This window comes from Nonomuraea sp. B19D2 (assembly GCF_040137845.1).
In the GTDB taxonomy this organism is placed as follows: Bacteria; Actinomycetota; Actinomycetes; order Streptosporangiales; family Streptosporangiaceae; genus Nonomuraea.
In genome coordinates this window covers 226,799-281,712 of the sequence record NZ_JBEFAK010000010.1, presented here as the reverse complement: position 1 = coordinate 281,712, position 54,914 = coordinate 226,799, and the positions used below count along the sequence as shown (strand labels likewise).

Sequence of the window (54,914 nt, the reverse complement as noted above, 5' to 3'; positions counted from 1 at the left end):
AGGGCGAGCCCGGCGAAGACCAGGGCGGTGGGGACGGTCCAGACCATCCACTCGAGCATCCCTAGACCCTCCCCATGGTGAATCCCTTGGCTATGTAGTTGCGGACGAACCAGATGACGATCGCGCCCGGGACGATGGTGAGCACCCCCGCCGTGGCCAGCAGGCCCCAGTCCACCCCGGCCGCGCTCACCGTCCTGGTCATGGTCGCGGCGATCGGCTTCGCGTTCACCGAGGTGATGGTCCTGGCGATCAGCAGCTCGACCCAGCTGAACATGAAGCAGAAGAACAGCGTGACGCCGATCGCGGAGCGGATCATCGGCAGGAATATGCGGATGAAGAAACGGGGCAGCGAATAGCCGTCTATCGCAGCCGTCTCGTCGATTTCCCGGGGGATTCCTGACATGAAGCCCTCGAGTATCCACACGGCGAGCGGCACGTTGAAGAGCATGTGCGCAAGGGCGACACCGAGATGCGTGTCGAAGAGCCCGACGCTCTGATAAATCTGGAAAAACGGCAGCAGGAACACCGCCGGCGGCGCCATGCGGTTCGTCAGCAACCAGAAGAACAGGTGCTTGTCCCCGGCGAAACGGAACCGCGAGAACGCGTACGCCGCCGGCAACGCCACGACGAGCGACATCACGGCGTTCATCGAGGTGTAGACGATGGAGTTCAGATAGCTCGAATACCAGGCGGAGTCGGAGAAGAAGGTGGCGTAGTTGTCGAACGTCACGCGCTGCGGGATGAGCGAGAAGCTGCCGAGGATGTCCTCGTTCGGCCGGATCGACATGAGGAACATCCACAGCACCGGCAGCATCAGCGTCGCCACATACAGCCAGAAGACCGTCCGCGCCCAGGGCAGCCGCCGCCCCGTGCCCCTGGTCAAAGCGGCCATCAGGTCACCTCCCCGACCTGGTCAGCACGGTGAAGAACACGTAGCAGAGGATCTGCACGAACAGGAAGTAGAGCAGCGAGAACGCGCCCGCCGGGCCCAGGTCGAACTGCCCGACCGCGATCTTCGACAGCAGGATGCTGAGGAACGACGTCGCGTTGCCCGGCCCGCCGCCCGTCACCACGAACGGCTCGGTGTAGATCATGAAGCTGTCCATGAACCTGAGCAGGATCGCGATCGTCAGCACCCCGCGCAGCCGGGGCAGCTGGATGTGGCGGAACGTGGCCCAGGCGGACGCGCCGTCGATCTGCGCGGCCCGGAAGTACGGATCGGGGATCGAGCGCAGCCCCGCGTACGCCAGCAGCACCACCAGCGGCGTCCAGTGCCAGACGTCCATGAGCAGGACCGTGACCCAGGCGTCCGTGGAGTCCAGCGTGTAGTTGAAGTTGATGCCCAGGATGTTGTTGATCGTCCAGCCGCCCAGGCCGATGTCGCCGCGGGCGAAGATCTGCCAGATCGTGCCCACCACGTTCCACGGGATGAGCAGCGGCAGCGCCACCAGCACCAGCGCCACCGACACCCACACGCCGCGGCGCGGCATCGACACCGCAATCGCCACTCCGAGTGGGATCTCCAGCAGCAGCACCTGCGCCGAGAACAGCAGCGTGCGCACGAACGCCGAGCGCACCTCGGGGTCGCGCGCGATCGAGCGGAACCACTCCAGGCCGACGAAGATGCGGTCGCTGGGGCTGAAGACGTCCTGGACGGAGAAGTTGACCACGGTCATCAGCGGGATCACGGCCGTGAACGCCACGGACACGACCACCGGCAGCACCAGCCACCAGGCCCGGTTGTTCTTCCGCTTCAGGTCCGCCCGCGGCTCCTCCTGGACCTCGGTCACGTCGTGCCCCTTCCGTTCAGCGGCGCGAGCGAACCGCACCTGACCTGGTCGCGGAACAGGAACGTGCGCTCCGCGGGGAAGTGCAGGAACTCCACCGACTCCGGCGCGTACGGCGAGCCCGCCTCGGCCTTGGCGGTCAAGGTGTGCTCGCCGACCTGGGCGTGCACGAGGTCGTAGGCCCCCATGCGGTCGATCCCGGTCACCCGGGCCGCCACCCCCGGCGAGTTGCGGGCGCTGCTGATCTGCACGAACTCGGGACGCACCCCGATCCTGACCGGCCCGGGCGGCAGGTCGCCTGCGGCCAGGCCCACGTCCGCCTGCCCGACGCGTACGACACCGTCGACGATCTCGGCGGGCAGCATGTTCATGCCCGGGGAGCCGATGAAGTGCCCCACGAACTCGTGCTCCGGCGACAGGAACAGCTCGGCCGGCTCGCCCGACTGCACGATCGCCCCGTCGTTGACCACCACGACCTCGTCGGCGAACGTCAGCGCCTCGGTCTGATCGTGCGTGACGTAGATCAGCGTGTGGCCCGTGTCGCGGTGGATCTCCTTGAGCTTGCTGCGCAGCGTCCACTTCAGCGCCGGGTCGACCACGGTGAGCGGCTCGTCCAGCAGCACCGCCGCCACCTGGGAGCGCACCAGGCCGCGGCCCAGGCTGACGATCTGCTGGCGGCCCGGGTCCAGGCGGCGTGACCTGCGGCGGAGGAGGTCCTCGAGGCCGAGGAGCCGCGAGACCTGGCGGACGCGCTCGTCGATCTCCTTCGCCGGATATTTCCGGTTACGGAGGGGGAAGGCCAGGTTGTCGTATACCGACATCTCCTCGTACAGGACCGGGAACTGGAAGACCTGCGCGATGTTGCGGCCCGCGGTGGGCACGTCGGTGACGTCGCGGTCGTCGAAGAAGATCCGGCCCACCGTGGGCGTGATCAGGCCGGAGATGATGTTCAGGAGTGTGGTCTTGCCGCAGCCGCTCGGGCCCAGGAGCGCGTACGCCCTTGCGCTCTGCCAGGTCCAGGTCATCGGCTTGAGCGCCCACGTCTGGCCGCCGTCGTAGCTGTGACCCACTCCTTCCAGCCGGATGTCAGCCATGCAGGTCGACCTCCGCGGCGCTCGTGGCGAGCAGGCGCCCGCCGTCCTCGTCGAAGACGAAGACGTGTGCCGGGTCCACGTACGCGACCGTGGTCTCGCCCGGGGTGAACAGCTGGGTGCCCGGCAGGTGGGCGACCAGGTGGACCCGCCCCTGCAGGAGCAGGTGCAGGAACGTCGCGCTGCCCGTCACCTCGGCCAGCCTGATCTCGGCGGGCAGCTCCAGCGCGCCGGGGCCGCCCCGTTCGATGCTGACCTGGTGAGGACGGATGCCGAGCATGACGTCGCGCCCGGACGCGTGCGCGCGGGGCGCGGGGAACGACGTGCCGAGGCATTCGATCCTGCCGTCGCGCACGACGCCGGGCAGCAGGTTGAGCGGCGGGTCGCTGAGCGTGGCGGCGACGGCGAGCGTGGGCGGGTGGGCGTACATCTCGGCCACGTCGCCGACGTGCTGGACCCGGCCTTCGCCCAGGACCACGGTCGGCGCGGCGAACGTGAGCGCCTCGTTCGGGTCGGCGGTGGAGTAGAGGACCACGCCGGCGGAGTTCGCGAACATGGTCTTCAGGTCGGCGCGCAACTGCTCGCGGAGCTTGAAGTCGAGGTTGGCCAGGGGTTCGTCGAGGAGCAGCACGTCCACGGGACGGGCCAGCGCCCGGGCGATGGCGGTGCGCTGCTGCTGGCCGCCCGACAGCTCGGCGGGCCTGCGGTCGAGGAACGCCGCGATGCCCATGAGCTCGGCCACCTCGCGCACCCGCCGGTCGATCCCGTCACGGCGGAACCGCGGGTCGAGCCGGAGGGGGGAGGCGATGTTCTCGTAGACGGTCAGCGACGGGTAATTGATGAATTGCTGGTAGACGAAGCCGACCGAGCGTTTTCGCACCGAAATGTCGGTGACGTCTTTTCCGTTGACAAGGATGCGGCCCGAATCCGGTGGTAACAATCCGGCGACGACGCGCATCAATGTCGTCTTTCCGGCGGTCATCGGGCCGATTAAGGTGGTCATTCCATCGGATAATTCCAGGCGAACGTCGTCAAGCCAGGTCTCCCCGCGCCGCCGTACGAAGACGCCATCGAGAATCAGCGTCACTGTGCCGGTCCTCTCTGCTCGCCTCCATCTAACATGATCTGCAACTGTGTGCAAAGAGGGCAGGTGGTGCAGGAGCGAAAATTGTGACAGCTGGGTTAATTACCACCCTTGTGCGCGGCCTGTCCTGATCAGTTGGTGAAGACCTTCGCCACCAGCTCGTGCAGCCGCTTCCGCTCGTCCGCCGTCAGCGGCGCCGGCGTCTCCCGCTCCACGCGCTCCATCCCGGCCAGCGCCCGGTCCAGCGCGTCGCGACCCGCGGGCGACAGCGAGATGCGGTAGCGCCGCCGGTCGGCCGGGTCGCGGGCTGCGTACCGCGCATCTCCGTGACCCGGAGGGCAACCTCATCCAGTTGCAGTCGTACTGAGCTGAGTGTGGACCGGGAGCTCGGTCGAGGTCGGCACCGGCACTCCGGGGCAGGTGGCGGTGAGCCGCCCGGTCTCGAAGTAGTCGACCACCTTCGTGACGCAGCCCGGCACCCTGAGCGCGGAGCCGTGCACGTCGTCGTCGACGGTCACCACGTGCCCGCCGACGGCCGCCCTGGTGTCCAGCGTCCACTCGTACGGTGACGGGCTCTCGTGCAGGTGCCCCGACAGCACCAGCGAGCCGCCGGGCCGCAGGCGCGTGGTCTGCACGGGCAGCGGCCACCCGGCGCACGCAGGGAAGAACGAGGTGGCCTCGCCGGTCACCGGATAGCGCTCGAGGCGCTCGCGGTAGGCGTTCCAGGCCGAGTCGAACGTGCGCGCGCCCTGGTCCTCGTTGCAGAAGAACGCGACGCGCGCCGTGCCGTTGCCCCGCTCGGGCACGCCGGCGGGCGGGGGCGGCGGCCGGTCGCCGAAGAGCTTCCTGATCGTCGGGGGCGCGGTGGGGCCGGTCGCGCCCACCAGCTCCTTCAGCACCTGGGCGACCTCCGGCCAGACGGGGCTCGGCTGGCCCGCCGCCTCCGCGATCATCCGGCCGTCCACGGTGAGGTCGATGTCCGTGAAGGTCACTGGCTTGGCGTCGTACGCCTTGCGCAGATCGGTCAGCGCCGACACCACCTGGCTCTTCGTGCTGCCGAACCCGTACACGTCGTCCCGCTCCGCGATCCACTTGGCCATCCGCTGGAAGTCGCGGTCGGCGGCCCTGGCGCGTACCTCCGTGAAGACGTCCATCTTCGGCACCGGCAGCGCCACGCTGTCCAGCCACATGCGGTGCACTTTGGCCGGGAACAGGCTGCGCAGGACCGTGCCGAGCCAGGTGCCCCACGAGACGCCGAGGAAGCTGATCTTCGGCTCGCCCAGCGCGAAGCGGATTCTGTCGATGTCGCGGGCCACGTTGGCGGTCGTGAGCTGGCCGATGAAGCCGGGGTCCGACTGGCCGCAGGCCTGGTTGTCCTTGACCGTCTGGTCGTAGACCTGCCTGGCCAGCTCCTTGCTGACGGGTCCCGGCGGCGTCGGCCCCGGCCTGCCGCCGGAGCACTTGGCCTTCGTGCTGTAGCCGACGCCGCGCGGGTCGAAGCCGATCAGGTCGTAGCGGGCGTTCAGCCTCGCGTCGGTCATGGTGAGATCGAGCGGCATCAGGTAGCCGCTGCCGCCCGGGCCTCCGGGGTTGACCGCCAGGCTGCCCAGGCGATGTTCCCGGTCGGTGGCCTTGAGCCTGGTCAGGGCGATGGTGATCTGCTTTCCGCGGGGGTCGGCGTAGTTCTGGGGGACGGTGAGCGTCCCGCACTCCGTCCTGCCGAGCAGGCGTCTGAACTCGGGGAGCCGCTTGTCGTCGAGGCCCATCCAGCGCAGCACGTCGTCGGAGTAGGACGGGCAGTCCTGCCAGGTGATGGCCGGTCGCTCGGCGGCCCCGGCCGCGTACGCGGGTGCGGGCGCGGCCAGCAGGCCCGCCGTGAGCAGAGTTCGTAAGATCATGCCCCCAGGTTCGCGGCGGCCCGGCCCGGCGACATCCCCCGGCAGAGGGGGCCACGAGCCCACCTTCAGGGGATGATCGAGTCCACGTACCCGCCGTCGACCCGCACCGCCGCGCCCGTGGTCGCGGAGGCGAAGGGCGAGCTGAGATAGACGACCATGTTCGCGATCTCCTCGGGCTCGATCAGGCGCTGCAGCAACGACTGGGAACGGTGCTGGAGCATGAACGCCCGCTGCGCCTCCTCCCACGGCAGTTCCGTGCCCATGAGCTCGTACACGAACTTCTCGACGCCCCCGGTGCGCGTCGGCCCCGCGATCACCGAGTTGACCGTCACCCCGCTGCCCGCCGCCTCCTTGGCGAACCCCCTGGACACGGCCAGCAGCGCGGTCTTCGTCATGCCGTAATGGATCATCTCGATGGGGATGACCACGGCGGAGTCGCTGGCGATGTACTGGATCCGGCCCCAGCCGCGCTCGACCATGCCGGGCAGGTAGGCGCGCGTGAGCCGGACCGCGGCCAGCACGTTGACGTCGAAGTAGCGCCGCCACTCGTCGTCGGTGATCTCGAGTGCGGGTTTGGCGCCGAAGATGCCCAGGTTGTTGACGAGGATGTCCACCTGGGGCAGCGTGCGCAGCACCGCCGCGCAGCCCTCGTCCGTGGTGACGTCGCCGGGCGCCGCGATCAGGTCGCCGACTTCTATCTGCTCGATGGCCATCGCGACGGTGCTTTCGCTGCGGCCGTTGATCGCGACGTGGGCCCCCGCCAGCGCCAGCCCTTCGGCGATGGCCGCCCCGATGCCCTGAGTCGAGCCGGTGACCAGCGCGGTCTTGCCGCTGAGATCGATACGCACGATGTCTACGCCCCCTGTCTACGCCCCCTGGCTACCCCCCTGCCCGCCATTGTCCGTGGTGCGGAAGCGGGAGGTCGCGCCGGGGGTGGCACTCGGCCCGCGTCGCTCGCGAAGAGGCCGGAGCGCCGGTCATGTGCGTAGGCTGGTGGTGGCGTGGAAGGGGCGTGGGTGCACCGGATCATCCTGTGGCTCGTCGTGGTGGTCGCCTTCATGGTGAGCCTGGTCGTGCCCGGCAAGCCCGAGATCGAGGCGTGCCAGTCACGCGACACCAGAGTCGTCGCGCCGTACGCCGTCACCGGCTACTGGGTCATGCCCCGGGCCGATCCCTGCGTGACGCGGCGCATGGTCGAGGCGATCCACGCGATCGGCGGCGACACGATGATCACGTTCGGCCCGAGGTTCAGCGCCCGCGAGGACCCCGACTTCGCCGACTGCCTCGTGGACGGGCGGCCGTGCGCCGAGGTCCCCGGGGTCCGCCACGTCTACACCTACGTGACCAGCGAGGAGTTCGGGAAGGGGCTGCTGCGGTGCCCGGGGCTGGACCGGCGGATCGAGAGCCGGGGCCGGATCTTCTACCGGGTCTCGCTGGCCGGGTCCTGCCAGGACCCCGTACAGGATCTCGTGCTCATCGCCACGGACGGCGACGGGCTCGGCAACCTGATGACCGAGGCGGCCGCGTACGGGATGACGGTCTTCCCCGGGCTGCCCGCCGCGCCGCAGCTGGCCGGCAAGCCGTGGGAGCCCGACGCCGCGCACACCGCCGCACTGACCGCCTTCACCGCGCGGGTGCTCGCCGACTACCGGGAGCGGTTCTGGAGGTCTTCCGCGTTCGGCGGGGTGTACCAGTCGTTCGAGCTGGCCATGCGGACGCGGTCGGCCAAGGATCCGATCATCGAGCTGTACGCGGCCCAGCACAAGGTCGTCGCGGCCACCCTGCCGGGGAAGAAGATCGTGGTCAGCCCGTACATCGACGCCCGGAGAGGCCGCGGGTTCCCCCCGGATCAGGTGGAACAGGGGCTCGCCGACATCGCCGCGACCCGGGCGGGCCTGCCCATGGCCGTCGCCGTGCAGGACGGGCGGGGCACCGGGAAGGTGCCGGTCCACGGCATCCACGAGGCGGGGGCGGAGGTGGTGCCGCGCCTGGTGCCGGTCGTCGGGGACGTGAGCAACGCGCAGGCGTACTACGGCGCCACCCGCGACTACATCGAGGCGGCGGCGCGGCGGGTGCCGTCCGGGGTGGCGCTGTGGGTGAACGTGGAGGGGTTCGAGCCGACTCCCGTGGACGGGGAGTGCGGGCGGGTCGATCCGCTGCCGCTGCGCGGGCGTACCACGAAGAGCCGGATCGACCAGCAGGTGATGGCGGCCGGGACGCACGCCGCCAAGATCATCTCTTACGGGTGGGATCCCTTCTTCACCTGCCAGGCCCGCTACGACACGCCGTCGCTGGCCGACGACATCGTGAACGGCTGGCGGCAGCCGATCATCGTCGGCGCCTCGCGGAAGGAGCTGAACGGGCGGCCCGGCGTCCTCGTCGAGGGCTACAACCTGCGCGGCGGCACGCTCCGCTTCGACCCGCGGGGGGTGGTGGTCAAGCAGGAGTGGTACGGGAAGAGGCGGCTGGAGTCGGCGTGGGCCCCGTACGTTCCGTCAGGCCCCTGGACCTCGATCACCGCCACGAACGAGACCGGCCACTCCAGCACGAGCGGCTACGTGATCCGTTAGGCCAGCGCCGACACGAGGATGTCCGCCAGCAGGGCGGCCTGGCTGCCGTCCTCGTCCAGGTCGGGATCGAGGATCGTCACCTCCAGGCCCGCGGCGCCCGGGAGCTTCACCAGGCCGCGGATCAGCTCGGTGAGCTGCGCGGCGTCGAGCCCGCCCGGCGTGGGGGAGTCGACCGCGGACAGCACGGACGGGTCGAGCACGTCGGCGTCCACGTGGATCCAGAACCCGTCGAGCTCGTCCCGCACGAGCACCTTGCTCGCGTCGTCGAGAGAGATGTCCCTGCCGGGGACGCAGGCGATGCCGCTGTCCGAGAAGTCGTCGAGATCCTCCTCGTCCCGCACCCCCAGCACGATCACGTCCTCGTCCCTGACGTACGGCCGCAGCCCGTCGATGTCTGTCAGGTAGTCGTCACCCCGCCCGGTGACCAGGGCCAGGTCCTCCCCGGCCGCGGAGCCGACGTGCGGGGAGTTGCCGAGGTGCCGGAAGTCGGAGTGCGCGTCCAGGTACGCCAGCCCGTACCGTCCGCTCCTGCGCAGGTCGAGGGCCGGGCCGAGCAGGATCGAGCAGTCCCCGCCGAGCAGCACGGGGAACCCGCCCTCCGCCCTGATGGCGCCCACCCGGTCGGCCAGCCTGCGGGCGTAGGAGGCGATGGCGGGTCCGTTGCGCACGCCGCTCCCCGGCGTCCAGGTGGCCACGTAGCGGGGCGGGACGAGCGCGCCCGCGTCGGCCGCGCCCAGGCGCTGGACGAGACCGGTGTTCCGCAGCGCCCAGGGGGCCTTGTAGCAGCCGGGGATGGTGTCAGGGGCGGGCGGGCGCAGGCCGAGGTTGGAGGGCGCGTCGAGGACGACGATTTCTCTGTCAGGGGTTACTATGCTCATAGTCGTGACGGTAACAGGGGGTGGGCAGAATGCGCCAGTTCGTTGAGACGGGTCTTGTGGCACTCGACCTGGCCAACACGTGGGACGAGTACCTGGCGGATCCCGAGCGCCTGCCGGACGCGGAGGCCCTGCGCCGCTTCTGCCACGAGCTGGGGGAGCGCGGCGACCCCGGCGGTGCCGACCTCCGTGCGGTCCGCGCCGTCCGGGAGCGATTGCGCGCGGTGCTGTCCTGCGAGCCGGTGGAGCGAACGCGCGCCTTGGCTCAGTGGGCGGACGACCTCCCGATCCGGGTGATCGTGGAAGAAGCGGACGGGGTGCCGCGGCAACGGCTCCGCGCGCATGAAGAAGCCACCCTGGCCGAACGGCTCGCCGTGCGGTCCGTCGCCGAGCTGCTCGACATCGCCGCCTCGGGTGACTGGGACCGGCTCCGCCTCTGCGTGGCCGATCCCTGCAAGGACGCTTTCGTGGACCACAGCCGTCCGGGCAAGCGCCAGTTCTGCTCCACCCGCTGCGCCAACCGCGCCCACGCCGCGGCCTCCCGCGCCCGCCGCCGTTGAGGCTTCTGGACGGCCCTCGCAACGGAGATCACCGTGCTACGACGGCGGTCAGCCAGTTTTGCGCGGGACGGCTCAATGTGCTGTTGCGATCATGTCTGGGTCCTGGTGGTGGAGACGGCGCAGCCGTCGCACCAGAAACCGAAGAGCAGCCAGGGAAACTGCACCGGACCGAAGGGCGTGGGGCCGCTGTCGACGGCGGCAAGGAAGGGCATGAAGTTCCCGCACTCAGGGCAGATGGGATGCGTCTCGGGGGTTGGCCAGCGCGGTAGGCCGCCTACCTGATGGTGGGAGTTTCTGGTGACGCTTCCGGGGATGGCAGTCTTGCTGACACCCGTCTGGTTGGGGTGGGGCTCGAGGACCATGGACCGTTCGCCAGGTGTCAGTCGCGGCTCGCGGCTCGCGGGGCCTTGAGGGTTGAAGTAGACCTTCGTGCCCTGTCCGGTGAACCGCACGGTGATTACGTCAACTTCGTCGCAGTCGCACGAGAACCAGAAGAACGATGGATCGTGGCTCAGGTTGTGCGGCAGGTCGCCGGCCGACAGAGTGAGCACGCGTTCGGCCGGCGCCCCGCACTCTGCGCAGAGGGGAACCTGGTGCGGGTACGTGCCGCCCATGATGTGCTTGCTCGCACCTCTGTCCGCGACGAACCCCATGAACGCGGGGTGGAAGCCGGCCGCTCTCCCGGTGTCGGGTAGTCGGCCCGCGAGCGGCATCAGCCATTCCCAGTCCTCCGGGTTCGGCACCTCGTCGCGTACCGAGGCGATGAGTTCCGCGGCGTGTTCGGTGCGGATGAGGGCCAGCGCCCACAGGTGGTCCAGGTCGCCGTCGTTCTTCCACTCGGCCAACAGGGCGTCGGCCAGGTCGTCCGCGGCACCGGACAGCAAGCTCTCCTCGATGGACGGGCTGTCGATCCGGTCGGCGCAGTGGCGTAGGCGCTCCGGGAAGTAGATCCCAATATTGAAAAGGACGGCGGAGTATGGCGAATCCGGGTACGGGGCGGCCAGATAATCCTGGATGAACGCGTCCAGGGTGGCGGTCGGCAGCCACGGGACGAGCCGGGCCGCTGATCCGGCGAGCGGAACCGTACGACGCAGCCGTTCCGCTGCCCTGGTCTTCTCCGCCTGCGCACCTGGGATCATCTCGAGGTAGGCCGCCACATGCTCGGCGACCTGACTGTCCGATGTCTCCATGAGACAGGTGATCGCTGCGGCGATCCCCGCGGTGCCGGCCGAGGCAAGCAACGCCGTGACGCGCTCGCCCTTCGCCGCGACCGACAACTCCTCATCGAAGATGATCTCCTCGATACTCTGGATCATGATCAGACATGCCTCCATCTCGGCGGGTGAACACGACACGGTGCGCATACTGGCACGCCACCCCGATCCAGGCACCGGCCCGGGGACGAGCCTCGGGCAGAGCTACCTGCGTTGCACGGTTGCAGCGGCTGGATCGACAGTCAGGCCGCCATCGCCGCCCTTGTCCTCGTACACCGACCGCGGCTGCATAACCTGACTGCCATCAGTCAGTATCCGCCGCTACGTCGCAGTGCCCCCTCCCTGTTCTGCTGGGCGCACGATAGATCGAGGCTAGGAAATGCGCTTCCAGTAAGTGGAAATGAAGCCCCAAAGCAGTTGGCGGTCCACAGCCAGGCTCGCGTGTTTGTCATACCAGAAGCTTGTGAAGCCTCGCTGAACGTCATACGCGTGTGTCATCGGCTTGAGATTGAGCTCTACGGTCTTGTTGGCGAACGGGCCGATCCACCCGGGCTTTCCGGATAGATCCACTTCGTTCCAGCGTGGGCCCAGAACGGGGCCGAGGGCCGTTATTGTTCTCTGCCTGTCGCTCAGCAATAGCGGTCGGTTTTCCACGACAGACATGTTTGCTTTGATGAGGACGTTGTAGGCCATTTGCACGGTCTCGTCGAAGGTGGATTTCGCCCAAGCTCTGCCGACCTTCGTACGCTGCGGATCCGATGCGCCGAGGCTGCCTTTTTTACCGTCGGTCGTCTTCATCGAACGGCCCTTGGCCATGTCGAACTCGCGGCCGAACTGGCCAATCCGTTTCTGCAGGAAGAAGGGATTCTTTCCGTCCTCGGCGAACTTTGCGAGCGCGAAGAGGGCGTTCACCGGCGCGGTGACAATGAGAATCCCCAAAGCCCACTTGACATCATGCCACCGCTTGGCCGGACTCTGCTTCCAGCCTCTGCCCGTCAGGCTCGCATAGCTCGGGACAGGCCAGGATCGGGCGGCGAGTGCCGCGCCGGTGCTGAGAACGGCCATGCCGAATCCCAGCTTAGCGGCGTGCTCCCAATCCCAGCCGGCGCCGCTGGCCCATCCCGCGGTAGCCAGCACGGTTGTGCTCACCGCCCCGCCGGCCAGGATCCGGGAGAACGCCCGCTCCCAGGTGGCCGACTCCATGGCCTCGGCCAGACCGGTGAGCGCGGGTCCGCCTCGGCGCAGGAGCACGGGCAGCGCGGCGTGCGCACCGGCCATCAACCCGCCGGCGAGCGCTCCGTGAGACATATCCCGAACCAGTTCCCCCGCATCGATGGTGCCGGTGGTGAACAACTGATCGATCAGGCCCAGTCCGCCGGCGAACATCGCGCCCAGCGCGGCCTGACGGATGATCAGCAAGATGATCCGCAGTGCCTGGCCCTCCGCTCGGAGCAGCCTTTTCACCACGACGTCGAGGGTGGGGCCGAGCCGGCGGGCCAGTAGCTTTGCGAGGATCATCAATGCCACCACGAACGCCGCGGATGCCACGAATCGCCATCTGGCCTTGACAATCGCGTCATAGGCGATTTGAGCGCAGTCGGCGAGATGCTCGCACTGCTGCCGCAGGTACGCCAGCTGCCCCTGGTCTCCGTGCACCACTTGCGCGGCCCGTCCGAACGCGGCCGTGGCCGGCCCGCACCCGGCCCCGGCCGCACGACAGGCCTGCCCGGCGATCTGCCCCTGAACGTCGCCGACTACGCGTCCCATCGCCGTCGCGGCATCCCGCAGCCTCGTCACACCGTCGAGATCGCCATCCGGCCACGCGGCCCCGCATCCTACAGACTCGAGGAACCAGATCGCCTGGCTCACGAAGCCAGGCGGCGGCGTGGTCGTCGGAAGGCCGCCCGGCCCCAGCTCGGGCTTGTACTCCTCCGGATACTTCAGCCAACCCGGGCACGGCTGCTCACACGGGGTCCCACCGTTCGCCGCCTCGACTGTGGCATACCGGTCCCCCGTGACAACCAGCCCGGCCGCCATCCCGCGGAGCAGGTTCACCGCCACGACCAGGTTGTTCAGCAGCTCATCACGTATCTGGGCGAACCCCGGCACGCCCGCCTCGGGATCGCCCTCGAAAAGCCCCCGGCCCAGACCGTCCTGACCGAAGGGCCGCTCATCCATCGCCCGGCAGAACGCGTCCACGCCCCGGGCGAGATCATCAGCGGCCTCCCGGGTGCCTTTCCCCGCGCTGACCCAGCTCTCCGGATTGAATTGCAGGACCCCCGCAGGGGTCGAATCCTCGGCGGCGATAGCTCTTCAACTCCACGATCTACAGCAACCGCTCGCAACTGTAACGGATCAGCTACGCCGACGGAATATGTGGCCGCTTTTGAAGAGCACACGCCCCCAGCCGTCTCCCGCGCCCGCCGCTGCTGAAGAACCGGCTGGCAATCCAACGCGATATGCCGCTCCAGGCTCAGGCGCGACGCCAGGTTTGGCGCCGTGACTCCTTCCGCCACCCGTCAGCCGGCCACAATGGCTCACTGCAACAGTGCCGCTCGAGGAGGACGTCGTAGCCGAGGAGTTCCTCTGGCCCGCCTGGTTGCCCAAGACCGAGCGCCATGGGGTGCGTACGCCTTTCCTCTCCTCTTCCCACCACAACCGGGAGCTGAGTGACGACGCCGCAGGCTTCGCGTCAAGCCGCGGACCGCAGCAGCAGGCGTTCCTACAGGACCTTGTCGGCGAGTGTCTGAATGATGCCGGCGACCGTCTTGGGGGCTTTGAGGTCAGCGCCGTGATCCCGTTCGTGCATCACCACACGTTCTGCCCGGCGTAGAACGCGCTCGATGGCGTCCAACGGCGCAGTCTGCTGCGATGTGCTGCGGTCGCCGCTGAGTAGCACGGTGGGCGTGGTGATCCGGGAGTACGTGTCGAGGCGGCCGCCCAGCCGATCCACGGCTTCGAGATCGTCGATCTGGCACGGCACCAGCCTGCGGTAACGCGGGATGAGGGCGGTGAGCGCGGCTGCCGCCCATGCCTGCCAGGCCGGTAGGCCGATGGTCTGGCGGAAGAAGATCGCCATTGCCCGGCCTGGCTTGCCTGCGGCGCTCGCGGCCCGCGCGTGCGTGATGACCTCGCCGTCCTGGCCGGCCAATGGTGTGTCGATCACGGCGGCAGGTTCGAAGATCACCGCGCCGGTGAAGGTCGACGGTGATGCCGCCAGGGCTTCGAGGGCGACCACCCCGCCGGAGGAGTGGCCGTAGATGATCAACGGTTGACCGACTTGGCGGGCGATCGCCAGGATGTCGTCGACCTCCTGGGACACCGAACATGGTGTGCCGCCGATCTTGAGGTCCGGCCGGTACTGACGTCGGTGCAGGCGAAGGACGCGAAACCGCCGGGCGAGGATCGCGGCGAGCTTCTTGGTCCGCGTCCCGTCGTCCAACCCGGGGCCGATGATCAGGATGGCCGGCCCGTGCCCCTGGTCGTAGACGTGGATGTCAGTTCCGTCGGCTGCGATCACGGTGTCCATGCCGTCTCCTTCACGCTGCCTTAGCATTGCTAAGCTCGCCTTAGCAATGCTAAGGATGACTTAGCGCTGCTAAGGTGTCAACCGATGTGCGCGACCGCCCGCCCTGGCCTGACCAGACAGACGTTGATCGAGACGGCGCTGCGGCTTCTGGATGAGGTAGGGCTGGAGGGTCTGACGGTGCGCCGACTGGCCGCCGAGCTCGGCGTCCAGTCGCCGGCGCTGTACTGGCACATCCGCAGCAAGCAGGAACTGCTGGACGGCATGGCGGATGCGATCATCCTGGCTGCGGGGATGGGCCCGCCTCGCCACGGCGAGGCGTGGCAGGACTGGCTGGCCCGCCGGGCCCGTGCGTTCCGGCAGTCGCTGCTCGCCCACCGTGACGGCGCCCGCATCGTCGCCGATGCCGCCTGGCTCAGCCCCGCGACGGTCAGGGCGTTCAACGACGAACTGGCCGCCATGGTGGACCGCGGCTTCACCCCCGTGCTGGCACTGCGCACCATCACCGCCCTCTCTCAGTACGTCACCGGCTTCGTCCTGCAAGAACAGGCCCGGCCGCGCAAGCACGCCGAGGAGCCTGCGGACCCGATTGCCGCGCTGAGCGATCTACTGGACGGCGACACCTCCGCCCCCCTGCTTGCGGCGATCCGCGACGGCGGCACCACGACCGGCGACGACGCCTTCGAACATGGCCTGCAGGTACTCATCGACGGGACCATCGCCGCCCTCACCGCGCAGGCCACGTGACGGCTTGACGAACTTGCCGCCCGTTCATCACTCATGTGTCGCAACGTTGCCGTCATGCCAGAACAAGCAAGAACGCCCCAGTCGCGCTCGGCTCAGGGCACTCAGCGAGGAACCACCTGAGCGCGGACGCCGAGGAGATCGTCGAACGCTGCCGACGCGTCCATCGTGATCACCGTGCTCGCGGTGGCCGCGGCCGTCGCGGGGATCAGCAGTTCGTACGCGCCTCGCGACTCGCCTACTCGTCGGGACATGTGCCATGAGACGGTCATGGACCCCGGTGACGTTCGTTGTGCAATCCTCAGCGGGGATCCGTTGCGTACTCCTCAACGTGGATCAAGGAACCTCAACCGGAAGGCCGGGAAAATGTCCGATGCGCATGATGACGCCAAGCTGTCCGCAGTGCTGGTCCACGGTTTGCGTCCTACGAAGGTGACCATCGTCGACTACGATCCCGCCTGGCCGGCGCGCTACGAACGGCGAGCCGCCGAGTTGCGGGCGATCCTCGGCGAGCGTGCGCGGTTGATCGAACACATCGGCTCCACCTCGGTGCCCGGCCTCCCCGCGAAGCCCATCATCGACATCGTGGTCGGCATCGACGATCCGGACGACGAGCCTGCCTACCTGCCCGATCTCGAAGCGGCAGGCTACGACCTGCGTGTTCGGGAGCCGGAGCACCGCTGCCTGCGGATCGAGGAGCCCGGCGAGCCGGTGAATCTGCACTGTTACCCGCCCGATCACGTCGAGGTGCGCCGCTACCTCGCCTTTCGTGACCGACTGCGGGCCAGCGAGAGCGACCGGGACCTGTATGCGGCCACCAAGCGCGAACTGGCACAACGGGAGTGGCGTGACATCAACTACTACGCCGAAGCCAAGGGACCTGTGATCGGCGAAATCCTCACCCGCGCGGGATGGCGGGACTAGCGACGGGCTTTCACTCAGTTGACTGCACCAAGTTGCTCAACTTCGAGACGCGAAGCCTGTCGTCCGGCTGGACTCTCCCACGAGGGGAGGCCTCATGCTACTCCCAGCGGTCCCCAGTGGTCATGAAGGTATCAGGGACGGGGACGGGGACGGGGACGGCGTGACCGTTCGCCGCGTCAGCATGAGGAGAGCGACGCATGACCATAGTGAAGGACATCGAGGCTCGCGGCATGCACCACTGCGAGACGACGGCGCTGGGAGTGCTGTTGCGGCATGAGGGACTTGATCTGTCCGAGCCCATGCTGTTCGGCCTGGGCTCGGGCCTGTCCTTCATCTATTGGGACAGCAAGGCCATGGCGTTCCCTTTTCTCGGAGGCCGCGTCAAGCCTTTCGACCTCACCAGGAACCTGGCCGCCAGGCTGGGGCTGACGTTGACGACCGAGGAGACCACCTCACCGCGCAAGGCGTGGGAGAACGTAGCCGCCCCCATCGGCGCCGGTCGACCGGTCGGCCTCCAGCTCGACTGCTACCACCTGGATTATTTCCGCTCCAAGGTGCACTTCGGCGGTCATGTCGTCGCCATGTACGGCTACGACGAGCACGACGTCCACCTTGTGGACACCGATCAGCAGGGCGGAGCGGTGCGCACCAGCCGCGCCAGCCTCGCCACGGCGCGGGCCGAACGCGGCCCGATGACCGCCAGGAACCGCTCCTTCACCATCGCCCTGCCGGCTCACCCGCTTTCCTGGCAGGCCCAGATCATCCCCGCCATCAAAGCGTGCGCCGACACCTTCCTCGCCGCTCCCATCGCGAACCTGGGCCACCGCGGCATCGAGAAAGCCGGCAAACAGGTGCCCAGATGGCTGCTACGCGCCGGCGCGCCGCAGCAGGACCTGCCGCAGGCCGCCCTTCTCATGGAGAACGGCGGCACCGGCGGTGCCCTGTTCCGCGCCCTCTATCGCGACTTCCTCGACGAGTGCACCCGGCTGATCGACGACGGCAACCTCCGCGCCGGTCACAAGCTGTACGCCGAGGCCGCCGTCCTCTGGACGGACGTGTCCACCTTGATCACGAAGGCCGGAGAGAGCGGCGACGTGGGGTGCCTCGAGCAGGCCGGCGTCATCCTCCATGATCTTTCGCGCATCGAGAAGGACGCCATGCAGATGTTGCGTCAGTTGTAGCTCAAAGGGAAAGCCGGCTGTACGGGTACGGCCTGAGTCACGCGGTGGCCTCGTTTCAAACTCGTAGCTGATCACTCTGCTGGACCTGCTACTCGCGGAAGCGGACATCGCGCGCGCAGGACTGCCCGCACGCATCAACAGGGCCACGGCAAACGCTCGTCGTCCCATGCGATACGACCACACGGCGGCAGCTCGGTGGATCAGGGATGCTCTCTATTGCGGTAATGGTCGATACGTATTTTGCCCAGGGCGGATCGCAATTTCGCGAAAGGCGAGTGTAGTCAGTCCTCGATCGGCATGAGGGTTCCATCTGGGGCGTAGGTGTGGCGGACGAGGGAATGGGTCCGCTTGAATTCGCCGACATCTGCCTGTTCGGTTGCGCTGATGTCAGGTGTTTGGAAACCGGCGCGGTACCACCAATATCAGATCAGGCCGCCTTTGTATCGGTCATCGAGGTAAGCGCGTCCGGCTTCGGCGTCGCGCGGGGAGCAGAGATAGCGGATCCAGGCCTGCTGTTCGTGCAGGACGGCGCCCATCTCCCAGACGCAGTAGGTCCCCTTGGCCGTTTCCTCGAACGATATGAGCTCGAAGCCTGCTGCAACTTTGAGGTAGGCCGTCTCCCACAACTCGTTGTCGTTCAGCCACGTGCATACGAGCAGGAGATAGGCGTCGCCGACTCGGTGGAGGATGACGAAGCCGAGATCGCCCTTGGGAGTGATCCCGCCGATCTCCGTCCGCAGGAAATCACGTGCCTCCTTCCGTACATCCTCGCCGATCTCGCGGTCCTCCCGGTGGAGGTCGTACCACTTGAAGCGAACGCCCGGCAGTTCGAGACCTTCGCCCGCCGAGAGCCGCTTGCGCACATGGGTGTAGTCCGGGGAAACGCTCGTCATGGCTCAACACTAGGGGTGCAGCATGGCCCAGGGCGAGAGCCACTTTCGATCATTTACAGCAGACCACTCTGCCATTTCAGGCCGAGCGGCTCAGGCGCGCCCCGTCCCGTCAATTGACTGAGCGTTTCCAACTTGATGGCGCAGGCAGGCAAGAATATGTCCTCGCGCTGGTGGGATCATTTCGGCGCCGGCGGAAAGTTGAAGGGAAACGGATATAGGCGCGACGACGTGGCCGGCGTTGATTACCGCCTTCCAAGTTTGCGCGCCGTCAGGCGCGCCCGAGGAAGGCGCCCGAGCGGCAGCGAGGCCCGCTCGGGGTGGGGTCCAGCAGGCCCACCCGGTAACAGGGCAACGGGTGGGTGCACCCCGCGCGACCTACTCGAAGAGCGTGCGGCCCCAGTAGTCGCCGGCGTCCCGGACGCCGGGTGGGCAGGCGAACAGGCCGCTGGAGACGTGCTTGATGTATTCGTTGAGTACGTCGCTCTTGGCCAGGTTCATCTGGACGGGGACGAACTGCTTGCGCGGGTCCCGTTGGTAGGCGATGAAGAACAGGCCCGCGTCCAGGCGGCCGAGCCCGTCGGAGCCGTCCACGAAGTTGTAGCCGCGGCGGAGCAGGTGCGCGTTGTTGTTGGAGCTCGGGTGCGCCAGCCGCACGTGGGCGTCGGCCTTGATGTACGGCTGCCCGTCCGGCCCCTTGGCCGCGAAGTCCACCGTGTCGAACTCGGCCTTCTTGCCCAGCGGCGCGCCCTCGCCCTTGTCCCGGCCGAAGATCTGCTCCTGCTCGGTGAGCGAGGTGCGGTCCCAGGTCTCGATCGCCATGCGGATCTTCCTGGTCACCATGTACGTGCCGCCCGCCATCCAGGCGCTGCCGTCCTGCGCGGAGGCCCACAGCTGGCCGCGGAGCAGGTCGGCGTCCTCCAGCTTCATGTTGTTGGTGCCGTCCTTGAAGCCCATCAGGTTGCGCGGGGTCGCTTGAGCCCGGGACGTGGACGACGTACGGCCGAAGCCGAGCTGCGACCAGCGTACGGACACCTTGCCGAAGCCGATCCTGGCCAGGTTGCGGATGGCGTGCACGGCGACCTGCGGGTCGTGGGCGCACGCCTGCACGCAGATGTCCCCGCCGGAAATTTCCGGAATAAGCTGATCTCCGGGGAATTTCGGCAGATCAGCGAGGGCCGCGGGACGCCTGTCCGCCAGCCCGAACCGGTCGTCGAACAACGACGCCCCGAACCCGATCGTCAGCGTCAGCCCGGAGGCCGGCAGTCCGAGTGCCTCGCCCGTGTCGTCGGGGGCGGCCTCGGGCGCGCCGCCCACCGCCCCGAACGACCCCGCCTCCTTGCCCTGCGTCAGCCGCGCCGCCGCGGCCGTCCACTCCTGCAGCAGTTCGACCAGCTCGGCCCGGTTCTTCGTGATGACGTCGAACGCCACGAAGTGCAGCCGGTCCTGTGCGGGCGTGACGACGCCCGCCTGGTGCTCGCCGTAGAAGGGGAAGGGGTCGGAGATCGAGGAGGCGTGCGCGACCGGCGCCTCGTCGAGCAGCGTGTTCGAGACCACGACCCCGGCCCCGACCACCGCGGCTCCGGCCGCCCCCAGCCCGAACAGCCCCCTGCGGCTCATCCGCGTGCCGCGCGAAGCGCCCATCGCCGTCACCTTCCCGCTACTTCGCGATGACCGGAGCGATCTTGCTGATCGGCTCGGCCAGCGCGTTGATCGCATCCGACAAGGTCTTCAGCTCGGCCTTGGACAGCTCGTTGTGCAACTTCCAGCCGTCGTCCTTCTGGTGCACGCCGAGCGCCGTCTCGGCCGCGGCGAACTTCTGGTCCAGCGTCTTGACCAGGTCGGGAGCCCGCTCCTCCAGCACCGGCCGGAGCGCCTGCACGGCCGCCTTGGAGCCCTCGAGGTTGGCGTCGAAGTCCCACAGGTCGGTGTGCGACCAGATGTCCTCCTCGCCGGTGATCTTCCCGGTGGCCACCTCGTCGAGCAGTTCCTTGGCGCCGTTGGCCAGGTTCAGGGGGGTCAGCTCGGCGGCGTTCGACTTGGCCACGATCGTCTTGACGTCGGCGATCAGCTTGTCGGCGATCGGGCCGTCCTTGCTGACGTCCTTCTTGATCCACAGATCCTTCTCGATCCGGTGGAAGCCGGTCCACTCCTCGCCGTCGGCCAGATCCGCCTCGCGGGCGTCGATGGCCGGGTCGAGGTCGCCGAAGATCTCCGCCACCGGCTCGATGCGCTCCCAGTACGTCCGTGAGATCGGGTACAGCTCCTTGGCCTTGTCGATCTTCTCCGCCTTGACCGCGTCCACGAACTCCTGCGTCTTGACCAGCAGCGTGTCGCTCTGCGACTTGATGTACCGCTTGTAGCCGGCGACGGCCTCGGCGAGCTTGGCGTCCTCGTTGAGCGACTTGTGCTCGCCGGTCACCTTGAGCGCGTTGCGGATGCCCTTGCCGACCATGCCGGGCTTGCACGCCGTCTCGTACGCGCCCGCCGGCAACTCGGCGATGAGCTCCCTGGTCAGCCCGGGAACGATGTTCTCGACCTCGGCCATGACCCGGTCACCGGGGGCGTACACGTAGAACTCGGTCGCCTTGCTGCCGCCGTTCGTGATCGAGAAGGTCGTGGTGCCCGCGGCGACCTCGGACGCGGCGACCTTGCACTCGGTGTCGGTCGCCGCCACGGTGACCTTCCCGGGGGCGGCGGATCCGGAGGGGGCGGCGGCGGTGCCGTTCCCTGAGCCGCAGGCGGCCAGCGTCGTGAGGGCGAGCGCGCCGAAGGACAGGCGGATGGCGGTACGCATGATGCTCCTGTTCAGGCCGCGGAGGACGCGGGTGACGGCGTGGACTTCACCCGCGGGGCGCGCAGGAAGAAGAAGAGGGTGGGAACGAGGTAGCAGGCCCAGGCGATGACCTCGGCGATGCTCGGCTGAGGCGTGATGTTCAGCATCCCCGACAGCAGCGTGCCGTACCAGGAATCGGCGGGCATGACGGAGCTGATGTCGAAGGCGTAGGAGTTCAGGCCGGGCAGGAGGTTCGCCTCCTGCAGGTCGTGCACGCCGTACTTGAAGATGCCGGCGGCCACCAGGATCAGCAGCAGCCCCGTCCAGGTGAAGAACTTGGTCAGGTTGATCTTCACGGCGCTGCGGTAGAGGCCCCAGCCGATGAGCACGGAGGTGAGCAGCCCCAAGCTGATGCCGATCAGCGGCGCCGCCGACGTGGTGGCGCCCTGCACGGAGGCGAAGAAGAGGATCGCCGTCTCCAGCCCTTCGCGGGCGACGGCGAGGAAGGCCATCACGACGACCGCGAACGAGCCCATCTCCAGCGCGTTGGAGAGCTTGCCCCGCAGCTCACCGGAGAGCGCGCGGGCCGCCCGCCGCATCCAGAAGATCATCCAGGTGACGAACGCGACGGCGAGCAGCGAGGTGATGGCGTCGAACAGCTCCTGCCCCGTGTGTCCCAGGTTCGCCGCGGTGAACGTCAGCAGCGCCCCGAACCCCACGGACAGCGCGACGGCCGCACCGACCCCCGTCCAGACTTGCGGGAGCTTGTCCTTACGGTCACTCTTGACGAGGAAGGCGACCAGGACTGAGACAACGAGTGCCGCCTCGAGACCTTCGCGCAGTCCGATGAGGTAACTGGCGAACACCGTCACTCCCACTCGCTGAAGATTTGCTGAGGAAAGCCTTACCTAAATTAGGGCAGGCGAAGCATATCTAGCGCAAGAGCCGGAAGCGACAGTGTGCGGGGCATCACGTCTGGAGGCTGCCGGCCAGCAGGTCGAGCAGGGGCTGGCGGCGTACGCACTGCTCCAGGAGGAACGAGTCGGCCAGCGCGGTCAGCTCGCCGTCGTCGAGCCCGCGGAACAGCTCGGCGTACTCGGGCAGCAGCGCCTGTGCGATGAGGATGTGCCTGATCAGGTCGTCGGTCTGGTAGCGGGCGCCCCACGGGTACGGCTCCCAGCCGGGGGCCTCGGTCTCGATCAGCGTGTGCAGCGGAGTGAGCACGTCCGCGGACTCCTCCATGGTGGAGCCCCAGCGGTCCGCGCCGAGCCGCCGCTTCTTGGCGATGAAGCCGCCGAACCTGCGCAGGTACGGCCCCGCGGCGTGCACGAGCCCCTGCAGCCCCACGTCCTTGTACGTCCACAGCGACCAGCCGGCGCCCTCGGCGTCGTAGATCGACAGCTGGTCGCGCAGGATCTGGTAGCGCTGCTCGTCCAGGGCCGGATCCCCGGTGTAGACGGGGCCGAACTCGCCCACCCACAGCGGCGTGCCCGTCTCGCGCTGGAAGCGGGAGCGCCTGGCGAAGGTCCGCTCCAGCTCGTTCCTGTCACACCACTCGCCGCGGGTGTAGCCGGGGTACGGCCCGCCGTGGGCGAAGCCCGCCAGTGCGTAGTCGTGGAGGACGAAGACCGTGTTCTCATACATCTCACGAAATATCGAGAAATCGGTGGCGTACGTGTTGCCGTCCAGGAACAGGATGTGGTGCGGGTCGGCGGCCCGCACGACCTTCACCAGCCGGTCGTAGAACGGGCCGATGACCTTGCCCGTGAGGTCGCCGGGCTCGTTGACCGGGTTGTATCCCGCGACCCAGGGATTGTCGCGGTAGTGGTCCGCGATGGCCTCCCACAGGTGCACCACCCGGTCCTGGAAGTGCCGGTGCTGCCAGAACGCGGCGACGTGCGTGGGGTTGTCGGAGTGCCAGTGCTGGTTCTGGGAGCCGGGCAGCGCGTGCAGGTCGATCACGCTGTAGATGCCGTGCGCGCCGAGCAGCCCGATCACCCGGTCGAGGTGGCGGAAGCCGCGCGGGTCGATCTCGAAGGGCCGGTCGTCGGACTCCCAGTGGCGGTAGTTGACCGGGATGCGCACGCAGTTCATGCCCAGCCCGGCCAGCAGCGCCGCGTCGTCCTCGGTGAAGAACGAGGTCAGCAGGCGGTCGAAGAACAACTCCGCCCGCTCGTCGCCCAGCACGGTGCGCACGGCGTACCGCATGGAGCTCTCGTTGGCGGGATAGCCGGTGATGAAGTTCTCCATGTTCATCCAGCCCCCGAGACCCACCCCGCGTAGCCGTACCGGCGTGGCGCCGTCCTTGACGAGCTGGGCTCCGGATACTTGCAGCATGTAGGTCATCCCTTCGTCGCACCCGCGGTGAGACCACCGACCAGGTGACGTTCCGCAACGGCGTAGAACCCGAGCGCGGGCACCATGGCCAGGACGAGATAGGCCAGGATGCGGGCGGTATCGGAGGCGTACTGGCCCTGGAATTGCTGGATGCCCAGCGGCAGCGTCCAGCTTGACTCCTCGTTGAAGACCACGAGCGGCAGCATGAACTGGTTCCAGCTGCCCACGAGGGCGAGGACCGAGACGGTGGCGATGGCGGGCCTGGCCATCGGCAGCAGGATCCGCCAGAAGAACCCGAACGGGCTGCAGCCGTCGATGATGGCCGCCTCCTCCACCTCGCCCGGGATGCTACGGAAGAAGCCGCGCAGGATGATGATCGTCAACGGCAGGCCGAAGGCCGCCTGGGTGAGGATCACCCCGAACGGGTTGCCCAGCAGGCCGAACGAGCGCAGCAGCACGAAGATCGGCAGGATGGCCACCGCGAACGGGAACATCAGCCCCGCCGTGAACAACGTGAAGAACAACTCCCTGCCGCGGAAGGCGAACCTGGCGAAGACGAACCCCGCCAGCGCCGACACCCCGACGGTCAGCACGGTCGTCAGGACCGCGATGAACGTGCTGTTCCAGAGCTGCAGCCAGAACGAGCCCGAGCCGAGCACGTCGGTGTAGTTGGCCGGCACCCACGTTTCGGGCAGCCCGAACGGGTTGGTGGACAGCTCGCTGGTGGACTTGAAGCCGCCGATCAGCGCGTAGATCACCGGGACGATGACGAACGCGCCGACGATCCACGCGACCGCGTGCAGCGGCAGGGTGTTGCGCCGCGGCGTGCGCTTCTTGCGATGGATCATCGGCGCTCTCCCATCGAGGTGGTCGCGCCCGCCAGGTCCCGGCGCATCACGAAACGCTGGTAGACGAGGGCGAAGACGAGGCTGAGCAGGAACATCACGACGCTGATCGCGCTGGCGTAGCCGACCTGGGAGCGCTTGAAACCCCAGTCCATCATGGTGACGGCCATCGTCTCGGAGGAGTGCGAAGGGCCGCCCTGGGTGAGGATCCAGACCAGGTCGAAGAGCTGGATGGTGTAGATGACGGACAGGAAGACGCTGATCCGGATCGTCGGCCCGAGCAGCGGCAGCGTGATGTGCCGGAACGTCTTCCAGCTCGTGGCGCCGTCGATCTGGGCGGCCTCGATGAGCTCGTTCGGGATGTTCTGCCGCCCGGCCAGATAGATCATCATGTGGAAGCCGAAATATTTCCACGTCATGACGAGGAAGAGCGACGGCATCACGGTGTCGGGGTTGGCCAGCCACTCCGAGTCGAGCCCGAACACCGACAGGAGCCGGTTCGCCATGCCCGACTCGGGCGAGAGGATCAGCGAGAACAGCACGCCCGTGATGACCTCGGAGAGCACGTACGGCGCGAAGAACACCACCCGGTAGAGCGCGCGCCCGCGGATCCGCTGGTTCAGCAGCATCGCGATGGCCAGCGAGAACGGCAGCTGGATGCAGACCGACAGCAGTACGAGGACCAGCAGGTGCCACAGGTCCTGCCCGAAAATTTCGGTGCCGAAGAGCCGGGTGAAGTTGTCCAGCCCGATGAAGTTGCTCGGCAGGCCGCCGAACCCGTTCCACCTGAACACGCTGGAGTAGAACGCCACCAGGATCGGCGCGACGACGAGCAGCAGGAAGAGGACCAGGGCGGGCAGCAGGAACAGGGCGATGGTCACCCAGCGGCCGCGCCGCCTGGCGGCAGGGGCGGGGGCCGGACGCTGAACCGCCTCCGGCCCTCTGATGAGTGTCGTCATCCTTCGCTCTTGGCCACTTCGGTGATGTCCTTGCCCGCTTCCTCCGGCGTCTTCGTACCGGCGATGAGCTCGGCCACGCTGTCGTTGACCTGCTGGCCGACGGCGGGCGGATAGGCCTGGTCCAGGTAGAGCTGGTAGCCGCCGGCCGCGGCGAGCAGGGTCGCCACCTGCTTGAGGTTGGCGTCCTTCACCGCGCTCTCCTCGCCCTTGAGCACCGGCAGCACGCCGCCGGACTCCACGGCCTTGGAGTGGTTGCCCATCTCGGTCATGAACTTCACGAAGTCCAGGGCCTCCGCAGGGGCGTCCGCGCCCACGGCCAGCCCGCCGCCACCGCCGAACGCGTCACTGATCGAGCCCTTGCCGCCCTCGACCGCGGGGAAGGGGAAGAAGCCCAGGTCGTCGCCGAGCCCCTTGCCGGAGTCCTTCTGCACGGCGGGCGCCCACTGGCCCATCAGCTCCATGGCGGCCTTGCCGTTCGAGACCGTGGCCGACTGGCCGTCGGGGGTGGAGTACGCCGCGCCGAGGAAGCCCTTCTGGAACGGCTGCAGGTCCGCGAGCGCCTTGACCTGCTGGCCGGCGGCCACGAAGTCGGGCTTGGTGAAGTCGTGGTCGGTGGCCGCCTGCTTGAGCGCGTCGAGGCCGGCGATGCGCATGGCGAGGTACGCCCAGTAGTAGTGGCCCGGCCACTTCTCCTTGCCGGCCAGGGCGATCGGGGTGACGCCCGCCGCCTTGAGCTTCTTGACGTCCTCGAGGAACGCCGACCACGTGGCGGGCGGCTCGGTGATGCCCGCCTTGGCGAAAAGTTTCTTGTTGTACCAGAAACCGACCAGGCCGATGTCGGTCGGCAGCCCGTACGTCTTGCCGTCGAACTGGTACGCGCTCAGCGCCGCCGGCGTGAAGGTGGGCAGGACGTCGGCGACGTCGCTGGAGATGTCCTTGACCAGCCCCGCGTCGATCTGCTGCCTGAGCACGCCGCCGCCCCAGGTCGCGAAGATGTCGGGCGCCTTGCCCGACTGCGTGATCGTGGTGAGCTTGGCCTTGTACGCGTCGTTCTCCAGGACCGTGGCCTTGATGGTGACGTCGGGATGCTTGGCCATGTACTCCTTGGCCCGCTGCGCCCAGAGCGACTTGAGCGGCTCGGCGGTCGACAGGTGCCACCATTCGAGCGTGACCTTGGCGGGCGAGCCACCCTGCTGAGGAGCCGTGCTGCTGCCCCCACCGCCGCCACCGCCGCAGCCGGCCATGAGCACTGCGGTCGCGATCAACACCAGACTGCGTTTCATCCAGGGGTCCCTTCCTCAGAAGTGGCCCGGCGCTCCTCCACGTGACTCATGGGGCACTGTGAGTCGCACCGGAAGAAAGTTTCGTAACTCCCCCGATAATTTCGCTGCCTGGATCGTAGGTAGACGGTATGGAAAGCGTCAACACCTCGAGTGGGAGCGATCCCAAACCGAAACTTTCGGCTAAACTCCCGAACGTGTCAGCGAAGCGGCGGGTGACGATCGCACTGATCGCGGAGGAGGCCGGAGTCTCCATCCCGACGGTGTCCAAGGTCATCAACGGACGTCCAGAGGTCGCTCCGGCGACCCGCCATCGAGTCGAACGACTCCTGCAGGAGCACGGTTACCAGCGGCGCATCAGCCAGGACGACACCCCGGCCGGCCTGGTCGACCTGGTGTTCGCCGAGATCGAGTCGCCATGGGCCATGGAGATCGTGCGCGGCGCGGAGGGCGCGGCCCACGAGGCCGGGGCCAGCGTGGTCATCTCCGTCCTGCACACCCATGCGGGCCCGGGCCGCGACTGGCTCGAACGCCTGGCCGCCCGCAGGACCGACGGCGTGGTCATCGTCGCCTCGCGCCTGTCCACCGGCATCCAGGCCCAGCTCAGCGCGCGCTCGCTGCCGTTCGCGGTGGTGGACCCGGAGGGCGAGCCCGCCCCCGGCGTCGTCTCGGTCGGGGCCACCAACTGGAACGGCGGCCTGGCCGCGACCCGCCACCTGCTGGAGCTCGGCCACCGCCGGATCGGCATGATCAGCGGCCCGACCGACATGCTCTGCAGCCAGGCCAGGGTGGACGGATACCGGGCGGCGCTGGAGACAGCGGGGGTGCCGATCGCGCCCGAGCTGATCCGGCGCGGCACGTTCCTGGTGGAGTCCGGCCACGACGAGGGCCACGCGCTCCTCTCGCTCGACAAGCCTCCGACGGCCATCTTCGCGGGCAGCGACCTGATGGCGTTCGGCGTGTTCGAGGCCGCCCGCCAGCGGGGGCTCCGCGTGCCGGAGGACTTGAGCGTGGTGGGCTTCGACGATCTGCCCCTGTCGAAGTCGGCCTGGCCGCCCTTGACGACGGTACGCCAGCCGCTGCAGGAGATGGCGGCGCTGGCCACGCGTACGGTGCTGGCGATGGGCCGGGGAGAGGCACCGGAGACGAAACGCGTGGAACTGGCCACGGAGCTGATCGTCCGAGACAGCACGGCCCGCTACGAGTAAGGGTTCGGGGTAGGTGGGTCGGGAGCACCCACCCGTTGCCCTGTTACCGGGTGGGCCTGCTGGACCCCGCCCCGATCCAAAGGTCGGGGAAGTGAGACGACGCCCTTGATGGGCCCGGCGAGTTCCTCCAACGTCTCGGGCACGATGTAAGGGCGGACTGCTCCGTATCCCCTGGCCTCCATGTCACCAGTGTGACCCAGCCGAGTCCTAATGCGCAGGTCGATCTTGCTAACGGATGTACTGACAACAGCTATGAAGAGCCATGGGTCTGTCGCCGATGAGCACTGGGCCGGTAGTGGTTGGTCTGTCAGCAGCGAAGGGCTGATCAGGCGTCCAGCGGTCTCTTGACAAGGCCCACGTCGGACTGTGATTCCCGCTCGACCACGGTCCGAGCGTGACTGCCAGCACAGGCGAGATGTGACCCCAAGGGTACGAGGTGATCCTGATCGCCCGTCCAGTCAGCGGCCAGCCGGAGGCCTACGACGAGGCCGGGCGATGTTCGCTGGGTCGACCCGGAGACCTTCAAACTCTGGACATTCACCCCACGCAATGGCGGCAGCTCAACGACTACCAAGAGCGCAGTTATCCCCACATCGATTGACCTGACGCCGTTGTGCCGGGGCTCACTTAGAGCGTGTCCCGTGATCATATGATGGCGGTGGGCAGGAGAGGTCCCCGCCAGCAAGGTCACCGATTTCGCCAGGGCTCCCTGGCGACTGCGCGATTACGGGGGCGGAAGTCGGAGCCGCATGGTGGAGCAAACACTGAGGAAACACGTCCCGCCCTAGAACTGTGGCTCGACATCTGATTTTTCGGACTTCCACAGAGGGAGACTTCATGGTTTCGCGTCGAGCGGTAGTGGCTCGCATCGCCTCGGTGGCATGCGCGGCGCTGGCTCTGAGCGTGGCCGCGCCCGCCACCGCCTCGATATCTGCCGACCCCGTCAAGGTCGGGGACGTGCAGAAGGCGATGGAAGACTTGGTGAAGACCGGCCACGTGGTGGGCGCCATCGGCGAGGTGTACGTGGACAGCAAGCGGGTCGGGGACGGATCGGCCGGGTCCCGCCTGCTCTACGGCAAGGACGGCGCGATCCCCTCGAACGCCCGCTACCGGATCGGCTCGCAGACCAAGGGCATGACCGCCACCGTGGTGCTGCAACTGGTCAAGGAAGGCAAGCTGAGCCTGGACGACAAACTCAGCGCGGTCCTGCCGGAGGTGGCGGAAAAGGACCTGGTGGAGCGGGCCGACGAGATCACGGTACGCAACCTGATCCAGTTGACCTCAGGCATCCCCGACTACATCGGCGCGGACAAGGATCCCTGGGACCCCACACACGAAACCGCCTGACCGACCTGCTGGCGGCCTCGCGCAAGAACCCCGGCCTGTGGAGGTCGGGACCTTCACCTACGCCAACACCAACTACATCCTGCTCGGCATGATCATCGAGAAACTGGCCGGAAGGTCACTGGCGGCCGAACTCAACCGCAGGCTCTTCGCCCCGCTCGGAATGCGCGATACCTACCTGCCCGCAAAGGCGCCCGAGGGCATCAAGGGCCCGCACGGGCACGGCTACGCCCCGGACAAGACGGGCACGCTGCGCGATGTCGACAAGCTCACGTCACCACCATGCTCGGCGCCGGCGGTGTGGTCTCCACCGCGCGCGACACGGGCGCCTTCCAGCGCGCCTCCGCCAGGGCAGGCTCCTGCCGGAGTCCTTGCGCAAAGTGATCATCGATCCGGCGCCGGGCATGCCGCCGCTGCCTTCGGGCGGCCCATGCGCCGGCAACCCCGAGTTCGCCCCAGGCGGCCGGGCAGCGCCCCCGGCTTCACCGCCGCGACCTACCCCTCCTCCGACGGCCGCCTACAGTTCGCCGTGTCCCTGACACCGGCCATGGACGATGCCGAGCGCAGCACCATGCCGCAACGCATCACCGAGGCCCTCAAATCGGTGTTCTGTCCGGCGACGCAGCCAAGATAACCGGTGTAGCGCTCGCTTTTACCGATTTGAACAGGTTGCATTTCGTCGGTGCTGCCGGGAGCGGCGGTCAGCGTGCGATGAATCGTGAGAAGAGCGCAGAAATCCGTCTGTGTTCACGTTCACTCGCACGGGCGATCTCGTCCCGGCAAGTCTTGTGGCCAGGCGAGCAGCTGCGAAAGGAGCGTCCTTAATTGGCGCCGTTGTTCTCCCGGAAAACGTCACGTAGGTTCCGGCTATGCGTCGTCGATAGCAAGGGAGAAATCGTGCCCGAACTCGTGGCACCCCAGCTCGTCGTCAACAGCCGGATGATCTACTTCGGGTGGGTGCCGGCCGAACCCGATGCCGTCGCGGCACTGGTGCCCGACGGTTTGAAGCCGATGGCCAACCGGCAGGTCTTCATGAACCAGTACGTCGTCGACCGGCCCGAGCAGACCTCCGGGTTCGGCGCGTACTCGCTGACGTATATCGGGCCCGACCTGGAGGATGCCTACGCGCCCGACGGCGTGACCCCCGGCCGCTGGTGGACACACTATTTCAACTCGAGTGCGGTGGTACGCGAGTACGCGGCCGCACGAGGAGTGCCAGCCACTCCCGGCCGTACCACGATCGAGGTCCAGGGGAAGACACTGGTCGCGACGACCGAGTCCGACGGTGTGCCGGTGATCCGCACAACCGCACGGGTCGGGCACACCGGTACAGCGGTCAACCGCGGGCAGCTGCGGTACATCACCGAGGTCGACGGGCAGAGGATCAGCGGACTCTATCCGTTCGTGGCGGAGCCGGTCGATCCGTTTGAGATCGTCTCGCTGGAGTTCCTGGAGCCGAGCCACTCCGTCTACGCGCTCCGACCCGCTGACCCGCTGCAGATCGTGTGGGGGTTCTACTCGCCCAGGTCTTCCTTCACCTACCCGGGCGGCGAGTCGGTGATGGACTGATCAGGCTCCCGGCAGAGTTCTGAGTCGTTGCCCCTTAGGGAGAGGGCGAGGGGCAACGACCACAGGGGCGTGACCTCGATCCTGCGCGCTACGCCGAGGCTCGCCAGCCCCACGAGCGGTGACTTCGGGCCGGTGCAGGTTTCGGCATGAGCCCGAAGCGCTGTGCGTCTGCTGGAGCCCGCCCCAAGCGGGCCTCGCTTCAGTGAGAGCCCTATGAGGGCGCGTGTCGGAGGTGCTGGGATTCTTCAGGCCATGACAGCTGGTTGGAACGGCATGGAGGTCGTCTTCCAGCGTGTCGGCGTCGACCGTATGAACGAAGTCCTGAGCGTGCTCGATGAGGCGGCGGGATGGCTCAACGCACGCGGGATCAGCCAGTGGCCTGCGCGTTTTGAGGCCGCATGGGTTGAGGAAGCCATCTGTCGAGGCGAGACGTGGCTGGTGGCTGCCGGGGGCAAGGTGGCGGGGACGGTCACCATGGACTGGTCGGATCCGCTGTGGGCGGATCTCGACGGCTCGGCGGGATATGTGCACCGCATGGCCGTGCGCCGATGGGCGGCGGGGCTCGGGGGCTGCATTCTCGACTGGGCGGCCGATGCCGCACGGCAGCGCGGCGCCAACGCCCTGCGGTTGGACTGCGTGAAGTCCAATGATCGGCTGCGTGCCTACTACGAGGCCCACGGCTTCGCGCACCGCGGAGACGTGCCGGTGGGTGGTGCTCCTGGTCAGCGGCTGCAGGAGGGGCCGGTCATCTGGGTCGGCCGCTATGAGCTGGCCCTCCGGCGCACGCCCTTGAGGGCCTGTCCCGTAGATCTCTGACGGGATGCCCGCCGATCTTGGCTTCCCAGATGTGGGAGGGTGGAAGATCGTGACCAGTTCCGATCAAACGCCACGTCCAGGCCGTGCTGCTGCCCGTCGCCTGATCCTTGTCTCGGGGCAAGAAGGCGCGGGTAAGACTACGATCGTCCGCGCCCTGTTGCCCCACACGCCGAACGGCGCACGGATCGATGCCGAAGACCTGGGCCAGGTCAATCCATGTCTCTTCGACGACGCGTTCTGGCAACTGCTTCGAGCCAACGTTGCCGCCCTCGTTCGCAACTACTGGAATGCCGGCTTCGAGAATGTCATCGCGGGGAGCTTCTTCAAAACACGCGATGACTTTCTGCGCTTTCGCGAGCTCGTCCCGGAGGCCGACGAGGTGTTCATGGTCCAGTTGCTCGTGCAGCCAGAGGAACGCCAGCACCGGCGCCTCACCCGCGCCAAGCAGACCACACAGGAGTGGCGTGACAGTGTGGATCAATTCGACACCGTCGACACGACGCTCGCGGTCAATCAGGACGGCTATCGCTACCTCGCTGTCGACGGCACAGGAATGACGCCCGAGCAGACGGTGGCCGTGATCGTGCGCGAGTTCCCAGAGATCTACGGCGCACGACTCTCAACCATCTAGCTGTAGGTCGTGAAAGCGCACCAGGGCCTGTCCCGTAGATTTTGTCGGCTGAAGAACGGCTTTGCCGGCAGATGGGAAGATTACGAAGGTCGTACCCGCTCAACGGAAGAGAATCCTCAGCATGGCCGTCATTCACCACACCGCACTCAAGCCGACCAAGCTGGAACTGCTCACCTCCTGGCTACCCTCCCGGCAGTGGTACCGCGGCGGCGCGGGCGAACCAAGCCTGGCCAAGGCCGGCGGCTTCCGGCTGGACGACCCGGAGGGTGCGGTCGGGATCGAGTTCATGGTGGTCACCGATGCCTCCGGCACTCACCCGACCCCCTACCTGGTGCCGCTCACCTATCGCGGTGCCCCGCTCGACGGGGCGGAGCACGCCCTCGTCGGCACCATGGAGCACGGTGTGCTGGGGCGGCGCTGGGCCTACGACGGCTGCCACGACCCGGTGCTGGTCGCCCAGTTGCTGGCCCTGATCGAGGGGCGGGTCCAGGCCCAGGACCAGAACACCAGCGACACTCCCGACCGGGAGGTCACCCGCTCCTACCTGGGTGACGGCCTCGCCCAGACGGACTTCACCACCACCACCGACGACCAAGAGGGCACTGAGCTGCCTGCGCCGCATGGTACGGCCCTCCGCTTGCACCGGGTCCTGCGCCCCGCCCCGGAGAGCGGGCCTCTCCTTCCATCGGAAGCGACCGGCCACGTCGCCGGCTCCTGGCACATGCCGGACGGCACCCGCGCGCGGGGGCTGTTCGTTGTCTTGCGCACCGGCCCTGGTGCCTAGTACCACAGCAGGCAACCGATGGTCCCAGGCGACGTGGCAGGGATGACGGTCAGATAGCGGAGCAGCTCCTCGACGGCGTTGGTGCAACTAATGGTTGCGCAATGTCGGCGTTCCGGATAGCCTCATGTGCAACCAAAGGTTGCAGGAGGGTGGCATGGAGTTCGGAACCATCGAGCGCGAGATCTACATCGAGGCGTCGCCTGAGATTGTCTTCGAGGTGGTGAGCAGTCCCGACCACCTCAAGGAGTGGTGGCCGGACGACGCCCGGTACGAGCCAATGCCCGGGTCGGCGGGAGAGATCGTCTTCGGTGACCGCGACGCCGGCGGGGCAGTGGTGTCGTTCACTGTTGTCGACGCGCGGCCGCCGCGGACGTTCTCGTTCCGCTGGACGCACCCGGCCGGCGAGGTCGCGACGGAGGGCAACTCCCTGCTGGTCACCTTCGACCTGACCCCGTCGGGCCGGGGGACGCTGCTCAAGATGACCGAGACCGGCTTCAGCGAGATGGGCTGGGAGATCGCCGTCCTCGAGCAGCAGTACCAGGAGCACGTCACCGGCTGGGACTTCTATCTGCCGCGGCTGGCACCGTACGTCGCGACGCTGGAGCTGCGGCCATGAGCACAGTGGTGGCCGAGAAGGTCGACGACGATCTCTGGTCCGCGATCGGGGACCCGACCCGGCGCCGAATGCTCGACCTGCTGCTCATCGAGGTCGACGGCACCGCGACCACGCTGGCCCAGCAGCTGCCGGTCACCCGTCAGGCGGTGGCCAAGCACCTCGGCGTCCTCGAGCGGGTCGGACTGGTCCGGGCGACTCCGGCGGGCCGGGAGAAGCGGTATCGGGTGGACGACGCCCAGCTCGCTCGCGCGGTGGCCCAGCTGTCGTCGGTCGGGGCGGCGTGGGACGCCCGGCTGCAGCGGATCAAGCGGATCGCCGAGGCGATCCAGCACGCCCAACAGGGCTGACAACAAAACTGGCGAGATCAAGGAGAGCCGAGATGGCGGACATTCTGCACAGGGTCGGGGTCAAGACCCCGACGCCGGAGAAGGTGTACGACGCGCTGACGACCGTCGAGGGCCTCGCCGGCTGGTGGACCGTCGACACGAAGGGGAGCGGCGACGTCGGCGGCGTGCTCGAGTTCCGGTTCCCGGTCGGTGGCTTCGACATGGAGGTCGTCGAGCTACGGCCGTCCGAGCGGGTGGCGTGGCGGGTGGTCGACGGTCCCGAGGAATGGATCGGGACGACGATCGACTGGGACCTCCGCCAGGACGGCGACTACACGATCGTGCTGTTCAAGCACCAGGGCTGGAAGGAGCCGGTGGAGTTCATGCATCACTGCAGCACCAAGTGGGGCTCGTTCCTGATGAGCCTGAAGTCCCTGGTGGAGAACGGCGAAGGCGCGCCGGCGCCGCAGGACGTGCAGATCAGCGACTGGCACTGAGCCGGCCCCCGCGTTCATCCCTACACCGAAGCAGTCCATGGCCGGGCACACCGGCGATCCGCTCCGGGCGGCCTGACGTTCGTCCCCCGCTCGACGACCGCAGACGGCCTCGACCGGCTACTCGTGCCCGGTGTGGACGCCGCGCGGCGCCGGGTGCCCGGCGTCGGAGGTCGCGTCCTGCCGTAGTTCCTTGGTGGCCGACCGGTAGGCCACGGCGACGCGGGCGAACATGTCGAGGAGCAACGGCACCTGTTCCGGGCCGTAGTGCACGGCGAGCGCATCCAGGTGCCGCCGGGACGCGGCGCAGGCGGCGTCGTAATCGTCCATCCCGCCCTCGACCAGCTCCACGGTGACCATGCGCCGATCCCGTTCCCCCCGGACCCGTCGTACGTACCCCGCCTTCTCCAGCCTGTCGATCAGCCGGGTGGTGGAGGCGGACGGCAGCCCCAGCTCCTCCGCGATCGCTCCCACGGCGAGTGGCCCACGCGTCTCCAGCAGCATGGTGGCGGCGACGTCGACCGGCTGCAGGCCGAGCCGGTCGGCGACCGCCTCATTGTGCAGCAGGATCGCGACCAGGAACTCGCGGAAGACCGCCTCTTCTGGATGTTTGTGGGCCACTTTCCAAACCTACTCCACCGCAATGTAACTTCGAATCGAAGATACTCCGATTTGGAGGAGACATGGACGTTCTGGTCATCGGCGCCGGGGTGGGCGGCCTGGCCGTCGCGCGCCGGTTACTGGCCGCCGGTCACCGGGTGCGGGCTTACGATCAGGCTCCGGCCCGGCGGACAGGCGGTAAGGCGCTGCTCGTCTGGAGCAACGGCAATGCCGTGCTGAACGATCTCGGCGTCAGCCTGGACGGCGTCGGCGCCCGCATCGACCGGATCGACGCGCTGACCTCCGGCGGCCGGCTGCGCACCAGCATGGACATCGCCCACGCGGCCGACCGCTTCGGCTTCGTGACCAAGGCGATCCCCCGCCGCCACCTGATGGAACGCCTGGCCGACGGGCTGCCCGACGATGTCGTCCACTACGGCATGACCTGCCGGAGCGTCACGCAGGAGGGCAGCCGGGTCACGGCGACCTTCGCCGGCGGATCGACGGCCACGGGCGACGTGCTCATCGGAGCCGACGGTCACCACTCCGTCGTACGGCGCGCCCTGTGGGGCGAGAGCACCGTGCGACCGGCCACTTTCGGCACCTGGCAGGGCCTGAGCCCGATCGACATCGACATCACCGACACGACCCGCCACCTCATGATCTCGGGGCGGGAGGGCGCGTGCGGCCTCATGCCCGCCGGCGATGGCCTGCTGCAGTGGTGGTTCGACATGCCCTGGTCGCCCGCCGACCCGCGACCCGCCGCCCCGCTGGCCGAGCTGAGGCGCCGGTTCGGGCACTGGGCGTCGCCCGTCCCCGAGGTGCTCGCCGCCGCCTCCGAGGATGACCTCGAGTTCTTCGGCCACCACTGGAACAAGGTCCGCCGGGTGTGGGGGGAGGGCCGCATCACGCTGGTCGGCGACGCCGCCCACACCATGCCGCCCACTCTGGGGCAGGGTGCCAACCAGACCCTCGAGGACGCCTGGGTGCTCGGGCGAGAGCTCTCCAGGGACGGCGACGATCCGGCGGTATGGCTGCGCGCCTACGAGAAGGCCCGCTACCCGCACATCTCCCTGGTGTCCCGGCTGGCCAAGCGCAACCCCGCCAACTGGCGCGTCCCACCGCTGATCGCCCGGCTGTTCCCCGAGACGTCCCAGACCGCCATGCTCGCCCGCTTCAGCAACCGCCTCACCGCGCCCGCTGGTTAGGTTTCTGGGTTCGCGATTTCGACGATGTGCAGCGGCTCGTCAAAGGCATGGGTGGCTTTGTCCCAGTGGAGCTTGTTCAGGGTGAGCACCGGGCACACTGAGGCGTCGGCGATGGCGGCGACGTGGGCGTCTCCCCAGTCGAGGCCCGTGCGGTTGATCACTGAGGCGAGAGTGGTGCCGTGCTCAGGCTCGCGAGCTCCAGCAACGGTGATCTGCGGCAGGGTGGCGATGCCGAGCAGCAAGTCCGTCGCCTCTTTGGTGCCGCAGTCGAGTGAGGCACCGGTGATCGCCAGGACGGACATGACCATGGACTGGCCCTCGGCGTCGAATCGGGCGACCATCTCCATCAGGTCGCTGTCTCCTCGAGCCAGTTCGGCCAGAAAGCCCGTATCGAGGATGAGCGGGGGCAAAGTCACTGTCCGGCCTCGCCGCGGTAGCCGGGGAGATCGGCGAGCTGCTTTTTGACATTGGCCATCATCCGGTCGACCCGCGCATGGTCGGCACTTTCCCGGGCTCGCGTCAAATGCGCGTCCAGGATCGCCCGGCGACGCCGGTCTTCTCGGACTCGCGCAGCCAGAGCTTCGTTGACGTAGGCGGACAGGGACTTGACATCGTCGTCCCCTACGCGAGATTTCACGTATTCCACCAGGTCGGGATCCAGTGTGACAGCAATGCTGGGTTTTGCTCGGCTACTCATGACGCCATGCTAATACTTTCCTAAGATCTTTTCTTGCGGTCCGCATGTTTTCCATAGCTCTCAGTGACGATGGGCTCACCGTAATAGTCCGCCAACCGGGACCGGTCCCGGACCGCCCGGGTTAGGGTGCGGAGCCATGAAGTCACCGCTTGACGGGCCTACCCCGCCGACGCCCGTGGTCGGTGTCGTGGCGGTGGTCTGGGCCGTCGCGGCAGCGTCGTTCACCATGGCGGCCATCGCCATCGTCGGCCTCCTGCTGGCACAAGGCATCTGGTGGGCGATCCTCGGCCTCTTCGCCGTCGCGATAGCCCGAGGGTTGTGGCGGGGATGGCGCGGCCCGCGGCTGCTGGGGATCGCCCTGGGCGTGGTCATGCTGGTGCTGGGGGCCGGTCCATACGCCTGGGATCAGGTCTACCCGGTGCTCGGGGTGGTGATGGCCGTCATCCTGGCCCTGGCCGGCAGCGCGGTCATCGTGCTGCTCGTCGTGCCGCCGTCGTCCCGCGCCTGGTTCGCCCGTCATCGGCGCAGGCGCGGGAGTCGATGAGCGGCCTCATCCGCGCGGGCGGACGCGCCTGACCGCCCGGCTCAGGGGGTCAGGCGGTGGGAGAGCCAGGCCAGCGCCAGGGGGTAGCGGTACTCGATGGCGCCGTGGCCGGCGTCGAAGAGCTCGAAATAGATCTTCTCGTCCGGTACGCCCGCCGCCTCCAGCGCCCGCCGGAACGCCACCGCCCCGAAGTCCAGGAAGTACTCGTCCTTGTTCCCGGCATCCACCCAGATCGCGCGCATCGAGCGGAGCGCCTGCGCGTAGCGGGGCTCCTGGGCCATCACCACCGGATCGCACGCCAGCCAGCGCGACCACACCTCCGGCAGCACCGCGCCCGTGTCGTCGAAGGGCACGCGCACGGTCCCGTCCGGGTCCGCGGAATAGGCCGCCGAGTACGCGTACATCTCCAGCAGGTCCAGATCCCCCTCCTTGGTCCCGGCCAGGCGGCCGCGGAAGTCGGCGAGGAACTTGTCGTACGAGCCTTCGTACATGTCGCGCAGCCTGCGCGCCAGCTCGGGGAACGCCCTGCGGTTGCTGACCTCGAACAACGCGTCACCGGCATGCGTGGCCAGCGCCCCGAAGACGTCGGGCGCCAGCATGGCGGTCACCATGGCGCCGTAGCCGCCGCTGGACTTGCCGGTCACCGCCCGGTGGTCGCGGTCGGCGATCGTGCGGTAGCGGGCGTCCACCCACGGCACGACCTCGTCGCGCAGGTAGGAGTGGTAGCGGCCGGTGGCGGGGGAGTCGAGGTACTGGCTGCCGCCGAGGGAGGTCCACGCGTCCACGTACACGACGATCGCGGGCGGCGTGTCCCCGGCCGCGAACACGGCGTCGGCGAGCTCCGGGTACGGCTGGCGGAACGGCGCCCGGTTCAGCCACATGGCGACGTGGCCGGTGTAGCCGAGCAGCACGTAGATCGAAGGGTAGCGGCGGCCGGGCTCGTCGTCGTACCCCGGCGGGACGTACACCAGCAGCGGGCGCTCGTGCGGGTCCCCCAGGGGATTGCCGCGCAGCAGGGCGCTGTCGATGACGTCGTGGTCGAGGCGGCCGGCCAGCTCGGCGGACCAGGGCAGCATGGAGAATCCTTTCGATCGACTCAGCCGACGGACGGGGTCACCGTGTCCACGCCCGCCTGAGTGACGGAGCGGCCGGAGACCAGGACCAGTGCGAGGTTGCGCAGGTCGGCCAGGCGGGCGAGCGGGTCGCCCGCGACCGCGATAAGGTCGGCCCGCTTGCCGGCCTCCAGGCTGCCGGTCACCTCGCCCACCCCGCAGGCGTCGGCGGCGCGCACGGTGGCCAGCTCGACGATCTCCGCGTTGCCGTAGCCGACCTGCGCGAACACCTCCAGGCCGCCGATGTACCCGTCGGTGGGGTTGGCCACGCCGGCGGCGGCGAACCCGGCGTCGGTGCCCGCGATGAGCCGGATCCCGGCCTCCCGCATGGCGGCCACGCTGCTCAGCCAGGCGTCCACCATCTCGGGGCCATGGCGCTCGCGCATCCGCCAGAGCACGCCGTGCACGGTGGGGCACACGTACGTGCCGCTGGCCGCGACGAGATCGGCCAGCCCGGCGTCGAACTCGTGCCCCGACGGGGTGAAGAACGTGCAGTGCTCGATGGTCGTGACGCCCGCCTCCACGCAGCTGCGGATCGACGCGTGCGCGTGGGCGTGCGCCGCGACGCCCTTGCCGCGTGACGCGGCCTCCTCCACGACGACCCTGAGCAGATCGGCGCCGTACTGCTGCGCCCAGCTCGGCGGCGCGCCGGGCGTCATCAGCCCGCCGGAGGCCATCACCTTCAGGCAGTCGGCACCGGCCCGGAGGTTCTCCCTGGCGACGCGGCGGACGGCGGGCTCGTCGTCGGCCTCGCCGCCCATGTACCAGCAGTGGCCGCCCGTGATCGTGATGGGCCTGGTGGCGGCCACGATGTGCGGGCCGACCGCCAGACCCTCCTCGACGGCGTCGCGCAGCGCCAGGTTGAGGAAGCCGCGCGAGCCCAGGTCGCGGCAGGTCGTGACGCCTGCGGAGACGAGCTTGCGGGCGTTCTCCGCCATGCGTAACAGCAGGTGATGATCGCTCTCGGGGCTGCGCCGCGTCACCGGGTCGACCGCGGCGTCGAACCCCAGGTGCACATGCGCGTCGATCAGCCCCGGCAGCACCGTGTGGCCCGGCAGGTCGAGGACCTCGGCGGCGTCGCCCCCGCTGCCGCGCGGCCCCACGGAGACGATCTTGGAGCCGTCGATGAGAACCTCGCCGTCCGCGATCACCTCCCCGGGGTGCCCGGTGAGCACCTTCGCGGCGCGAATGATCCTCATGCACCGACCTTAAGACCATGAGAAGCGGATCTGAAGCCCGTCCCCGCACTCTGGGGACATGACGACGAACACCGCACAGTACGAGATCATCCGCCACTTCGACGCCCCCCGCGAGCTGGTATGGGCCGCCTGGACCGAGCCCGAGCGCTTCTCGCAGTGGTTCGGCCCCCGGACGCTGACCACGCCGGTCGGCCGGATCACCCTGGACGCCCGGCCCGGCGGCATCTGGCGGGCCACGCTGGTCGGGGAGGAGGGGTTCGAGGCGACGCTGGACGGCGCCTACCGCGAGGTGGCGGGGCCGGAGCGGCTGGTGTTCACCACGGGCGACCCGGACAATCCGGGCGACGGGCCGGCGTCGGTGGTCACGCTCCACTTCACCGAGGCGGACGGCAAGACGGAGATGCGCTTCCACCAGTACGGCGTCAACACCGACCCCGACCACGCCGAACAGGCCAAGGCAGGCTGGATCGAGTTCTTCGACCGGCTCGCCGAGCACCTTGCGTAGCCCTCACGGCAGCAGGTCCGCGGCCTCGTCGAGCTTGAGGGTGGCGCCTTCCCGGTACGCGGCGGCGAAGGCGTCCTCCCCGAGCGCGTCGCGCACCCTCGCCGCCACCCGCTCGTTGTCGGCCTGCTCGGCCGCCCCCGCGGGCGTCTGGTTGCGCTCCCTGGCCGCGGCTGCCAGCCCGAGCAGCTTGGCCGCCTTCTCGGTCGGCCCCGCGGCCGCCGCCGCGCCCTCGACGGCGAACGCCATCGACCTGGGGTCGCCGATCTTGCGGGCCGCGGCCAGCCCCTCCACGTGCAGGTCCATGGCGGCGGCCGGGTTTCCGCGCAGCTCCATGACGTAGCCCAGCTCGACCAGCGTGTCCGGCACGTGCAGAGAGGGCTCGGTGTCCGGGTCGCGCGGCTCGCCTTCGAGCAGCCGGAGCAGGTGCGTCTCGGCCAGGTCCAGCCGACCGGCCCGGCGCGCGGCGAAGGCGAGGCCCATCTCGCCCATGGTCGCGCCTTCCCGGTAGCCCTGGCTTTCCGCCAGCCTCATGCCCCGCTCGCAGAACTCCATGGCGCGCTCGTACTCGCCACTCTGCAACGCGATCCAGCCCAGCCAGGCGGTGCTCGTGGAGACCTCCGGCCACAGCCCCAGGTCCTCGGCCATCCGCAGCCCCTCGCCGAACAGCCGGTTGGCCCGCTCCGCGTCGGTCGCCATCTCGGCCAGCGAGGCCAGCCACGCCTTGGCCTGCAGCAGCCCCCAGCGGTCGCCCAGCTCGGTGAACAGCCGCGCGCTCTCCTCGCCGATCCGCTCGAGCGCCTCGATGTCCCGCGTCGTGAACGCGTCCCTGGCCTGCCTGGCGAGCGCCGCCGCGACGCCCCACCGGTCGCCGACCTCCCTGAACGTGGCCAGCGCCCGGCGCGTCAGCTCCTGACCCGTCGGCATGTCCTTGACGTGCATGCCCACGAACAGCGCGGCCCTGGCCCGTTCACCTGGATCCTCGACGGCCTCCAGCACGGGCTCCCACTCGACCTGCTCGCCCAGGATGAGCGCGAACCCGGCCTCCCACGCCGCCGCCCTGGCCCTGACGGGAGTGTGATCGCCCGCGACGGACAGCGCGGTCGCCAGCGACCGCCTGCCCTCGGCCAGCCTGCCCCGCAGGAACCAGTACCAGGCCAGCGCGTTGACCAGCCGGGCCGCGCTGCCGGCGTCCTTCTGTGCGACCGCCGTGTCGAGCGCGGCCCGCATGTTCGCGGCCTCCGCGTCCAGGCGCAACAGCCAGTCCCGCTGCTCGTGCCCGTACAGCTCCGGCTCAGCCCGTACGGCCAGCGCCAGGTAGTGGCGCAGGTGCGCGAGGCGGGTCCGATCGAGCTCGCCCGCGTCGGACAGCCGGTCCAGGCAGTACGCGGAGACCGATTCGAGCAGCCGGTACCTGACGCCCGCGGAGGCGTCGACGACGACCACGAGCGAGCGGTCGACCAGGCGGGCCAGCAGGTCGAGCACGTCGAGCTCGGGCGCGTCGCAGACGGACTCGGCCGCCTCCAGGGTGCAGCCGTCGGCGTGCACGGAGAGGCGGCGCAGGACGCGGCGCTCCTCGTCGGACAGCAGGTCCCAGCTCCAGTCGATCACCGCGGTCAGCGTCTGCTGGCGGGCGGGGGCGCCGCGCTGCCCCGAGGCCAGCAGCCGGAACCGGTCGTCCAGCCTGGCCACCACACCCTGGACGCCCAGCGCCCGCACCCGGGTCGCGGCCAGCTCCAGCGCCAGCGGGATGCCGTCCAGCCGCCTGCAGAGCTGCGCGACGGCCTGGGCGTTGCCCGCGTCGAGCACGAACCCGCGGGCGGAGGCGGCGGCCCTGGTCACGAACAACCTGACCGCGTCGGAACGCGCCATCACCGCCAGGTCGGCGCTGCCGGGCACGTCGAGCGGGGGCACGCTCCACAGCACCTCGCCGGCCACGGCCAGCGGCTCCCTGCTCGTGGCCAGGATCCGCAGCCCGGGACAGGCGTGCAGGAGCGACTCGGCCAGCTCGGCGACCTGCTCGACCACGTGCTCGCAGTTGTCCAGCACCAGCAGCATCCGCCGGGCCCTGAGCGCCGCGGCGAGCCGCTCCATCAGGGCCCGGCCGGCGTCGCCGGGGGAGGCGGCCGCCGTCGCGGCGGCGTCCTCCCGGATGTCCAGGGCGGCCATGACGGCCTCCGCGGGGGAGCGGGACGCCTGGTCGAGCGCGACCAGCCAGGCCCCGTCGGCGAACTCGTCCACCAGCCGGTTCGCGGCCTCCAGCGCCAGCCGGGTCTTGCCCACCCCGCCGCTGCCGGTGAGCGTCACCAGCCGCTCGTCGCCCACCAGCGCGCACACCTCGGCCAGCGCCTCGTCCCTGCCGATGAGCTTGCTGACGGAGGCGGGCAGGTTCGTGACGGGGCGGTCGGCGGGCACGCTCAGCGCCGGGTCCTGCCCGAGTATCGCCTGGTGGAGCGCGACCAGCTCGGGCCCGGGGTCGAGGCCGAGCTCGTCGGCCAGCCGGTCCCGCAGCTCGGCGTAGGACCCCAGCGCCTCGCTCTGGCGGCCCGCCCGGTAGAGGGCGCGCATGTGGACCGCGCGCAGCCGTTCCCTGAGCGGATGCCTGGCCACCAGGTCGCCCAGCTCGCCCACGAGCAGCCCGTGCTCGCCCAGCTCCAGCCGCGCCTCGGCGTGCTGCTCCAGCGCCGACAGCCGCTGCTCCTCCAGGCGGAGGATGGCCGACCTCGTGTACTCCTCGTCGGCGAAGTCGGCGTACGCGGGCCCCCGCCACAGCGCCAGCGCGTCGGCCAGCAGCCCCGCCCGGGTCCGCGGGCTGTCGGCGGCCTCGGCCTTGGCCAGCAGGCCGGCGAAGCGGGCCGCGTCCACGGCGCCGTCCTCGTGACGTAGCAGATAGCCCGGAGCGCGGGAGACGACGAGGTTCTTGCCGCCGGGCTCGGCGTCCTCGAACGCCTTGCGCAGCTGCGAGACCCGCACCTGCAGCGCCCCGGCCGGATTGCCCGGCGGCTCCGCGCCCCACAGGTCGTCGACCAGCCGGTCCACGGACACCGGATGGCCCTCGTGGACGAGCAGGTCCACGAGCAGCGCGCGTACCTTGAGCCCGGGAATCGTGACACTCTCGCCGGAGTCCGTCCACACGGCCAGCGGGCCCAGCACCCCAAAACGCATGCTCGTCACCTTATGTGCGGCCTCAAGCCCGCGGAAAGATTCATGACGCGGACGCGGCCACCGCCCGGCGCCGGGCGGCCAGCAGCATCGCGGCGGGCACCACGGCCAGGATGAACGGCGAGGGCTCGAACACTGCGGCCCCGGCCAGCGCCCAGAGCGCCACGCCGATCCCGAGATACGAGGGCGGCACCTCCCCGCGCCGCCCGAATCCCACGACCAGCGCCCCGATCAGCCCCAACGGCACCGCGAAGCTGCCCCAGACGAGCCAGAACGCGCCCACGTGCGGCGCGAGCTGCGACAGGTCGTCCGGTCCTGGCGGGAAGAACCACATTCCGCCGGCGAACCAGCTCGGGATGTGCTCGGCGCTCAGCACCCCGGTGAGCACCAGGTGCGCGCAGGCCAGGAACACCAGGATCCCGCCCGCCCGCTTTACGGAAACTGAAGTATCGGAACTCATGGTTCCGAATAATGCGCCTGGCCGGGCCGGGGCGCAACGTCGGCTACATCACATTACGGATCTGCTGGTTCCGTAATAGACTCGCCCGCATGACGCAACCGGTGGGCCGTCCCAGGGACGGGCGGGTGGACGGGGCCATCGCCGCGGCGGCCCGCGAGCTGCTGGCCGAGCAGGGGTACGCGCAGCTCACCGTGGACGCCGTGGCCTCCAGGGCGGGCGTCGGGAAGGCGGCCATCTACCGCCGCCACGCCACCAAGCAGGCGATGATCTTCGCGGCGGTCATGCACGACCTGGAGCTGGAGACGCCGCCCGACGCCGGCTCGCTGGCCGCCGACCTGGCGGCGGTCACCCGCGTCATCGTCACGAGCCTGGCCACGCCGCCGCCGGGAGTGGTGCCCGGGTTGCTGGCCGACGTTCACGCGGATGGGGGGATGGCGGCCATGTTCGCGGGGACGTTCGTCAAGGCCGAGCGTGACTGCGTGACCGAGGTGCTGGACCGGGCGGTGGGGCGGGGGGAGCTGGCGTGCCGGCCGGATCCGGCGCGGGTGCACGCCATGCTGCTGGGGCCGATCTTCGCCTGGCTGTTCCTGCTCTTCGAGGACCGCGCCCGGTTGTCCGGCTTCGCCGAAACGCTGGCCGCCGACGTCGCCCGCCTCCTGGCCGCCGAAACCGGCCCGGCAGGACGCCCCTGACCCAAAGGGATCTCAGCGGTGCCACTCGCCCCTTTCCTCCCTAAAAAGACCTCAGCCATGCGGCCAGGGGCGGTGGGTCCGATGGACGGGTCAGCCGTCGTGCGGCGACGGCGGCGCCTTCTCGGCCGAGCCGCGGTAGCGGTCGGCGGCGTAGCGCCGGTCGTTGTCCTCCAGCTTGGCCTGCGCCGCCTCCACCAGGTCCACGCCGAGCACGTCGGCCAGCCGGATCAGGTAGAGGGTCACGTCGCCCAGCTCGGTACGCATCCTGGCGAGCGCGTCGGGATCGGGGCTCCTGGACTCGTCGGCCGTCAGCCACTGGAACTCCGCCACCAGCTCCCCGACCTCGCCCGCCAGCGCCATCGCCAGATTCTTCGGCGTGTGGAACTGCTCCCAGTCCCTGACCCTCGCGAACTCCCGCAGTCGTACGGCGAGGTGCTGCAACTCCGTTGTCACGTCGCACGACCCTATCGAGCCGCGCCGGTATGTTGCTGGTCGTGAATGGGGTCGAGCTGTTCCTGTTGGGCCGGACACTGATGAAGATCGGCGAGGAGGCGATGCCGGCCGAGGGCATCGGCGAGCACTCCACGAGTGTGCGCACGGTCCTGATCGTGGTGAGTGATCTGCGCGGGCACCCGGACACCACCGTGGGCGAGATCGCCGCCCGTACCGGCCTGCCGCAGAGCGCCGTGTCGGCGGCCATCGCGCGGCTGCGCACCGCGGGCGCGGTGATCGCCGAGACGGACCCCGCGGACCGGCGGCGGACGATCATCCGCGAGGCCCCGGGGGTGTCTGACCGGGTGACCAGGGTCCGGGACACCCCGATCGACGCCGCGCTGGCCGCCGCCCTGGGTACGGACGATCCTCGGCGCGTGAGCGAGACCGTGGCGGCCCTGGAGGAGCTGGCGACCCGGCTGATCCCGGGGAAGATGCATCGAACTTGATGCATCAAATTTGATGGATTATCGTGGTCTGCATGACCGCGGAAATCTTGCACGTGCCCGGCGCCGATCTCTACTACGAGACCCGCGGCACCGGCCCGCTCCTGCTGATCTCCCAGAGCGGCGAAGGCGACGCGGGACGCAGCGTCGACCTGGCCGACCGGCTGGTGGACGAGTACACGGTGATCACGTACGACCGGCGCGGGCTCAGCCGCAGCACGATCCACGGCGCCCCGGCGACAGAGGTGAGCGTGCGGCAGCACGCCGATGACGTGCACCGGCTCCTGGCCCACCTCACGGGCCAGCCCGTGATCATGCTGGGCCAGAGCCTGGGCGCCTCCATCGGGCTCCACCTGGCCGTCGAGCACCCCGAACAGCTCAGCCTGCTCATCGCGCACGAGCCCGTCTCGCCCTGGCTGCTGCCTGAGGCCGAACGCGCCGGTCACCGGGCGGAGCTGACCGAGCTCCAGGCGCTCTACCTCGAAAGCGGCCTGCCCGCCGCGATCGGCCAGGTGAAGCGGGTGCTCGGCACCACCGAGGACGCGGAGACCGGCCTGACCCCGCAGCCCATGACGCCCCAGCGGCAGGCGAACTTCGACTTCTTCATCCGCCACGACTTCACGGCCGTCGTGGCGGACGAGCTGGACCTGAGCGGCTGCCGTACCCGCATCCTGCCCGCGGCCGGGCGCACCACCCCGCACCACGTCTTCGACCACCGGTGCGCGGTCGAGCTGGCCAAGCTGCTCGGCACCGAGCTGGTGGAGTTCCCGGGCGGCCACAACGGCAACACCAGCCATCCGCGCGCGTACGCGGCCCGGCTCCGCGAGGTACTCGAGTCCGTGAGCCGATGATCTCGTCCCGTGCGCGGGTCGAGCGACGCCGGGGCCGGGTGATATGTCCGAGCGCCCTGAAGGCCGGGCCCGCGAACCTGTACGCTTCCGCGCGTGTCCGAATTATCGGTGCCGGGCTACGAGATCAAGGGCGTTCTCGGCCAGGGCGGCTTCGGTGTGGTGTATCTCGCCCTGCAGTCTGCCGTGGGTCGTGAGGTCGCGCTCAAGGTAGACAACCGGGTGCTGCTGTCCGAGCGCGACAAGCGCCGTTTCATGCGCGAGGTCACGGCCGCCGGAGCCCTGTCCGCCCATCCGCACGTGGTGGCCGTCTACGACGCGGGGCTGCTGCCGGATGGGCGACCGTACATGGTGCTGGAGCTGTGCCCCGGCGGGTCGTTGTCGGGACGGAGGCTGTCTCCGGCCGAGGCGCGCGACGTGGGCGTGCGCATCGCCGACGCGCTGGCCGCCGCGCATGCGCAAGGGGTGCTCCACCGTGACGTGAAGCCGGGCAACATCCTGGTCAACCGGTACGGCCAGGTCGCCCTGTCCGACTTCGGCCTGGCCACCATGCCCGCGTCCGGGCCCGATGCCTCGGTGACACGCGAGTCCTTGACGCCCTCGTACGCCCCGCCTGAGGCGTTCGAGCTGGCCGAGCCCACGCCGGCCGGGGACGTGTACGCGCTGGCGGCCGCCGTCTACGCCCTGATGTCCGGCCGCCCGCCGCGCTTCCCGGAGAGCGGCGTGCCGAACCTGGCGATGATCCTGGCCCTGCACCGCCTGCCCGTTCCCGAGATCCCCGGCGTGCCGCCGGAGCTGACCGCCGTGCTGCGCCGCGCCCTGGCGAGCGATCCGCGCGAGCGCACGCCCAGTGCGGCGGCGTTCCGCGACGCCCTCGCCGCCGTCCCGCTCGGCCCATCCTCGGGGCCGGCAGCCGTACCGGCGCCTTCGCCGGCCGGACACCCCGCCGCGCCGCTGGGCCCGCCCGCATGGCCGGGCTCTTATGCCTCCTCCGGGCCGGGGCGGGAGCGGGGACGCGGCCCGATGCCGCCTCTGCCGCCGGTCGCGGGCCCACCGCCGGAGGCTCATCCGGACACCCGGCCATCCGCCCGGGACGGCACCTCGAAGGCGCTGGTCGCGATCGTCGCCGCCCTGGCCCTGGTCATCTCGGTGGGCGTCGGCGTGGTCGTCTACTCGTACGTCATCAAGGACTCGCGTGTCACCGAGGCATCGGGCCCGGCCGACACCCGGCAGGCCTCACCCGGCACCACGACCACCACCCAGCCCAAGGAGCAACCGGCCAAGACCGTGTTCGGAGCACTGGACACCTACACGGAGAACTGCCCGGCCGCCAAGGTGCGCGGCGCGGGCGCGGCCTGCGTGCGGGAGTCGGAGTGCTGGGGCGGACTGGTCATCATCGTGGGCGACACGAAGGCCAGACGGCTCGGGTGCGAGGAGAAGCACTCATGGGAGACGTTCGCGGTGGCCCCGATCCCGGCCGACGCCGACACGTACGTGCAGCAGGACCTCGCCAAGCACCCGACGGTGAAGCGGGTCTGCAGCCGGGCGATCCTCCTGGCCAGCAGGGTCGGCACGGCCAGGCGCACCGGGTCCGCCAGATGGCAGGCCGACGTCATGCCGCCGTCCCAGGCGCAGTTCGAGCAGGGCGTGCGCTTCTACCGCTGCATCGGCAACCTGACCGGCCAGGAGCCGCGCGGGTCCGCTTTTCACTAGACAGTTTGCCGGGATCTCCACATTTGGCGTGGCCGGGCTGGCGCGGCAGGGCCGGCTGGACTCCGACGAGTACTACGGCGCGCGGCTGCCCGGCGAGCTCTGCTTCGTCTCGGCGACCTGCACCGTGGTGACCTGGGAGGACGGCGCCTTTTCGTGCCGGACTGGGTGGGGATTCCGGATGATGCCGTCGGCTATGCGGGAGCGCCCGGCGGTCCGTACGACGGATTCGGGATGATGATCTGCCCCAGATTTGAGCTCGCCGACGGCTGGTGGTGGCTCGATGCGTGCCCTTGGCCCGGTTAGGCTGCCCGAATGGAGCTGAAGGATCAGGTGCGCGAGCTGCGGGCTCAGGGCCGTTCCCCGAAGGAGATCGCCAGGGCGCTGAAGGTGCCGCCGTCCGTGGTGGCGCCGCTGGTGCGGGCCATCGCCGCGGAGATTCCCGCCGTCGACCCCGAAGTGGTCGGGTGCTGGGTCAACGTCGGCTGGAGCGAGGGACTCATCGTCGACCCCGCCCGCGGATGGGTGGACGAGGCGCCGGAGTCGGGCACGGGCGGCATGGTGTGCGTGCTGGTCGCCCGGCGGCACACCTGGGACAAGATGACGGTCTGCGGCTACCTGGCGGACGTCTACTGCCTCGGGCTGAAGAACGCCATCGGCCCCGATGTGCTCGACGAGCGTGACCTGGTGCGCTTCCGCCAGTACTTCTTCGGCGAGTACGCGGGCTGGCAGGAGGCGCCGTTCGAGCTGGCCAAGAACATCGTGTTCGGGTCCATCGACCACGCCCGCACGCTCGGGTTCGAGGCGCACGAGGACTACGCGCCGCTGGCCGACGACATGCTGGGCAAGTGGGAAGGCGACTCGGCGATCACCTTCGGCCGTAACGGCAAGCCGTTCTATGTGCAGGGGCCGGACGACAAGCCGCAGCGGGTCCTGCAGATCTTGCGGCGCACGCTCACCGACGACGACTTCGACTACGTCCTCGTAGACCCGTGACGCGCATCGTGATGTTGAGGCGGCCATCCCCTCTTGGTCAGCGTGCGTCGTGGAAGACGAGCCCCAGCGTATGCCGCAGCCCCGACCGCACGGTGCTCACTCCGTGCCGCACGGGGGAGGCCGACCAGCCCCGCGACGACCGTACGGGCCGGTCCCGCGTGGTGAAGATCAGCCCGTGTCCCTGCGGCAACAGGGTCACCGTGCCCCGCGACTGGGCCCGCGGCCGCTGCTCCACCAGCAGGAACTCGCCACCGGTGTAATCCTCGCCCGGCCGGTCCAGGCCGATCACGACCTGCAACGGGAACACCAGGTCGCCGTAGAGGTCGCGGTGCAGCGCGTTCCAGTCGTCCCGCTCGTACCGCAGCAGGATGGGCGTCGGCTTGGTCTGCCCGGCTCTGTGGCACATGTCGAGCCACTCACCGAAGTCGTCCGGCCACGGAGCGGGCCAGCCCAGCTTGCCCGCCCAGTCGCGGGCGATCGGCAGCAGCCGCGGGTAGAGCTCCGCCCGCAGCCTCTCCACCAGCGGCGGGAACGGCCGGTCGAAGTACCGGTACTGCCCGGCCCCGAACCGGTACCGCTCCATGTCGATGGTGGACCGGAACAGCTCTGCCTCGTCGTACAGGCTGGAGATCTCCTTGCACTCCTCCGGGGTGAGCAGCGGCGGCGTGAGCGCGCACCCGTAGGCGTTGACCTCTTCCGTCAGCTTCGCCCAGTTCATGAGGCCGCGCTCCAGAGCCGCGGCTGCAGTGCGCCTTCGAGGGTGAGCAACCCGTGCTTGCGCTCGACGCCGCCCGCGTACCCGGTCAGCGTGCCGTCCGCGCCGACGACGCGGTGGCAGGGGCGGACGATGAGCAGCGGGTTCGCGCCGACAGCAGCGCCGACCGCGCGGATCGAATCACGTGGCGGGTCCACGTCGAACGACACGCGCGTCAGCGCCGAGCCGTCACCGGCGAGCAGCATCTCGCCCAGCGGGGTGTCGATCGTGGTGTCGATGTCCATACCTTCTACAACACCGGCGGGCACCCGGAAGTCGGCGGTTTTCGGACCTCGCACCCCCGAAGGCCGAACGGGACCGACGGCGCGCCGCAACTCTCGCGGTGAAGTACGGCAGGACAGGGGTACGGCGGGGTGTGAGGCGCTCGCGGCACCGGTGGACGGCACGGCGATGATCAGCGTAGCCTCGGTGACCATGGCCGAGTCGCGAGAGCACACCTTCACCGGCACCAAGGGCCCGAACACGGTCCGCGAATGGCCCAATGACCGCCCGCGATACGTCGCCGTCCTGATCCACGGATACGGCGAGCACATCGGCCGCTACGAGTACGTCGCGGACCGGCTCGTCCGGCACGGCGCCGCCGTCTACGGCCTCGACCACATGGGCCACGGCAAGTCGGCAGGCGACCGGGTGCTCGTCGCGGACTTCGAGGACGTGGTCACGGACGTGCACACCGTCGAGGAGCGCGCCAGGGCCGACCATCCCGGCGTTCCCGTCGTGGTGATCGGCCACTCGATGGGCGGCATGATCGCCGCCCGCTACGCCCAGCGCTACGGCGACGGCCTGGTTGCGCTCGTGCTGTCAGGGCCGGTGATCGGCGAATGGGAGGTCGTCCCGGCCCTGCTGGCCTACGAGGAGCCGCCGGACACCCCCATCGACCCGGCCACCCTCTCCCGCGACCTCTCGGTGGGCGAGGCGTACGCCGCCGACCCGCTCGTGTGGCACGGCCCGTTCAAGCGCCCCACCCTGGAGGCGTTCGCGACCACGCTGGCCACGATCGCCAAGGGCGGCACGCTGGGGTCGCTGCCCATGCTCTGGGTGCACGGGGCCGACGACGAGCTCGTCCCGCTGAGCGGCAGCCGCCCCGGCATCGAGGCGATCAGGGGTACGGACCTGACCGAGCGGATCTACGAGGGCGCCAGGCACGAGGTCTTCAACGAGACCAACAAGGACGGGGTGCTCGACGACGTGACGGCCTTCATCGACCGGGCTATTTGACGGACAGCCACACGTATCCCGAGCCCCGCGTGCGGCTGAGCTCGATCTTCCAGCAGCCGCGCTTCGGGAACACGAACCCCGTCCCCCACTCCTCGCCGGGCCGGTGCCAGTTCGATCCGTCGTGCTGCTCCGGACCCCAGGCGAGCCTGGCCGGCGTGCCGTCGGGAAGCGTCGCCCTGACCCGCAGCGGCCCCTCACCGGTCATCCGCCACACGATCTTGATCTCTTCGCGGCTGGCGAGCGGCGGGCCGGGGGCGAACAGCAGCCCCCACAACTCCGCGTCCTGAGCCGTCCCCCGCAGCTCCGGAAACCCTTCACTGAGGATCAGCGAAGTCCCGTTGCACACCGCCTGGGTAGCCGTCGGGCTCGGGCTGATGACCGAGATGCCGGGGCTCGGGGCGGCGGACCTCGCCACTGGGACAGGGGGGCGGGCCCCGGCCGAACACCCGGCGACCAGCAAGAGCAGCGCCACCATCAATCGATTCATCGAACCTCCTCGCCCTCTCTACTCGAGATCCAGGCAGGAGGTTCCCGCTGCGGAGCCTCGGCCAGCCACGTCCGTGTGGCCTGCCCCACCGTCTCGGCATGCCCATCGGCAGGGCCGATGAGTTTTCCCGAGAAGCGCGGTCTGAAATTGACGAGGAGGCGATATGGGCGAGCAGACATTGGCGCCGGCGGCAGGGGTGGCGCTGCTGGAGCGGGCAATCGACTACGCGCTGGGCAGCCTGCGCACCGTCACGACGGCGACCCTCTGCCGGGCGACACCCTGCGCGGGCTGGAACCTCCAACACCTGCTCGACCACATGGCCGACTCGCTGCAGACCCTGAACGACGTCGCCACGGGCCGCATCTCCCCGCCGCCGGTGGCCGGGATCTCGCGGGCTGCCTGCCGCAACCCGGCACTTCTCGTCCGGGACGGAGCCACCGAGGTGCTGGGCCTGTGGGCGGCGTCCCTGACCGGCAACCGGATCGTCGCCATGGCCGGCCACCACCTGACAAGCCCGATGGTGGCCGCGGTGGGCGCGATCGAGATCACCGCGCACGGCTGGGACGTGGCCAGAGCCTGCGGCGAGCATCGCCCGATCCCACCCTTGCTGGCCGAGGAGTTGCTGGACCTCGCCCAGTTGTTCGTCACCGGGGACGACCGGCCGCACAGGTTCGCCCCGCGGGTGACCGTGCCCTCGCACGCGCCTGCCGAGGACCGCCTGCTGGCCCACCTCGGCCGCGATCCGAACTGGCCAACAAGCCCCTGACCAGCCCAACAACCCCAACCGCAAGGACAGAACACCCAGCCCCGGGCACCATTTCCCGCTCACACGCCGTACGATCATCTTGTACGGCAAGTCAAAGGCGCTCGTAATCACGAGACCCGACACGCGTCCGGCCGGTTGTCAGCGGGGCGGCGAAGCTGATCGTCGCGACCAGGCCGACCAACGTGGTGGCGACGACCGTTCTTCGTGCGGCCGTCGCCACCACCACGCCCCGTCCGTCCGGCATCCTCGCGGAGGGCCACCACCACGCCCCGCCCGTGCGGCATCCGCGCTGAAGGCTGCCACCGTGCCGTGACCGTCAGGCGTCCTCTCGGAGGACCTCCAGCAGCTGCTCCCCGTATTTCGCCAGCTTGTTCTCCCCAACCCCGTTGATCTCGCTCAGCTCGGCGATCGAAGCCGGCCGGACGGTGGCGATCTCCCTCAACGTCGCGTCGTGGAAGATGACATAGGCGGGCACCCCCTGCTCCTTCGCCGTGGCCGCGCGCCACGAACGGAGCCGTTCGAAGAGCGGGGCGGCCTCGGCGGACAGCTCGACCACCGCCTGGGACTTGGACGAGGCGGCCACCTTGGCCCGGACCGGGCGCAGGGTGTCGCGGCGCAGCGGCACCTCGCGCTGCCCCCGCAGCACCGCCGCGCTGGCGTCCGTCAGCACCAGCGCCCCGTAGTCGGACTCCACTGCCAGCAGCCCCTGCGCCAGCAGTTGCCGCACCACGCCGTGCCACTCCGCGTTGCCCAGGTCGGCACCCACCCCGAACACGGACAGCGTCTCGTGGCCGTGCTGCAGCACCTTGGCCGTCTTCTTGCCGAGCAGGATGTCGACCACCTGTCCCACCCCGAACTTCTGCCGCCGCTCGCGCGCCAGCCGCAGCACGGTCGACAGCACCTTCTGGGCGGGGACCGTGCCGTCCCACGACTCCGGCGGCGTCTGGCAGGTGTCGCAGTTTCCGCACGGCTCGGCGCCCTTCTGCCCGAAGTAGTCGAGCAGCATCACCCGGCGGCAGCCCACGGTCTCGCACAGCGCCAGCATGGCGTCGAGATGGAGCACCTGGCGGCGGCGGTGCGCATCGTCGCCCTCCATGGCCATCCGCCGGTGCTGAACGACGTCCTGGAGGCCGTACGCCATCCATGCGGTGGCGGGCAGACCGTCGCGGCCCGCGCGCCCGGTCTCCTGGTAGTAGCCCTCGACCGACTTCGGCAGGTCGAGGTGGGCGACGAAGCGCACGTCGGGCTTGTCGATGCCCATGCCGAACGCGATCGTGGCCACCACGATAAGCCCGTCTTCCCGCAGGAAGCGGGCCTGGTGGGCGGCGCGGGTGCGGGCGTCGAGACCCGCGTGGTACGGCACCGCCGCGATGCCGTTGTCCGTCAGGAACTCGGCGATCTTCTCGACCGAGGAGCGCGACAGGCAGTAGACGATGCCGGAGTCGCCGGGATGCTCGGTGCGCAGGAACTCCAGCAGCTGCCGCTTGGGCTCGCTCTTGGGCGTGATGCGGTAGTGGATGTTGGGCCGGTCGAAGCCGGCCACGAAGTGGCGGGCCTGGTCGAGGCCGAGCCTGGAGGAGATCTCGGCGTGGGTGGCCGGGGTGGCGGTGGCGGTCAGCGCGATGCGCGGCACCTCCGGCCAGCGCTCGCGCAGCGTGGACAGCTCGAGGTAGTCGGGGCGGAAGTCGTGGCCCCACTGCGCCACGCAGTGGGCCTCGTCGATGGCGAACATCGAGATCTCGCCCTTGGCCAGCAGCCGCAGCGTGGCCTCGACCCGCAGCCGCTCCGGGGCGAGGTAGAGCAGGTCGAGCTCGCCGGCCAGGAACTCGGACTCGACCAGCTGCCGCTCGTCGAAGTCCTGTGTCGAGTTGAGGAACCCCGCCCGCACGCCGAGCGCGCGCAACGCGTCGACCTGGTCCTGCATCAGCGCGATCAGGGGCGAGATGACCACCCCCACGCCACGGCGCACCAGCGCGGGGATCTGGTAGCAGAGCGATTTGCCGCCGCCGGTGGGCATGAGGACGAGTGCGTCGCCGCCGGCCACGACATGGTCGATGATCTCCTGCTGTCCCGCCCTGAACGAGTCGTAGCCGAACACGCGGTGCAGAACCTCGGTGGGGGTATCCATGCGGCTACCTTACGTGTTCGGGGGCGAACGTTTGGTGAGTTCCGCCAACGGCGATCGCGGCCGCCTGCGGTGCCCGGGCGGCGTCCCACCAGTCTGCCCGAACCGCCAACCTGGTGGCTCCCATCAGGCGGGAGCGGTGCCGGGGCGGATGCCGCGGTGGTAGGCCACCAGGGCGAGGGCGCCGAGCGCGCACGCCGCCGCCACCGCCCCCATCACCGCCGGATACCCGGCGAACTGGGCGATCCCCGCCGCCAGCAGCGGCGCGACGGCCTTGGCCACCGTGACGGGCAGCGCGAGCGCCCCGCTCAGTGACGCGTACGCCCCCGTGCCGTACCGGTCGGCCAGCAGCGCGGGCCGGGCGATGGTCCCCACCCCGAACCCCAGCCCGAACAGCACGACAGAGGCCACCGTCCCCGCCACGCTCCGCCCCACCAGCGGCAGCAGCACCGCCGCCAGCCCTTGCAGGCCGAACATGACAGCCGTGATCAAGGCCACCGACCACCGGCCCTGCAGCCCCGTGGTGACCAGCCGCCCCGTCACCGA

General features: G+C 69.2%; 60 protein-coding genes and 1 pseudogene (2 of these 61 running past the window's edge). 28 read left to right on the top strand and 33 right to left on the bottom strand.

All coding sequences use genetic code 11. From position 1 onward, the window contains the following. From ABN273_RS21120 to ABN273_RS21090, 7 genes are all read right to left on the bottom strand, one after another. Window positions 1-59: the 5' end (the start) of a DUF2160 domain-containing protein gene (locus ABN273_RS21120; protein WP_349450651.1), read on the bottom strand. The gene continues 217 nt to the left of window position 1, outside the view; the window shows 59 of its 276 coding nt (coding positions 1-59); it begins with the start codon at window positions 57-59; its stop codon lies beyond the left edge, outside the window. A gap of 2 nt (window positions 60-61) precedes the next feature. Next, window positions 62-892 carry a carbohydrate ABC transporter permease gene (locus ABN273_RS21115; RefSeq protein WP_349450650.1) on the bottom strand — a complete coding sequence of 277 codons (831 nt, stop codon included), beginning with the start codon at window positions 890-892 and terminating at the stop codon, window positions 62-64. Window positions 893-896: 4 nt separating this feature from the next. Continuing rightward, on the bottom strand, window positions 897-1,790 hold the full coding sequence (locus ABN273_RS21110) for a carbohydrate ABC transporter permease (protein WP_349450649.1): 894 nt from the start codon (window positions 1,788-1,790) through the stop codon (window positions 897-899). Further along, window positions 1,787-2,881 carry an ABC transporter ATP-binding protein gene (locus ABN273_RS21105; protein WP_349450648.1) on the bottom strand — a complete coding sequence of 365 codons (1,095 nt, stop codon included), beginning with the start codon at window positions 2,879-2,881 and terminating at the stop codon, window positions 1,787-1,789. The genes ABN273_RS21110 and ABN273_RS21105 overlap by 4 nt, the downstream gene beginning before the upstream one ends. Continuing rightward, the gene (locus tag ABN273_RS21100; protein ID WP_349450647.1) at window positions 2,874-3,965 is read right to left on the bottom strand and encodes an ABC transporter ATP-binding protein; all 1,092 of its coding nucleotides are present in this window, start codon (window positions 3,963-3,965) and stop codon (window positions 2,874-2,876) included. Before ABN273_RS21100 ends, ABN273_RS21105 begins: the two co-directional genes overlap by 8 nt. A 341-nt stretch (window positions 3,966-4,306) precedes the next feature. After that, window positions 4,307-5,860, bottom strand: coding sequence for an alpha/beta fold hydrolase (locus tag ABN273_RS21095; RefSeq protein WP_349450646.1), 1,554 nt, complete (start codon window positions 5,858-5,860; stop codon window positions 4,307-4,309). A 65-nt stretch (window positions 5,861-5,925) separates the two neighbouring features. Next, entirely contained in the window at window positions 5,926-6,708 is a 783-nt protein-coding gene (locus ABN273_RS21090) for an SDR family NAD(P)-dependent oxidoreductase (RefSeq protein ID WP_349450645.1), read from the bottom strand. Between the two features lie 168 nt (window positions 6,709-6,876). Here ABN273_RS21090 and ABN273_RS21085 point away from each other — a divergent pair, with 168 nt between their 5' ends. After that, window positions 6,877-8,430: a DUF4434 domain-containing protein gene (locus ABN273_RS21085; protein WP_349450644.1), complete on the top strand. Its 1,554-nt coding sequence runs from the start codon at window positions 6,877-6,879 to the stop codon at window positions 8,428-8,430. Here the strand turns inward: ABN273_RS21085 and ABN273_RS21080 are convergent. Further along, window positions 8,427-9,308 (bottom strand): arginase family protein, encoded by an 882-nt coding sequence (locus ABN273_RS21080; protein WP_349450643.1) that lies wholly within the window; start codon window positions 9,306-9,308, stop codon window positions 8,427-8,429. The genes ABN273_RS21085 and ABN273_RS21080 overlap by 4 nt on opposite strands. A 29-nt stretch (window positions 9,309-9,337) precedes the next feature. On the opposite strand from ABN273_RS21080, the gene ABN273_RS21075 reads away from it, so the two are divergent. Then, window positions 9,338-9,865 carry a CGNR zinc finger domain-containing protein gene (locus tag ABN273_RS21075; protein ID WP_349450642.1) on the top strand — a complete coding sequence of 176 codons (528 nt, stop codon included), beginning with the start codon at window positions 9,338-9,340 and terminating at the stop codon, window positions 9,863-9,865. 89 nt (window positions 9,866-9,954) lie between these two features. On the opposite strand, the gene ABN273_RS21070 is transcribed toward ABN273_RS21075, so the two are convergent. The 3 genes from ABN273_RS21070 to ABN273_RS21060 form a co-directional block, all read right to left on the bottom strand. Next, window positions 9,955-11,181: a hypothetical protein gene (locus tag ABN273_RS21070; protein WP_349450641.1), complete on the bottom strand. Its 1,227-nt coding sequence runs from the start codon at window positions 11,179-11,181 to the stop codon at window positions 9,955-9,957. Window positions 11,182-11,451: 270 nt separating this feature from the next. Continuing rightward, the gene (locus tag ABN273_RS21065) at window positions 11,452-13,278 is read right to left on the bottom strand and encodes a sugar transferase (protein ID WP_349450640.1); all 1,827 of its coding nucleotides are present in this window, start codon (window positions 13,276-13,278) and stop codon (window positions 11,452-11,454) included. 523 nt (window positions 13,279-13,801) lie between these two features. Next, window positions 13,802-14,521, bottom strand: a complete 720-nt coding sequence (locus ABN273_RS21060; RefSeq protein ID WP_349450639.1) for an alpha/beta fold hydrolase — start codon at window positions 14,519-14,521, stop codon at window positions 13,802-13,804. A 171-nt stretch (window positions 14,522-14,692) separates the two neighbouring features. Between ABN273_RS21060 and ABN273_RS21055 the strand changes: the two genes are divergently transcribed. Continuing rightward, window positions 14,693-15,352: a TetR/AcrR family transcriptional regulator C-terminal domain-containing protein gene (locus tag ABN273_RS21055; protein ID WP_349450638.1), complete on the top strand. Its 660-nt coding sequence runs from the start codon at window positions 14,693-14,695 to the stop codon at window positions 15,350-15,352. A 101-nt stretch (window positions 15,353-15,453) separates the two neighbouring features. Here the strand turns inward: ABN273_RS21055 and ABN273_RS21050 are convergent, their stop codons facing one another. Beyond that, window positions 15,454-15,603 (bottom strand): hypothetical protein, encoded by a 150-nt coding sequence (locus tag ABN273_RS21050; protein ID WP_349450637.1) that lies wholly within the window; start codon window positions 15,601-15,603, stop codon window positions 15,454-15,456. 178 nt (window positions 15,604-15,781) lie between these two features. Between ABN273_RS21050 and ABN273_RS21045 the strand changes: the two genes are divergently transcribed. The 3 genes from ABN273_RS21045 (at window position 15,782) to ABN273_RS59525 (ending at window position 17,755) form a co-directional block, all read left to right on the top strand. Further along, entirely contained in the window at window positions 15,782-16,273 is a 492-nt protein-coding gene (locus ABN273_RS21045; RefSeq protein ID WP_349450636.1) for a GrpB family protein, read from the top strand. A gap of 197 nt (window positions 16,274-16,470) precedes the next feature. Then, window positions 16,471-17,454 (top strand): BtrH N-terminal domain-containing protein, encoded by a 984-nt coding sequence (locus tag ABN273_RS21040; RefSeq protein ID WP_349450635.1) that lies wholly within the window; start codon window positions 16,471-16,473, stop codon window positions 17,452-17,454. A gap of 67 nt (window positions 17,455-17,521) precedes the next feature. Continuing rightward, window positions 17,522-17,755 carry a hypothetical protein gene (locus tag ABN273_RS59525; RefSeq protein WP_502911089.1) on the top strand — a complete coding sequence of 78 codons (234 nt, stop codon included), beginning with the start codon at window positions 17,522-17,524 and terminating at the stop codon, window positions 17,753-17,755. Window positions 17,756-17,876: 121 nt separating this feature from the next. Here the strand turns inward: ABN273_RS59525 and ABN273_RS21035 are convergent, their stop codons facing one another. The 8 genes from ABN273_RS21035 to ABN273_RS21000 form a co-directional block, all read right to left on the bottom strand. After that, window positions 17,877-18,317, bottom strand: coding sequence for a hypothetical protein (locus ABN273_RS21035; RefSeq protein ID WP_349450634.1), 441 nt, complete (start codon window positions 18,315-18,317; stop codon window positions 17,877-17,879). Between the two features lie 405 nt (window positions 18,318-18,722). Then, a complete protein-coding gene (gene efeB / locus ABN273_RS21030; RefSeq protein ID WP_349450633.1) occupies window positions 18,723-19,988 on the bottom strand; it encodes an iron uptake transporter deferrochelatase/peroxidase subunit in 1,266 nt (421 codons plus the stop codon). Window positions 19,989-20,004: 16 nt separating this feature from the next. Continuing rightward, window positions 20,005-21,141 (bottom strand): iron uptake system protein EfeO, encoded by a 1,137-nt coding sequence (gene efeO / locus ABN273_RS21025; RefSeq protein WP_349450632.1) that lies wholly within the window; start codon window positions 21,139-21,141, stop codon window positions 20,005-20,007. Window positions 21,142-21,152: 11 nt separating this feature from the next. Beyond that, entirely contained in the window at window positions 21,153-21,986 is an 834-nt protein-coding gene (efeU, locus tag ABN273_RS21020; protein ID WP_349450631.1) for an iron uptake transporter permease EfeU, read from the bottom strand. Between the two features lie 103 nt (window positions 21,987-22,089). After that, a complete protein-coding gene (locus tag ABN273_RS21015) occupies window positions 22,090-23,457 on the bottom strand; it encodes a glycoside hydrolase family 5 protein (RefSeq protein WP_349450630.1) in 1,368 nt (455 codons plus the stop codon). A 5-nt stretch (window positions 23,458-23,462) separates the two neighbouring features. Further along, the gene (locus ABN273_RS21010) at window positions 23,463-24,305 is read right to left on the bottom strand and encodes a carbohydrate ABC transporter permease (protein WP_349450629.1); all 843 of its coding nucleotides are present in this window, start codon (window positions 24,303-24,305) and stop codon (window positions 23,463-23,465) included. Next, the gene (locus ABN273_RS21005; protein WP_349450628.1) at window positions 24,302-25,261 is read right to left on the bottom strand and encodes a carbohydrate ABC transporter permease; all 960 of its coding nucleotides are present in this window, start codon (window positions 25,259-25,261) and stop codon (window positions 24,302-24,304) included. Before ABN273_RS21005 ends, ABN273_RS21010 begins: the two co-directional genes overlap by 4 nt. After that, window positions 25,258-26,544, bottom strand: coding sequence for an extracellular solute-binding protein (locus ABN273_RS21000; protein ID WP_349450627.1), 1,287 nt, complete (start codon window positions 26,542-26,544; stop codon window positions 25,258-25,260). Before ABN273_RS21000 ends, ABN273_RS21005 begins: the two co-directional genes overlap by 4 nt. Window positions 26,545-26,738: 194 nt before the next feature. Here ABN273_RS21000 and ABN273_RS20995 point away from each other — a divergent pair, with 194 nt between their 5' ends. The 11 genes from ABN273_RS20995 (at window position 26,739) to ABN273_RS20945 (ending at window position 34,332) form a co-directional block, all read left to right on the top strand. Beyond that, on the top strand, window positions 26,739-27,749 hold the full coding sequence (locus ABN273_RS20995) for a LacI family DNA-binding transcriptional regulator (protein WP_349450626.1): 1,011 nt from the start codon (window positions 26,739-26,741) through the stop codon (window positions 27,747-27,749). Between the two features lie 436 nt (window positions 27,750-28,185). Further along, window positions 28,186-28,350 carry a hypothetical protein gene (locus ABN273_RS20990; RefSeq protein ID WP_349450625.1) on the top strand — a complete coding sequence of 55 codons (165 nt, stop codon included), beginning with the start codon at window positions 28,186-28,188 and terminating at the stop codon, window positions 28,348-28,350. A gap of 236 nt (window positions 28,351-28,586) precedes the next feature. Further along, entirely contained in the window at window positions 28,587-29,096 is a 510-nt protein-coding gene (locus ABN273_RS20985; RefSeq protein ID WP_349450624.1) for a serine hydrolase domain-containing protein, read from the top strand. Between the two features lie 37 nt (window positions 29,097-29,133). Continuing rightward, window positions 29,134-29,727 carry a serine hydrolase gene (locus tag ABN273_RS20980; RefSeq protein WP_349450623.1) on the top strand — a complete coding sequence of 198 codons (594 nt, stop codon included), beginning with the start codon at window positions 29,134-29,136 and terminating at the stop codon, window positions 29,725-29,727. A 263-nt stretch (window positions 29,728-29,990) separates the two neighbouring features. Further along, a complete protein-coding gene (locus ABN273_RS20975; RefSeq protein WP_349450622.1) occupies window positions 29,991-30,662 on the top strand; it encodes an acetoacetate decarboxylase family protein in 672 nt (223 codons plus the stop codon). Window positions 30,663-30,935: 273 nt separating this feature from the next. Continuing rightward, entirely contained in the window at window positions 30,936-31,478 is a 543-nt protein-coding gene (locus ABN273_RS20970) for a GNAT family N-acetyltransferase (protein WP_349450621.1), read from the top strand. Between the two features lie 49 nt (window positions 31,479-31,527). Next, window positions 31,528-32,109, top strand: coding sequence for a P-loop nucleotide/nucleoside kinase family protein (locus ABN273_RS20965; protein WP_349450620.1), 582 nt, complete (start codon window positions 31,528-31,530; stop codon window positions 32,107-32,109). A gap of 121 nt (window positions 32,110-32,230) precedes the next feature. After that, window positions 32,231-32,893 (top strand): maltokinase N-terminal cap-like domain-containing protein, encoded by a 663-nt coding sequence (locus ABN273_RS20960; RefSeq protein ID WP_349450619.1) that lies wholly within the window; start codon window positions 32,231-32,233, stop codon window positions 32,891-32,893. A gap of 154 nt (window positions 32,894-33,047) precedes the next feature. Next, a complete protein-coding gene (locus tag ABN273_RS20955) occupies window positions 33,048-33,509 on the top strand; it encodes an SRPBCC family protein (protein WP_349450618.1) in 462 nt (153 codons plus the stop codon). Continuing rightward, complete coding sequence (locus tag ABN273_RS20950; protein ID WP_349450617.1) at window positions 33,506-33,856, top strand: ArsR/SmtB family transcription factor; 351 nt, start codon at window positions 33,506-33,508, stop codon at window positions 33,854-33,856. Before ABN273_RS20955 ends, ABN273_RS20950 begins: the two co-directional genes overlap by 4 nt. A gap of 32 nt (window positions 33,857-33,888) precedes the next feature. Then, window positions 33,889-34,332: an SRPBCC family protein gene (locus tag ABN273_RS20945; protein WP_349450616.1), complete on the top strand. Its 444-nt coding sequence runs from the start codon at window positions 33,889-33,891 to the stop codon at window positions 34,330-34,332. A gap of 117 nt (window positions 34,333-34,449) precedes the next feature. Here ABN273_RS20945 and ABN273_RS20940 read toward each other — a convergent pair whose 3' ends face one another. Continuing rightward, window positions 34,450-34,950 (bottom strand): MarR family winged helix-turn-helix transcriptional regulator, encoded by a 501-nt coding sequence (locus ABN273_RS20940; RefSeq protein WP_349450615.1) that lies wholly within the window; start codon window positions 34,948-34,950, stop codon window positions 34,450-34,452. A 62-nt stretch (window positions 34,951-35,012) separates the two neighbouring features. On the opposite strand from ABN273_RS20940, the gene ABN273_RS20935 reads away from it, so the two are divergent. Then, window positions 35,013-36,137 (top strand): FAD-dependent oxidoreductase, encoded by a 1,125-nt coding sequence (locus ABN273_RS20935; RefSeq protein ID WP_349450614.1) that lies wholly within the window; start codon window positions 35,013-35,015, stop codon window positions 36,135-36,137. Here the strand turns inward: ABN273_RS20935 and ABN273_RS20930 are convergent. Beyond that, entirely contained in the window at window positions 36,134-36,547 is a 414-nt protein-coding gene (locus tag ABN273_RS20930; RefSeq protein WP_349450613.1) for a PIN domain-containing protein, read from the bottom strand. The two genes, ABN273_RS20935 and ABN273_RS20930, sit on opposite strands and share 4 nt — an antisense overlap. A gap of 2 nt (window positions 36,548-36,549) precedes the next feature. Then, on the bottom strand, window positions 36,550-36,834 hold the full coding sequence (locus ABN273_RS20925; RefSeq protein WP_349450612.1) for a hypothetical protein: 285 nt from the start codon (window positions 36,832-36,834) through the stop codon (window positions 36,550-36,552). 136 nt (window positions 36,835-36,970) lie between these two features. On the opposite strand from ABN273_RS20925, the gene ABN273_RS20920 reads away from it, so the two are divergent. Continuing rightward, window positions 36,971-37,378 (top strand): hypothetical protein, encoded by a 408-nt coding sequence (locus ABN273_RS20920; RefSeq protein ID WP_349450611.1) that lies wholly within the window; start codon window positions 36,971-36,973, stop codon window positions 37,376-37,378. Between the two features lie 41 nt (window positions 37,379-37,419). Here ABN273_RS20920 and ABN273_RS20915 read toward each other — a convergent pair whose 3' ends face one another. Next, window positions 37,420-38,454, bottom strand: a complete 1,035-nt coding sequence (locus ABN273_RS20915) for an alpha/beta hydrolase (protein WP_349450610.1) — start codon at window positions 38,452-38,454, stop codon at window positions 37,420-37,422. 20 nt (window positions 38,455-38,474) lie between these two features. After that, complete coding sequence (locus ABN273_RS20910; RefSeq protein ID WP_349450609.1) at window positions 38,475-39,689, bottom strand: amidohydrolase family protein; 1,215 nt, start codon at window positions 39,687-39,689, stop codon at window positions 38,475-38,477. 58 nt (window positions 39,690-39,747) lie between these two features. On the opposite strand from ABN273_RS20910, the gene ABN273_RS20905 reads away from it, so the two are divergent. Beyond that, window positions 39,748-40,194 (top strand): SRPBCC family protein, encoded by a 447-nt coding sequence (locus ABN273_RS20905; RefSeq protein ID WP_349450608.1) that lies wholly within the window; start codon window positions 39,748-39,750, stop codon window positions 40,192-40,194. Window positions 40,195-40,197: 3 nt separating this feature from the next. Here ABN273_RS20905 and ABN273_RS20900 read toward each other — a convergent pair whose 3' ends face one another. Together ABN273_RS20900 and ABN273_RS20895 are read right to left on the bottom strand one after the other, a co-directional pair. After that, complete coding sequence (locus ABN273_RS20900) at window positions 40,198-43,356, bottom strand: AfsR/SARP family transcriptional regulator (RefSeq protein WP_349450607.1); 3,159 nt, start codon at window positions 43,354-43,356, stop codon at window positions 40,198-40,200. Between the two features lie 40 nt (window positions 43,357-43,396). Further along, window positions 43,397-43,813 (bottom strand): hypothetical protein, encoded by a 417-nt coding sequence (locus ABN273_RS20895; RefSeq protein WP_349450606.1) that lies wholly within the window; start codon window positions 43,811-43,813, stop codon window positions 43,397-43,399. Between the two features lie 89 nt (window positions 43,814-43,902). Here ABN273_RS20895 and ABN273_RS20890 point away from each other — a divergent pair, with 89 nt between their 5' ends. Next, complete coding sequence (locus ABN273_RS20890; RefSeq protein ID WP_349450605.1) at window positions 43,903-44,505, top strand: TetR/AcrR family transcriptional regulator; 603 nt, start codon at window positions 43,903-43,905, stop codon at window positions 44,503-44,505. Window positions 44,506-44,595: 90 nt separating this feature from the next. Here the strand turns inward: ABN273_RS20890 and ABN273_RS20885 are convergent, their stop codons facing one another. After that, window positions 44,596-44,958, bottom strand: coding sequence for a nucleotide pyrophosphohydrolase (locus ABN273_RS20885; protein ID WP_349450604.1), 363 nt, complete (start codon window positions 44,956-44,958; stop codon window positions 44,596-44,598). 41 nt (window positions 44,959-44,999) lie between these two features. Here ABN273_RS20885 and ABN273_RS20880 point away from each other — a divergent pair, with 41 nt between their 5' ends. The 5 genes from ABN273_RS20880 (at window position 45,000) to ABN273_RS20860 (ending at window position 48,997) form a co-directional block, all read left to right on the top strand. Continuing rightward, the gene (locus ABN273_RS20880; RefSeq protein ID WP_349450603.1) at window positions 45,000-45,446 is read left to right on the top strand and encodes a MarR family transcriptional regulator; all 447 of its coding nucleotides are present in this window, start codon (window positions 45,000-45,002) and stop codon (window positions 45,444-45,446) included. Between the two features lie 32 nt (window positions 45,447-45,478). After that, window positions 45,479-46,294 carry an alpha/beta fold hydrolase gene (locus ABN273_RS20875; protein WP_349450602.1) on the top strand — a complete coding sequence of 272 codons (816 nt, stop codon included), beginning with the start codon at window positions 45,479-45,481 and terminating at the stop codon, window positions 46,292-46,294. 93 nt (window positions 46,295-46,387) lie between these two features. Next, window positions 46,388-48,004, top strand: coding sequence for a serine/threonine-protein kinase (locus ABN273_RS20870; protein WP_349450601.1), 1,617 nt, complete (start codon window positions 46,388-46,390; stop codon window positions 48,002-48,004). 28 nt (window positions 48,005-48,032) lie between these two features. Beyond that, on the top strand, window positions 48,033-48,239 hold the full coding sequence (locus tag ABN273_RS20865) for a hypothetical protein (protein ID WP_349450600.1): 207 nt from the start codon (window positions 48,033-48,035) through the stop codon (window positions 48,237-48,239). A 77-nt stretch (window positions 48,240-48,316) separates the two neighbouring features. Beyond that, window positions 48,317-48,997 (top strand): helix-turn-helix domain-containing protein, encoded by a 681-nt coding sequence (locus tag ABN273_RS20860; RefSeq protein WP_349450599.1) that lies wholly within the window; start codon window positions 48,317-48,319, stop codon window positions 48,995-48,997. Between the two features lie 37 nt (window positions 48,998-49,034). Here ABN273_RS20860 and ABN273_RS20855 read toward each other — a convergent pair whose 3' ends face one another. After that, the gene (locus ABN273_RS20855) at window positions 49,035-49,715 is read right to left on the bottom strand and encodes a 2OG-Fe(II) oxygenase (RefSeq protein WP_349450598.1); all 681 of its coding nucleotides are present in this window, start codon (window positions 49,713-49,715) and stop codon (window positions 49,035-49,037) included. Next, window positions 49,712-49,888, bottom strand: a pseudogene (locus tag ABN273_RS59520) (methylated-DNA--[protein]-cysteine S-methyltransferase); the annotation flags it as partial. The pseudogene ABN273_RS59520 and the gene ABN273_RS20855, both read right to left, overlap by 4 nt. A gap of 298 nt (window positions 49,889-50,186) precedes the next feature. Between ABN273_RS59520 and ABN273_RS20845 the strand changes: the two are divergent. Beyond that, a complete protein-coding gene (locus ABN273_RS20845; protein WP_349450596.1) occupies window positions 50,187-50,990 on the top strand; it encodes an alpha/beta hydrolase in 804 nt (267 codons plus the stop codon). On the opposite strand, the gene ABN273_RS20840 is transcribed toward ABN273_RS20845, so the two are convergent. Next, window positions 50,983-51,477, bottom strand: a complete 495-nt coding sequence (locus ABN273_RS20840; protein WP_349450595.1) for a hypothetical protein — start codon at window positions 51,475-51,477, stop codon at window positions 50,983-50,985. The genes ABN273_RS20845 and ABN273_RS20840 overlap by 8 nt on opposite strands. A 163-nt stretch (window positions 51,478-51,640) precedes the next feature. Between ABN273_RS20840 and ABN273_RS20835 the strand changes: the two genes are divergently transcribed. Next, a complete protein-coding gene (locus tag ABN273_RS20835) occupies window positions 51,641-52,243 on the top strand; it encodes a TIGR03086 family metal-binding protein (RefSeq protein ID WP_349450594.1) in 603 nt (200 codons plus the stop codon). A gap of 316 nt (window positions 52,244-52,559) precedes the next feature. On the opposite strand, the gene recQ is transcribed toward ABN273_RS20835, so the two are convergent. Together recQ and ABN273_RS20825 are read right to left on the bottom strand one after the other, a co-directional pair. Continuing rightward, window positions 52,560-54,371, bottom strand: a complete 1,812-nt coding sequence (recQ, locus tag ABN273_RS20830; protein ID WP_349450593.1) for a DNA helicase RecQ — start codon at window positions 54,369-54,371, stop codon at window positions 52,560-52,562. A 123-nt stretch (window positions 54,372-54,494) separates the two neighbouring features. After that, window positions 54,495-54,914: the final stretch of an MFS transporter gene (locus ABN273_RS20825; RefSeq protein ID WP_349450592.1), read on the bottom strand. Its footprint extends 777 nt past the window's final position; 420 of the gene's 1,197 nt are visible here — the last part of the coding sequence; the start codon falls outside the window, past its right edge; its stop codon occupies window positions 54,495-54,497.

What these genes read in the sequence shown, in the direction of transcription:
- ABN273_RS21050 (WP_349450637.1), bottom strand. Translation starts at nt 15,603, where the DNA reads ATGTCCCGACGAGTAGGCGAGTCGCGAGGCGCGTACGAACTGCTGATC.
- ABN273_RS20970 (WP_349450621.1), top strand. Translation starts at nt 30,936, where the DNA reads ATGGAGGTCGTCTTCCAGCGTGTCGGCGTCGACCGTATGAACGAAGTC.
- ABN273_RS20875 (WP_349450602.1), top strand. Translation starts at nt 45,479, where the DNA reads ATGACCGCGGAAATCTTGCACGTGCCCGGCGCCGATCTCTACTACGAG.
- ABN273_RS21005 (WP_349450628.1), bottom strand. Translation starts at nt 25,261, where the DNA reads ATGACGACACTCATCAGAGGGCCGGAGGCGGTTCAGCGTCCGGCCCCC.
- ABN273_RS21055 (WP_349450638.1), top strand. Translation starts at nt 14,693, where the DNA reads ATGTGCGCGACCGCCCGCCCTGGCCTGACCAGACAGACGTTGATCGAG.
- ABN273_RS21115 (WP_349450650.1), bottom strand. Translation starts at nt 892, where the DNA reads ATGGCCGCTTTGACCAGGGGCACGGGGCGGCGGCTGCCCTGGGCGCGG.
- ABN273_RS20900 (WP_349450607.1), bottom strand. Translation starts at nt 43,356, where the DNA reads ATGCGTTTTGGGGTGCTGGGCCCGCTGGCCGTGTGGACGGACTCCGGC.
- ABN273_RS20915 (WP_349450610.1), bottom strand. Translation starts at nt 38,454, where the DNA reads ATGCTGCCCTGGTCCGCCGAGCTGGCCGGCCGCCTCGACCACGACGTC.
- ABN273_RS20855 (WP_349450598.1), bottom strand. Translation starts at nt 49,715, where the DNA reads ATGAACTGGGCGAAGCTGACGGAAGAGGTCAACGCCTACGGGTGCGCG.
- ABN273_RS20950 (WP_349450617.1), top strand. Translation starts at nt 33,506, where the DNA reads ATGAGCACAGTGGTGGCCGAGAAGGTCGACGACGATCTCTGGTCCGCG.
- ABN273_RS20835 (WP_349450594.1), top strand. Translation starts at nt 51,641, where the DNA reads ATGGGCGAGCAGACATTGGCGCCGGCGGCAGGGGTGGCGCTGCTGGAG.
- ABN273_RS20925 (WP_349450612.1), bottom strand. Translation starts at nt 36,834, where the DNA reads ATGAGTAGCCGAGCAAAACCCAGCATTGCTGTCACACTGGATCCCGAC.
- ABN273_RS21000 (WP_349450627.1), bottom strand. Translation starts at nt 26,544, where the DNA reads ATGAAACGCAGTCTGGTGTTGATCGCGACCGCAGTGCTCATGGCCGGC.
- efeO (WP_349450632.1), bottom strand. Translation starts at nt 21,141, where the DNA reads ATGCGTACCGCCATCCGCCTGTCCTTCGGCGCGCTCGCCCTCACGACG.
- ABN273_RS21010 (WP_349450629.1), bottom strand. Translation starts at nt 24,305, where the DNA reads ATGATCCATCGCAAGAAGCGCACGCCGCGGCGCAACACCCTGCCGCTG.
- ABN273_RS20890 (WP_349450605.1), top strand. Translation starts at nt 43,903, where the DNA reads ATGACGCAACCGGTGGGCCGTCCCAGGGACGGGCGGGTGGACGGGGCC.
- efeB (WP_349450633.1), bottom strand. Translation starts at nt 19,988, where the DNA reads ATGGGCGCTTCGCGCGGCACGCGGATGAGCCGCAGGGGGCTGTTCGGG.
- ABN273_RS20905 (WP_349450608.1), top strand. Translation starts at nt 39,748, where the DNA reads ATGACGACGAACACCGCACAGTACGAGATCATCCGCCACTTCGACGCC.
- ABN273_RS21095 (WP_349450646.1), bottom strand. Translation starts at nt 5,860, where the DNA reads ATGATCTTACGAACTCTGCTCACGGCGGGCCTGCTGGCCGCGCCCGCA.
- ABN273_RS20945 (WP_349450616.1), top strand. Translation starts at nt 33,889, where the DNA reads ATGGCGGACATTCTGCACAGGGTCGGGGTCAAGACCCCGACGCCGGAG.
- ABN273_RS20910 (WP_349450609.1), bottom strand. Translation starts at nt 39,689, where the DNA reads ATGAGGATCATTCGCGCCGCGAAGGTGCTCACCGGGCACCCCGGGGAG.
- recQ (WP_349450593.1), bottom strand. Translation starts at nt 54,371, where the DNA reads ATGGATACCCCCACCGAGGTTCTGCACCGCGTGTTCGGCTACGACTCG.
- ABN273_RS20840 (WP_349450595.1), bottom strand. Translation starts at nt 51,477, where the DNA reads ATGAATCGATTGATGGTGGCGCTGCTCTTGCTGGTCGCCGGGTGTTCG.
- ABN273_RS20860 (WP_349450599.1), top strand. Translation starts at nt 48,317, where the DNA reads ATGGAGCTGAAGGATCAGGTGCGCGAGCTGCGGGCTCAGGGCCGTTCC.
- ABN273_RS21080 (WP_349450643.1), bottom strand. Translation starts at nt 9,308, where the DNA reads ATGAGCATAGTAACCCCTGACAGAGAAATCGTCGTCCTCGACGCGCCC.
- ABN273_RS21070 (WP_349450641.1), bottom strand. Translation starts at nt 11,181, where the DNA reads ATGATCCAGAGTATCGAGGAGATCATCTTCGATGAGGAGTTGTCGGTC.
- ABN273_RS20895 (WP_349450606.1), bottom strand. Translation starts at nt 43,813, where the DNA reads ATGAGTTCCGATACTTCAGTTTCCGTAAAGCGGGCGGGCGGGATCCTG.
- ABN273_RS21105 (WP_349450648.1), bottom strand. Translation starts at nt 2,881, where the DNA reads ATGGCTGACATCCGGCTGGAAGGAGTGGGTCACAGCTACGACGGCGGC.
- ABN273_RS20935 (WP_349450614.1), top strand. Translation starts at nt 35,013, where the DNA reads ATGGACGTTCTGGTCATCGGCGCCGGGGTGGGCGGCCTGGCCGTCGCG.
- ABN273_RS21040 (WP_349450635.1), top strand. Translation starts at nt 16,471, where the DNA reads ATGACCATAGTGAAGGACATCGAGGCTCGCGGCATGCACCACTGCGAG.
- ABN273_RS21015 (WP_349450630.1), bottom strand. Translation starts at nt 23,457, where the DNA reads ATGCTGCAAGTATCCGGAGCCCAGCTCGTCAAGGACGGCGCCACGCCG.
- ABN273_RS20985 (WP_349450624.1), top strand. Translation starts at nt 28,587, where the DNA reads ATGGTTTCGCGTCGAGCGGTAGTGGCTCGCATCGCCTCGGTGGCATGC.
- ABN273_RS20955 (WP_349450618.1), top strand. Translation starts at nt 33,048, where the DNA reads ATGGAGTTCGGAACCATCGAGCGCGAGATCTACATCGAGGCGTCGCCT.
- ABN273_RS20920 (WP_349450611.1), top strand. Translation starts at nt 36,971, where the DNA reads ATGAAGTCACCGCTTGACGGGCCTACCCCGCCGACGCCCGTGGTCGGT.
- ABN273_RS20845 (WP_349450596.1), top strand. Translation starts at nt 50,187, where the DNA reads ATGGCCGAGTCGCGAGAGCACACCTTCACCGGCACCAAGGGCCCGAAC.
- ABN273_RS21075 (WP_349450642.1), top strand. Translation starts at nt 9,338, where the DNA reads ATGCGCCAGTTCGTTGAGACGGGTCTTGTGGCACTCGACCTGGCCAAC.
- ABN273_RS20960 (WP_349450619.1), top strand. Translation starts at nt 32,231, where the DNA reads ATGGCCGTCATTCACCACACCGCACTCAAGCCGACCAAGCTGGAACTG.